Annotated in this window: 51 protein-coding genes, 2 tRNA genes and 3 pseudogenes (1 of these 56 cut by a window edge); 15 read left to right on the forward strand and 41 right to left on the reverse strand. The window is 58.7% G+C overall.

The genetic code is table 11. The annotated features are described in order from the left end of the window. The 15 genes from rpsQ to rpsL all read right to left on the reverse strand — a co-directional run. A protein-coding gene (gene rpsQ / locus LQ220_RS15540) for a 30S ribosomal protein S17 (protein ID WP_230189092.1) crosses the window boundary here: on the reverse strand, positions 1–101 show its start. It extends 163 nt beyond the left edge of the window; the window shows 101 of its 264 coding nt (coding positions 1–101); its start codon is at positions 99–101; its stop codon lies beyond the left edge, outside the window. Between the two features lie 14 nt (positions 102–115). Next, complete coding sequence (gene rpmC / locus LQ220_RS15545) at positions 116–322, reverse strand: 50S ribosomal protein L29 (RefSeq protein WP_230189093.1); 207 nt, start codon at positions 320–322, stop codon at positions 116–118. 4 nt (positions 323–326) lie between these two features. Beyond that, a complete protein-coding gene (gene rplP / locus LQ220_RS15550; protein WP_230189094.1) occupies positions 327–758 on the reverse strand; it encodes a 50S ribosomal protein L16 in 432 nt (143 codons plus the stop codon). A 17-nt stretch (positions 759–775) separates the two neighbouring features. Next, positions 776–1,471: a 30S ribosomal protein S3 gene (gene rpsC, locus LQ220_RS15555; RefSeq protein WP_230189095.1), complete on the reverse strand. Its 696-nt coding sequence runs from the start codon at positions 1,469–1,471 to the stop codon at positions 776–778. 3 nt (positions 1,472–1,474) lie between these two features. Next, the gene (gene rplV / locus LQ220_RS15560; RefSeq protein ID WP_230189096.1) at positions 1,475–1,861 is read right to left on the reverse strand and encodes a 50S ribosomal protein L22; all 387 of its coding nucleotides are present in this window, start codon (positions 1,859–1,861) and stop codon (positions 1,475–1,477) included. Continuing rightward, positions 1,861–2,136 (reverse strand): 30S ribosomal protein S19, encoded by a 276-nt coding sequence (rpsS, locus tag LQ220_RS15565; RefSeq protein WP_230189097.1) that lies wholly within the window; start codon positions 2,134–2,136, stop codon positions 1,861–1,863. Before rpsS ends, rplV begins: the two co-directional genes overlap by 1 nt. Before the next feature lie 3 nt (positions 2,137–2,139). Continuing rightward, the gene (gene rplB / locus LQ220_RS15570) at positions 2,140–2,976 is read right to left on the reverse strand and encodes a 50S ribosomal protein L2 (protein WP_230189098.1); all 837 of its coding nucleotides are present in this window, start codon (positions 2,974–2,976) and stop codon (positions 2,140–2,142) included. Between the two features lie 10 nt (positions 2,977–2,986). Beyond that, complete coding sequence (locus LQ220_RS15575; protein WP_230189099.1) at positions 2,987–3,301, reverse strand: 50S ribosomal protein L23; 315 nt, start codon at positions 3,299–3,301, stop codon at positions 2,987–2,989. Further along, a complete protein-coding gene (gene rplD, locus LQ220_RS15580; protein WP_230189100.1) occupies positions 3,294–3,917 on the reverse strand; it encodes a 50S ribosomal protein L4 in 624 nt (207 codons plus the stop codon). Before rplD ends, LQ220_RS15575 begins: the two co-directional genes overlap by 8 nt. A gap of 3 nt (positions 3,918–3,920) precedes the next feature. Continuing rightward, positions 3,921–4,805, reverse strand: a complete 885-nt coding sequence (rplC, locus tag LQ220_RS15585) for a 50S ribosomal protein L3 (RefSeq protein WP_230189101.1) — start codon at positions 4,803–4,805, stop codon at positions 3,921–3,923. Between the two features lie 189 nt (positions 4,806–4,994). Continuing rightward, complete coding sequence (rpsJ, locus tag LQ220_RS15590) at positions 4,995–5,306, reverse strand: 30S ribosomal protein S10 (protein ID WP_104953163.1); 312 nt, start codon at positions 5,304–5,306, stop codon at positions 4,995–4,997. Positions 5,307–5,447: 141 nt separating this feature from the next. Next, positions 5,448–6,638 (reverse strand): elongation factor Tu, encoded by a 1,191-nt coding sequence (gene tuf, locus LQ220_RS15595; RefSeq protein WP_230189102.1) that lies wholly within the window; start codon positions 6,636–6,638, stop codon positions 5,448–5,450. A 145-nt stretch (positions 6,639–6,783) separates the two neighbouring features. Next, positions 6,784–8,859: an elongation factor G gene (gene fusA / locus LQ220_RS15600; RefSeq protein ID WP_230189103.1), complete on the reverse strand. Its 2,076-nt coding sequence runs from the start codon at positions 8,857–8,859 to the stop codon at positions 6,784–6,786. A 96-nt stretch (positions 8,860–8,955) separates the two neighbouring features. Further along, positions 8,956–9,426, reverse strand: a complete 471-nt coding sequence (gene rpsG, locus LQ220_RS15605; RefSeq protein WP_127691108.1) for a 30S ribosomal protein S7 — start codon at positions 9,424–9,426, stop codon at positions 8,956–8,958. A 14-nt stretch (positions 9,427–9,440) separates the two neighbouring features. Continuing rightward, positions 9,441–9,812, reverse strand: a complete 372-nt coding sequence (gene rpsL, locus LQ220_RS15610) for a 30S ribosomal protein S12 (protein ID WP_007707915.1) — start codon at positions 9,810–9,812, stop codon at positions 9,441–9,443. Positions 9,813–10,177: 365 nt separating this feature from the next. On the opposite strand from rpsL, the gene LQ220_RS15615 reads away from it, so the two are divergent. The 5 genes and pseudogenes from LQ220_RS15615 to LQ220_RS25050 form a co-directional block, all read left to right on the forward strand. Continuing rightward, positions 10,178–10,744, forward strand: coding sequence for a carboxymuconolactone decarboxylase family protein (locus tag LQ220_RS15615; RefSeq protein ID WP_230189104.1), 567 nt, complete (start codon positions 10,178–10,180; stop codon positions 10,742–10,744). Positions 10,745–10,789: 45 nt separating this feature from the next. Next, positions 10,790–12,559, forward strand: a complete 1,770-nt coding sequence (recJ, locus tag LQ220_RS15620; protein ID WP_230189105.1) for a single-stranded-DNA-specific exonuclease RecJ — start codon at positions 10,790–10,792, stop codon at positions 12,557–12,559. Between the two features lie 123 nt (positions 12,560–12,682). Continuing rightward, positions 12,683–12,757: transfer RNA gene (locus LQ220_RS15625), tRNA-Glu, on the forward strand. Positions 12,758–12,790: 33 nt separating this feature from the next. Next, positions 12,791–12,865: transfer RNA gene (locus LQ220_RS15630), tRNA-Glu, on the forward strand. An 86-nt stretch (positions 12,866–12,951) separates the two neighbouring features. After that, positions 12,952–13,092: pseudogene (locus tag LQ220_RS25050) on the forward strand (DUF6538 domain-containing protein); the annotation flags it as partial. Positions 13,093–13,101: 9 nt separating this feature from the next. Here the strand turns inward: LQ220_RS25050 and LQ220_RS15635 are convergent. Both LQ220_RS15635 and LQ220_RS15640 read right to left on the reverse strand, forming a co-directional pair. After that, positions 13,102–13,251, reverse strand: coding sequence for a hypothetical protein (locus tag LQ220_RS15635; protein WP_230189106.1), 150 nt, complete (start codon positions 13,249–13,251; stop codon positions 13,102–13,104). A gap of 95 nt (positions 13,252–13,346) precedes the next feature. Beyond that, positions 13,347–13,535, reverse strand: a complete 189-nt coding sequence (locus tag LQ220_RS15640) for a hypothetical protein (RefSeq protein ID WP_230189107.1) — start codon at positions 13,533–13,535, stop codon at positions 13,347–13,349. Between LQ220_RS15640 and LQ220_RS15645 the strand changes: the two genes are divergently transcribed. Next, positions 13,529–13,696, forward strand: a complete 168-nt coding sequence (locus tag LQ220_RS15645) for a hypothetical protein (protein WP_230189108.1) — start codon at positions 13,529–13,531, stop codon at positions 13,694–13,696. The genes LQ220_RS15640 and LQ220_RS15645 overlap by 7 nt on opposite strands. A gap of 44 nt (positions 13,697–13,740) precedes the next feature. On the opposite strand, the gene LQ220_RS15650 is transcribed toward LQ220_RS15645, so the two are convergent. The 4 genes from LQ220_RS15650 to LQ220_RS15665 all read right to left on the reverse strand — a co-directional run bounded on the left by LQ220_RS15650 (position 13,741) and on the right by LQ220_RS15665 (position 18,515). Next, complete coding sequence (locus LQ220_RS15650; protein ID WP_230189109.1) at positions 13,741–14,121, reverse strand: nuclear transport factor 2 family protein; 381 nt, start codon at positions 14,119–14,121, stop codon at positions 13,741–13,743. A gap of 25 nt (positions 14,122–14,146) precedes the next feature. Beyond that, positions 14,147–15,241 carry a c-type cytochrome gene (locus LQ220_RS15655; RefSeq protein WP_230189110.1) on the reverse strand — a complete coding sequence of 365 codons (1,095 nt, stop codon included), beginning with the start codon at positions 15,239–15,241 and terminating at the stop codon, positions 14,147–14,149. A gap of 2 nt (positions 15,242–15,243) precedes the next feature. Continuing rightward, positions 15,244–16,740 carry an FAD-binding oxidoreductase gene (locus LQ220_RS15660; protein WP_230189111.1) on the reverse strand — a complete coding sequence of 499 codons (1,497 nt, stop codon included), beginning with the start codon at positions 16,738–16,740 and terminating at the stop codon, positions 15,244–15,246. Positions 16,741–17,201: 461 nt separating this feature from the next. Beyond that, complete coding sequence (locus tag LQ220_RS15665) at positions 17,202–18,515, reverse strand: NAD(P)/FAD-dependent oxidoreductase (RefSeq protein WP_230189112.1); 1,314 nt, start codon at positions 18,513–18,515, stop codon at positions 17,202–17,204. 264 nt (positions 18,516–18,779) lie between these two features. Here LQ220_RS15665 and LQ220_RS15670 point away from each other — a divergent pair, with 264 nt between their 5' ends. After that, a complete protein-coding gene (locus tag LQ220_RS15670; RefSeq protein WP_230189113.1) occupies positions 18,780–20,213 on the forward strand; it encodes an APC family permease in 1,434 nt (477 codons plus the stop codon). A 230-nt stretch (positions 20,214–20,443) separates the two neighbouring features. On the opposite strand, the pseudogene LQ220_RS15675 reads toward LQ220_RS15670, so the two are convergent. The 4 genes and pseudogenes from LQ220_RS15675 to LQ220_RS15690 all read right to left on the reverse strand — a co-directional run. Next, positions 20,444–21,430 (reverse strand): annotated as a pseudogene (locus LQ220_RS15675) (glycoside hydrolase family 43 protein); the annotation flags it as partial. Positions 21,431–21,493: 63 nt separating this feature from the next. Next, complete coding sequence (locus LQ220_RS15680) at positions 21,494–22,510, reverse strand: arabinan endo-1,5-alpha-L-arabinosidase (protein WP_230189114.1); 1,017 nt, start codon at positions 22,508–22,510, stop codon at positions 21,494–21,496. Between the two features lie 2 nt (positions 22,511–22,512). Then, on the reverse strand, positions 22,513–25,155 hold the full coding sequence (locus LQ220_RS15685; protein WP_230189115.1) for a TonB-dependent receptor: 2,643 nt from the start codon (positions 25,153–25,155) through the stop codon (positions 22,513–22,515). Positions 25,156–25,308: 153 nt separating this feature from the next. Beyond that, positions 25,309–26,475, reverse strand: coding sequence for an arabinan endo-1,5-alpha-L-arabinosidase (locus LQ220_RS15690; protein ID WP_230189116.1), 1,167 nt, complete (start codon positions 26,473–26,475; stop codon positions 25,309–25,311). Between the two features lie 126 nt (positions 26,476–26,601). Between LQ220_RS15690 and LQ220_RS15695 the strand changes: the two genes are divergently transcribed. Next, the gene (locus LQ220_RS15695; protein ID WP_230189117.1) at positions 26,602–27,336 is read left to right on the forward strand and encodes a FadR/GntR family transcriptional regulator; all 735 of its coding nucleotides are present in this window, start codon (positions 26,602–26,604) and stop codon (positions 27,334–27,336) included. A gap of 138 nt (positions 27,337–27,474) precedes the next feature. Here LQ220_RS15695 and LQ220_RS15700 read toward each other — a convergent pair. Further along, positions 27,475–28,015, reverse strand: a pseudogene (locus LQ220_RS15700) (IS5 family transposase); the annotation flags it as partial. A gap of 204 nt (positions 28,016–28,219) precedes the next feature. On the opposite strand from LQ220_RS15700, the gene LQ220_RS15705 reads away from it, so the two are divergent. Beyond that, positions 28,220–28,711 (forward strand): MarR family winged helix-turn-helix transcriptional regulator, encoded by a 492-nt coding sequence (locus LQ220_RS15705; protein ID WP_230189118.1) that lies wholly within the window; start codon positions 28,220–28,222, stop codon positions 28,709–28,711. Position 28,712: 1 nt separating this feature from the next. Further along, positions 28,713–29,081, forward strand: a complete 369-nt coding sequence (locus LQ220_RS15710) for an antibiotic biosynthesis monooxygenase family protein (protein WP_230189119.1) — start codon at positions 28,713–28,715, stop codon at positions 29,079–29,081. Between the two features lie 849 nt (positions 29,082–29,930). Here the strand turns inward: LQ220_RS15710 and LQ220_RS15715 are convergent. The 4 genes from LQ220_RS15715 to LQ220_RS15730 form a co-directional block, all read right to left on the reverse strand. Further along, positions 29,931–32,966, reverse strand: a complete 3,036-nt coding sequence (locus LQ220_RS15715; RefSeq protein ID WP_230189120.1) for an autotransporter outer membrane beta-barrel domain-containing protein — start codon at positions 32,964–32,966, stop codon at positions 29,931–29,933. Positions 32,967–33,086: 120 nt separating this feature from the next. Beyond that, entirely contained in the window at positions 33,087–35,453 is a 2,367-nt protein-coding gene (locus tag LQ220_RS15720; RefSeq protein WP_230189121.1) for a TonB-dependent receptor, read from the reverse strand. After that, positions 35,450–36,379 carry a FecR domain-containing protein gene (locus LQ220_RS15725; protein ID WP_230189122.1) on the reverse strand — a complete coding sequence of 310 codons (930 nt, stop codon included), beginning with the start codon at positions 36,377–36,379 and terminating at the stop codon, positions 35,450–35,452. The genes LQ220_RS15720 and LQ220_RS15725 overlap by 4 nt, the downstream gene beginning before the upstream one ends. A gap of 36 nt (positions 36,380–36,415) precedes the next feature. Further along, the gene (locus tag LQ220_RS15730) at positions 36,416–36,928 is read right to left on the reverse strand and encodes an RNA polymerase sigma factor (RefSeq protein ID WP_230189123.1); all 513 of its coding nucleotides are present in this window, start codon (positions 36,926–36,928) and stop codon (positions 36,416–36,418) included. A gap of 217 nt (positions 36,929–37,145) precedes the next feature. Between LQ220_RS15730 and LQ220_RS15735 the strand changes: the two genes are divergently transcribed. Genes LQ220_RS15735 through LQ220_RS15750 form a run of 4 tightly spaced genes read left to right on the forward strand, consistent with a single transcriptional unit; the run spans position 37,146 to position 41,496 of the window. Further along, positions 37,146–39,314, forward strand: coding sequence for a TonB-dependent siderophore receptor (locus LQ220_RS15735; RefSeq protein WP_230189124.1), 2,169 nt, complete (start codon positions 37,146–37,148; stop codon positions 39,312–39,314). 14 nt (positions 39,315–39,328) lie between these two features. Next, a complete protein-coding gene (locus LQ220_RS15740; RefSeq protein ID WP_230189125.1) occupies positions 39,329–39,634 on the forward strand; it encodes a hypothetical protein in 306 nt (101 codons plus the stop codon). Beyond that, positions 39,631–41,208, forward strand: a complete 1,578-nt coding sequence (locus tag LQ220_RS15745) for a PepSY-associated TM helix domain-containing protein (protein ID WP_230189126.1) — start codon at positions 39,631–39,633, stop codon at positions 41,206–41,208. The genes LQ220_RS15740 and LQ220_RS15745 overlap by 4 nt, the downstream gene beginning before the upstream one ends. Then, entirely contained in the window at positions 41,209–41,496 is a 288-nt protein-coding gene (locus tag LQ220_RS15750; RefSeq protein ID WP_230189127.1) for a hypothetical protein, read from the forward strand. A gap of 65 nt (positions 41,497–41,561) precedes the next feature. Here the strand turns inward: LQ220_RS15750 and LQ220_RS15755 are convergent, their stop codons facing one another. The 3 genes from LQ220_RS15755 to LQ220_RS15765 are packed head-to-tail and all read right to left on the reverse strand — an operon-like array spanning position 41,562 to position 47,444. Beyond that, positions 41,562–45,140 carry an error-prone DNA polymerase gene (locus tag LQ220_RS15755; protein ID WP_230189128.1) on the reverse strand — a complete coding sequence of 1,193 codons (3,579 nt, stop codon included), beginning with the start codon at positions 45,138–45,140 and terminating at the stop codon, positions 41,562–41,564. Next, a complete protein-coding gene (locus LQ220_RS15760; RefSeq protein ID WP_230189163.1) occupies positions 45,137–46,645 on the reverse strand; it encodes a DNA polymerase Y family protein in 1,509 nt (502 codons plus the stop codon). The genes LQ220_RS15755 and LQ220_RS15760 overlap by 4 nt, the downstream gene beginning before the upstream one ends. Continuing rightward, positions 46,626–47,444, reverse strand: a complete 819-nt coding sequence (locus tag LQ220_RS15765) for a hypothetical protein (protein WP_230189129.1) — start codon at positions 47,442–47,444, stop codon at positions 46,626–46,628. The genes LQ220_RS15760 and LQ220_RS15765 overlap by 20 nt, the downstream gene beginning before the upstream one ends. Positions 47,445–47,693: 249 nt before the next feature. Between LQ220_RS15765 and LQ220_RS15770 the strand changes: the two genes are divergently transcribed. After that, positions 47,694–48,152, forward strand: coding sequence for a nuclear transport factor 2 family protein (locus LQ220_RS15770; protein ID WP_230189130.1), 459 nt, complete (start codon positions 47,694–47,696; stop codon positions 48,150–48,152). A 67-nt stretch (positions 48,153–48,219) separates the two neighbouring features. Here the strand turns inward: LQ220_RS15770 and LQ220_RS15775 are convergent, their stop codons facing one another. The 8 genes from LQ220_RS15775 to LQ220_RS15810 form a co-directional block, all read right to left on the reverse strand. Then, positions 48,220–48,957 carry a protein phosphatase 2C domain-containing protein gene (locus LQ220_RS15775; RefSeq protein ID WP_230189131.1) on the reverse strand — a complete coding sequence of 246 codons (738 nt, stop codon included), beginning with the start codon at positions 48,955–48,957 and terminating at the stop codon, positions 48,220–48,222. A 2-nt stretch (positions 48,958–48,959) separates the two neighbouring features. Next, positions 48,960–49,973: a type VI secretion system-associated FHA domain protein gene (locus tag LQ220_RS15780; RefSeq protein WP_230189132.1), complete on the reverse strand. Its 1,014-nt coding sequence runs from the start codon at positions 49,971–49,973 to the stop codon at positions 48,960–48,962. Positions 49,974–49,982: 9 nt separating this feature from the next. Continuing rightward, entirely contained in the window at positions 49,983–51,662 is a 1,680-nt protein-coding gene (locus tag LQ220_RS15785; protein WP_230189133.1) for a protein kinase, read from the reverse strand. Next, positions 51,659–52,255 (reverse strand): LysM domain-containing protein, encoded by a 597-nt coding sequence (locus LQ220_RS15790; RefSeq protein WP_230189134.1) that lies wholly within the window; start codon positions 52,253–52,255, stop codon positions 51,659–51,661. The genes LQ220_RS15785 and LQ220_RS15790 overlap by 4 nt, the downstream gene beginning before the upstream one ends. 125 nt (positions 52,256–52,380) lie before the next feature. Next, positions 52,381–53,832, reverse strand: a complete 1,452-nt coding sequence (locus LQ220_RS15795) for an EAL domain-containing protein (protein ID WP_230189135.1) — start codon at positions 53,830–53,832, stop codon at positions 52,381–52,383. A gap of 342 nt (positions 53,833–54,174) precedes the next feature. Continuing rightward, positions 54,175–55,629, reverse strand: a complete 1,455-nt coding sequence (locus tag LQ220_RS15800; RefSeq protein ID WP_230189136.1) for a dihydrolipoamide acetyltransferase family protein — start codon at positions 55,627–55,629, stop codon at positions 54,175–54,177. Between the two features lie 5 nt (positions 55,630–55,634). Continuing rightward, the gene (locus tag LQ220_RS15805) at positions 55,635–56,651 is read right to left on the reverse strand and encodes an alpha-ketoacid dehydrogenase subunit beta (RefSeq protein ID WP_230189137.1); all 1,017 of its coding nucleotides are present in this window, start codon (positions 56,649–56,651) and stop codon (positions 55,635–55,637) included. A gap of 19 nt (positions 56,652–56,670) precedes the next feature. After that, entirely contained in the window at positions 56,671–57,633 is a 963-nt protein-coding gene (locus tag LQ220_RS15810; RefSeq protein ID WP_230189138.1) for a thiamine pyrophosphate-dependent dehydrogenase E1 component subunit alpha, read from the reverse strand. Positions 57,634–57,671: the final 38 nt, after the last annotated feature.

Below are 57,671 nucleotides of genomic sequence, written 5' to 3' on the forward strand. Positions count from 1 at the left end.
TTGCCATAGAGCGGGTGCTTAACCTTGCGCTCCACGAGGACCACTACCGTCTTGTCGGTCTTGTCGGAAACGATCGTTCCCGTGAGCACGCGCTTGGGCATGATGCGTTCCTTCCTTACTTGGCAGGAGCGGCGCGGGTGCGCTCGCCCTGCAACGTCTTGATCTGTGCGATCGACCGACGGACTTCCTTTACCCGGCTCGGCTTTTCGAGCTGGTTCGTTGCGGCCTGAAAGCGCAGGTTGAACTGCTCACGCTTCAGGTTGCCAAGCTCGGTCGAAAGCTCATCGTCGGACTTGGTCTTGAGGTCAGCTACGTTTGCCATGTCCTCAGGCTCCCAGATGCGAGGTGTCACCCAGACGGGCAACGACCTTGGTCTTGATCGGCAGCTTCATCGCAGCGCGCGAGAAAGCTTCGGCGGCCAGCGGGCCGGGTACACCGTCCAGCTCGAACAGGATGCGGCCCGGCTTAACCCGTGCTGCCCAATATTCGATCGAACCCTTGCCCTTGCCCTGACGGACTTCAGCGGGCTTCTTCGACACGGGAACGTCCGGGAAGATGCGGATCCACAAACGGCCCTGACGGCGAATGTGACGTGTGATCGCACGACGGGCCGCTTCGATCTGACGCGCGGTCAGACGATCGGGTTCCATCGCTTTGAGGCCATAGGAGCCAAAGTTCAAGTCGGTGCCACCCTTGGCCTCGCCCTTGATCCGGCCCTTGAAAGCCTTGCGAAACTTGGTTTTCTTCGGTTGCAGCATGATGCTCTACCTTGTCCTTATCGGGCCGGGCGCACGCCGGAGGTCTGAGCCTCCAGCATGAGCCGGTCCGTTGCCATCGGGTCGTGGCCCAGGATTTCGCCCTTGAAGATCCATACCTTCACGCCGCACACGCCATAAGCGGTGTGTGCCGTCGCTTCGGCATAGCCCACGTTACCGCGCAGCGTGTGCAAGGGAACGCGACCTTCACGATACCATTCGACGCGCGCGATTTCCGCGCCGCCAAGACGACCGCCGCAGGTGATCTTGATGCCTTCGGCACCCAGACGCAGCGCCGACTGAACCGCGCGCTTCATGGCACGACGGAATGCGATACGACGCTCAAGCTGATCGGCAACGCCCTGTGCGACCAAACGGCTGTCGACTTCCGGCTTGCGGATCTCGACGATGTTCAGGCTGACGTCGGAAGTGGTGAACTCGCCCAGCTTCTTGCGAAGCTTCTCGATGTCGGCACCCTTCTTACCGATGATGACACCGGGACGCGCAGCGTAGATCGAAACGCGGCACAGCTTGGCCGGACGCTCGATAACCACCTTCGAGATCGCAGCCTGTGGCAGCGTCTTGAAGATGAACGTGCGGATCTTGATGTCTTCCATCAGGAGACGGCCATAGTCCGCGCCTTCGGCGTACCAGCGGCTGTCCCAGGTGCGGTTGATCTGAAGACGCAGACCGATCGGATTGCTCTTATGACCCATGACTTACGCCTCTGCCTCTTCTGCCTGTTCGCGGACGACGATGCGTACCCGGCTGAACGGCTTCAGGATGCGGGTGGACTTGCCACGACCGCGGGTGTGGAACCGCTTCATCGTCAGCGCCTTGCCGACCGATGCTTCGGTGACGACCAGTGCATCGACGTCGAGGTTATGGTTGTTTTCCGCATTGGCGATGGCCGAAGCCAGAACCTTGCGAACATCAACAGCCATTGCCTTCTTCGAGAAAGCCAGGACGTTCATCGCGTCCTCGACCTTGCGACCGCGGATGAGAGCGGCAACGAGGTTCAGCTTCTGCGCCGAACCACGAATGGTCGTGCCGACTGCCAGAGCCTCATTGTCGGCAACCCGACGGGGGGACTTTTCCTTGCCCATTAGCGCTTGCCCTTCTTGTCGGCAGCATGACCGGGGAAGTAGCGCGTCGGCGCGAATTCACCCAGCTTGTGACCAACCATTTCCTCGTTCACCGAAACGGGAACGTGCTTGCGGCCATTGTAGACGTTGAACGTCAGGCCAACGAACTGCGGCAGGATCGTGGAGCGGCGCGACCAGGTCTTGATCGGTGTGCGCGCATTCGTTTCCTGTGCGGTTTCTGCCTTCTTCAGAAGGCTGAGGTCCACGAACGGACCTTTCCAGACGGAACGAGCCATCGCTTACCTCTTCTTCTTGGCGTGACGTGACCGGATAATCATATTATCGGTCGACTTGTTGTTGCGGGTGCGTGCACCCTTGGTCGGCTTGCCCCACGGCGTGACCGGATGACGGCCACCAGAGGTCCGGCCTTCACCACCACCATGCGGATGGTCGACCGGGTTCTTTGCAACGCCGCGTGTCAGCGGACGCTTGCCGAGCCAGCGGTTACGACCGGCCTTGGCAAGATTGGTGTTGCCGTTGTCGGGGTTCGAAACGGCGCCAACGGTGCCCATGCATTCCGCACGGATGTAGCGCTGTTCACCCGAGTTCAGGCGGACCATGACCATGCCGCGGTCACGACCAACGAGCTGAGCATAAGTGCCAGCGGAACGTGCGAGCTGACCGCCCTTGCCCGGCTTCATTTCCACATTGTGGAAAATCGTGCCGACCGGCATCTGGCCCAGTTCCATCGCATTGCCCGGCTTAACGTCGGTCTTCTTCGCGGCGATCACCTTGTCACCCGGCGCAAGACGCTGGGGAGCCAGGATATAGGCCTGCTCACCATCGGGATAGTTGACCAGCGCGATGAACGCGGTGCGGTTGGGGTCATATTCCAGACGCTCTACCGTGCCTTCGACGTCCCACTTGCGACGCTTGAAGTCGATGATGCGATAGCGCTGCTTGTGACCGCCGGCGATACCGCGCGAGGTCACATGGCCCTTGTTATTGCGGCCGCCGGTCTTGTTCTTACCTTCGGTAAGCGCCTTGACGGGCTTGCCCTTGTGCAGTGCAGACCGATCGACAAGGATCAGGCCGCGGCGTGCGGGGCTGGTCGGATTATAATGCTTGAGTGCCATCTATCCCGCCTCAAATACCGGTGGTGACGTCAATGGACTGGCCTTCGGCCAGCGTGACGATCGCCTTCTTGAAATCGGAACGCTTGTAGGGCTTGCCCTTCCAGCGCTTCACCTTGCCCTTTTGGACAATGGTGTTCACGGCCTTAACCGTCACGCCGAACAGCGCTTCGATGGCAGCCTTGATCTCCGGCTTGGATGCGTCGTTGGCGACCTTGAAAACAACAGCGTTGTTTTCGGACAGCAACGTCGCCTTTTCGGTGATGTGCGGCGCGACGACGACGTCATAGTGACGGTTGTCGACGGTCTTTTCGGGCTTTTTAGCCATTGAAACGGGCCTCCAGCTTTTCGACTGCAGCGCGCGTCAGCACGAGCGAGTCGGCACGAAGAATGTCGTAGACATTGGCACCCACGGCGGGGAGCACATTGACGCCGACCAGATTGGACGAAGCGCGGGCGAAGCTGATGTTGATCGCGTCACCGTCGATGAACAGTGCCTTGCCGAGGCCGAGACCAGCAAGCTTGCCTGCCAGTTCCTGCGTCTTGCCGTCCTTGACGTCGAGATTGTCGATGACGGTCAGCGTTCCGGCTTTCGCCTTCGACGACAGCGCCATCTTCAGGCCGAGCGCGCGGACCTTCTTGTTCAGCGAAGGATTGAAGTCACGGACGCGGGGACCATGAGCCTTACCACCGCCGATGAAGATCGGTGCTGCGCGATCGCCGTGGCGAGCCGTACCGCCGCCCTTCTGGCGACCGAACTTCTTGCCGGTGCGCGACACGTCCGAACGCTCACGCGCTCCACGAGCCGTACCGCGGCGCTTTTCAAGCTGCCAGGTGACAACGCGATGCAGAATGTCGGCGCGCGGCTCAAGGCCGAATACGTCGTCGTTCAGTTCGATATCGCCAGCGGCTGTCGCTTCGAGGGTCTGTACCTTGATCTTCATGGTTTAGCCCTCCTTGTCTTGCGAGCCGGTGGCGTCATCGCCTTCAGCCGGGGTTGCGTTGATGGGCTCGTTGACACCCTCTTCGTTCACCTGTGCGTCCGAAGCGGCGACACCGGCAGCCACTTCGTCGTCACCGGGAAGCGGTGCGATTTCATGGGTTGCGGCGGCCGGAACCATGCCGGGCAAAGTATCGTCCTCTTCGTGGACAACACCCTTTTCCTTCAGGCTGGCAGGATAAGGCACGTCAGCGTGACGGGGAACCTTGACGGCATCCTTGACGGTGAGCCAGGTGCCCTTGGCGCCCGGAACGCTGCCCTTGACGAACAAAAGGCCGCGCTCAACGTCCGTACGCACGATTTCCAGATTCTGCTGGGTGCGTTCACGGTCGCCCATGTGGCCAGCCATCTTCTTGTTCTTGAACACGCGGCCTGGATCCTGACGGTTACCCGTCGAACCATGGGCACGATGCGAGATCGAAACACCGTGGGTTGCGCGCATACCGCCGAAACCCCAACGCTTCATCGCGCCGGCAAAGCCCTTGCCCTGCGTGTGACCGCTGACATCAACGAGCTGACCCGCGATGAAATGGTCTGCGGCGATTTCCGAACCGACGTCGAGGAGTGCATCCTCGGCGACCCGGAATTCGTAAACCTTTGCCTTGGGCTCAACTTCCGCCTTGGCGAAGTGGCCGCGCTGCGGCTTGGCAACATTCTTAGCCTTGGCGACGCCAGCGCCAAGCTGAACAGCGATGTAGCCGTCACGATCTGTTTCGCGGCGAGCGATAACCTGATTGCCTTCAAGCGCCAGAACGGTGACGGGCACATGGCGGCCATCATCCTGGAACAGGCGGGTCATCCCCACTTTTTTCGCGATCACGCCAGTGCGCATGATCCATACTCCCAATAGAGGCCCGCCGAAATTGACGGGCGTATCCAACGAAAAGACCCCGCAGGAACCATCCTGTGGGGCCAACCCAAAATGTATCGATCACCCCGTCCGGGTTGGATGCTTCCACCAAAGCGGAAGCGACGGGGGACCAGGACCGCAGCAAAAGCTGCGCGGTATCCCTAACCGCTATTAAGCGAGCTTAATCTCGACGTTCACGCCGGCAGCCAAATCGAGCTTCATCAGCGCGTCGACCGTTTGCGGCGTCGGCTGCACAATGTCAAGCATACGCTTGTAAGTGCGAACCTCGAACTGTTCACGCGACTTCTTGTCGACGTGCGGACCACGGTTCACCGTGAACTTCTCGATGCGCGTCGGCAACGGAATGGGACCGCGGATCAACGCACCCGTACGGCGCGCGGTATCGGCAATGTCACCAGTGGCCTGATCCAAAACACGATGGTCAAATGCCTTCAGGCGAATGCGAATATTCTGCGTATCCATGTCCGTTGTACCGATGCGAAAGAGCCAAAAACAAAATCGCCCCAGTTGATCCTCTAGCTAAATTAGCCGGCGAGGACCGGTCCGAGGCGATGAAATCAGGAGCCGCACGAATCACCAGGACCGTGCGGCTCGCTGCCTATATTACTTCGTAATCGTTCCGACAACCCCTGCGCCGACGGTACGACCGCCTTCACGGATTGCGAAGCGCAGACCAGCGTCCATCGCGATCGGCGCGATGAGCTTTACGCCCAGCTTCACGTTGTCGCCCGGCATCACCATTTCGGTGCCTTCGGGGAGAACAACTTCGCCGGTGACGTCGGTCGTGCGGAAGTAGAACTGCGGACGATAGTTCGCAAAGAACGGGGTGTGACGACCGCCTTCTTCCTTCGACAGAACGTAGATTTCCGCGTCGAAGTCAGTGTGCGGCTTGATCGTGCCGGGCTTGCAGAGAACCTGACCACGCTCAACGTCTTCACGGCCAACGCCGCGAACCAGTGCACCGATGTTGTCGCCTGCACGACCTTCGTCGAGCAGCTTGCGGAACATTTCGACGCCGGTGACGACGGTCTTGCGGGTGTCCTTGATGCCGACGATTTCGACTTCTTCGCCAACCTTGACGATGCCGGTTTCAACGCGGCCGGTAACAACCGTACCACGACCCGAGATCGAGAACACGTCTTCGATCGGCATCAGGAAGGGCTTGTCAACCGGACGTTCCGGCTGCGGGATCCAGCTATCGACAGCAGCCATCAGCTTGAGAACGGCGTCATGGCCGATTTCAGGCGTCTTGTCCTGCAGAGCGGCAACAGCCGAACCGGGGATGATGGGGATGTTGTCGCCATCGAAATCGTAGCTGCTGAGCAGTTCGCGGATTTCGAGTTCAACCAGTTCCAGAATTTCTGCGTCGTCAACAAGGTCAACCTTGTTCATGAACACGACGAGCTGAGGAACGCCAACCTGCCGAGCGAGCAGGATGTGCTCACGAGTCTGGGGCATCGGGCCGTCGGTAGCCGAAACGACGAGGATCGCGCCGTCCATCTGTGCCGCACCGGTGATCATGTTCTTCACATAGTCAGCGTGGCCCGGGCAATCGACGTGTGCGTAGTGGCGTGCTTCCGTTTCATATTCGACGTGTGCGGTCGAAATGGTGATGCCGCGCTCGCGCTCTTCAGGCGCCTTGTCGATGTTGTCGTAGCTGGTGAACGTAGCGCCGCCGGTTTCGGCCAGCACCTTCGTGATCGCTGCGGTCAGCGAGGTCTTGCCATGGTCAACGTGACCGATGGTGCCGATGTTGCAGTGCGGCTTCGTCCGCTCAAACTTAGCTTTCGCCATTTCTCTCTACCTTCTTGTCCAAATAGCTTGGTCTGACCGCTTGGGTGCGCGCCCGCCCCCTTAGTGCGAAGGCGCGTCCATAGCAGCATATTTACATATTGCCAGCCCCGACGACCCCGTTTTTGGGATCGAAGGGGCAATTTTATCAGGCGAGCTTCGCCTTGACTTCGTCTGCGACGTTCTGCGGCACTTCTTCATAATGCGAGAACTGCATGCTGTACTGTGCACGGCCCTGCGTGAACGAGCGGAGCTGGTTCACATAACCGAACATGTTAGCCAGCGGCACCATGGCTTCGACGACCTGTGCATTGCCCCGGCTGTCGGTGCCCTGGATCTGACCGCGACGGCTGTTCATGTCACCGATGACGTCACCCAGATAATCTTCCGGGGTAACGACTTCGACCTTCATGATCGGTTCGAGCAGCTTGATGCCCGACTTCTGTGCCGCTTCGCGCATTGCGCCGCGTGCGCAGATTTCAAACGCCAGTGCCGACGAGTCGACGTCATGGTAGGCGCCGTCATACAGAACCGCGGTGAAATCGATGATCGGGAAGCCGATGAGCGAACCGGTCGCCGCGATTTCGCGAATACCCTTTTCGACCGACGGGATATATTCCTTGGGAATATTACCGCCCTTGATTTCATCCTTGAAGATGACGCCCTGACCGCGTTCGCCCGGCTCGACCGTGAACTTGATACGACCGAACTGACCCGAACCGCCCGACTGCTTCTTATGCGTGTAGTCGATGTCGACCTTCTTCGCGAGATATTCGCGATAGGCCACCTGCGGCGCGCCGACGTTGGCTTCGACCTTGAATTCGCGCTTCATACGATCGACGAGAATTTCGAGGTGAAGCTCACCCATGCCCTTGATGATCGTCTGGCCGCTTTCGTTGTCCGAAGACACGCGGAACGACGGATCTTCGCGCGCAAGACGATTGAGCGCGACGCCCATCTTTTCCTGGTCGGCCTTGGTCTTGGGTTCCACCGACAGTTCGATAACCGGCTCAGGGAATTCCATGCGTTCCAGAATGATCGGCGCGTTGGATGCGCAGAGCGTGTCACCCGTCGTGGTTTCCTTCAGGCCCGCGAGAGCGACGATGTCGCCAGCGAATGCTTCCTGAATGTCTTCACGGCTGTTGGCATGCATCAGAAGCATACGGCCAACCTTTTCCTTCTTGTCCTTCACCGAGTTGGTGACGGAGGAAGCGGTTTCCAGCTTGCCCGAATAGATGCGGGCGAAGGTCAGCGTGCCGACGAAAGGATCGTTCATGATCTTGAACGCAAGTGCCGAGAACGGCGCTTCATCCGAAGGCGGACGCGTGTCCGGCGTAACGCCGTCCAGCTTGAGGCCTTCGACGTCCTTGATGTCCAGCGGGCTGGGCAGATAGTCGACCACGGCGTCGAGCAAAGGCTGAACGCCCTTGTTCTTGAACGCCGAACCGCAGAGCACAGGCACGAACGAGAAGTTCAGCGTACCCTTACGGATGAGGCGCGTCAGGGTTGCCGCGTCAGGCTCATTGCCTTCCAGATACGCTTCCATGACGTCGTCGTCCTGCTCGACGGCCATTTCGATCAGCTCGGAGCGGGCAGTCGCCGCGGCATCCTTCAGATCGTCGGGGATTTCGGCGTAGTCGAACTTCGCGCCGAGGCTTTCGTCCTGCCAGATGATCGCACGATTGCGCACGAGATCGACGAGGCCCTTAAAGCCACCTTCGATACCGATCGGCAGATAGAGAACCATCGGGCGGGCGCCCAGACGATCCTTGATCATTTCAACGCAGCGTTCGAAGTTCGCGCCGGTACGGTCAAGCTTGTTGACGAAGCACATGCGAGGCACGTGATACTTCTCAGCCTGACGCCACACGGTTTCGGACTGCGGCTCAACGCCGGCAACGCCATCGAAGCAGGCTACTGCACCATCGAGCACGCGGAGCGAACGCTCGACTTCAATCGTGAAGTCGACGTGGCCGGGGGTGTCGATGATGTTGATGCGGTGATCGTCCCAGAAGCATGTCGTTGCAGCGGACGTGATCGTGATCCCGCGCTCCTGCTCCTGCTCCATCCAGTCCATCGTCGCGGCGCCGTCATGGACTTCGCCGATCTTGTAGGACTTGCCGGTGTAATACAGGATACGCTCGGTCGTCGTCGTTTTACCGGCGTCGATGTGCGCCATGATGCCGATGTTGCGATACTTGTCGAGCGGATGGCTGCGGGCCATGATGGTTCACTCCGTTGCCGATGAGCGGCGGTTGGAAATTAAGAATAGGGAAAGCCGGGCGTCGCGCATGGCTACGCCCGGCTTTCTATATAGGTATTACCAGCGGTAATGCGAGAAGGCGCGGTTGGCTTCGGCCATCCGGTGCGTGTCTTCACGCTTCTTCACGGCATTGCCACGGTTGTTCGCGGCATCCAGCAGCTCACCCGAAAGGCGCGCGGCCATCGTGGTTTCGCTGCGGTTGCGCGCGGCCGTGATGAGCCAGCGGATCGCAAGTGCCTGAGCACGCTCGGGGCGGACTTCGACAGGAACCTGATAGGTCGCACCACCGACGCGGCGGCTGCGAACTTCGATACCGGGCTTCACATTGTTCAATGCGTCATGGAACATTGCGATGGGATCCTTCTTGGCTTTCGCCTCGACGGTTTCCAGCGCGCCATAGACGATGCCTTCGGCGACGGCTTTCTTGCCGTCTTCCATGACACTGTTCATGAACTTGGAAAGGATCTGATCTCCGTACTTGGGATCAGGAAGGATGATGCGCTTTTCTGGGCGACGACGACGTGACATGTTTTCAGTCTCCCTTACTTAGGACGCTTCGCGCCGTACTTCGAACGGCTCTGCTTACGATCCTTGACACCCTGTGTATCGAGGACGCCGCGCAGTACGTGGTAACGCACACCGGGAAGATCTCGCACACGGCCACCGCGGATCAGAACAACGCTGTGCTCCTGAAGGTTATGGCCTTCACCGGGGATGTACGTGATGACTTCGCGCTGGTTGACCAGGCGAACCTTGGCCACCTTACGAAGCGCCGAGTTCGGCTTCTTCGGGGTCGTTGTGTAAACGCGGGTGCAAACGCCGCGCTTTTGCGGGTTCGCATCCATTGCAGGGACCTTTGACTTGGCCTTCTGCGGATCGCGGCCCTTGCGGACCAATTGGTTAATCGTTGGCATGAAGCCCTTCACCTTTTCAAAGTTACTCTGCCGACCTGCCTCATGCGTATCGTTCCGGAAAATCTGAAAGACTATCCAACAACAATGGCCCCGGCGGTCACAAGACCCCTGGAGCCGCAAGAGCATCCGGCAATGTTCAGCTCTGTATTTTCAGCCCACGAATAACGAGCGAAGAATCGAATCTTCCCCCGAAAGGCCGTCGGACAGGCGCGCCCTATACGCGGGCGCACTCAAAGGGTCAACAGCGCCATTATGTGAGAGCGTCGCGCCGCCCTCAGGTTAAATTTCCGTCATGTTGTAGCGTGGCGCAACATCGGAAGCCGACGATTGTTAGGTCGATCATATTCACCACAAGGAGCGGCCCCATGCGCCTTCCCCTCATTCCCCCGGCTGATCTTACCCCCGATCAGGCCCCGCTTTATGAAGATATGAAGAAGGGTATCGCGTCCAATTTCAACGCATTCAAAACCATTACCGACGACGGCGCGCTGATCGGCCCCTGGAACGCATGGTTGCACGAACCGCAAATCGGCGCGGCAGTATGGAACCTAACGAAGGTGATGACGGCGCAGGCCACCCTGCCCGATGCAGAGCGACAAATCGCCATTCTGGTGGTCGGTGCGCATTTCGATGCCGCGTATGAAGTCTACGCCCATATCGCCGTTGCCGAAAAAAATGGGATGACCGACGCCCGCCTCTCAACACTGGTGGCCGGATGTCGCCCGACCGATCTCTCCGAAAGCGAAGGCTGCGCCTATGATGTGGCCTATGCACTGGTGAATGGCGGCATTTTGCCGGAGCCTTGCTATTGCCGTGCCGTCGAATTTTTCGGGCAACATGGCGCCAATGAACTCATCTATCTGGTGGGGCTCTATTGCATGGTGTCGATGACGCTGAACGGTTTCAATGTGCCGGTGCCTGAGCGGCAGTAGCGCCCTCCCCTTCCGCTCGACTCCGCCAGGCGCTAAGGCGGGTCGATGAAGACCAACGCCCTGAATATCACTCGCTCCATTCTCGGCCAGCCCTGGCACTGGCGAGGCAATGGCACGGACGGGCGGGACGCGGGGTTCATGCCCGACGATCTTGTCACGCAATTGCTGCTGGCGCGCGGTTGCGACCGGGACGATGTGGAGATGCACCGCATACCCACCATCCGCGCTTTCATGCCCGATCCCAGCCTGTTTCAGGATATGGATAGGGCGGCGGAGCGCATTGCCGATGCGGTACAGTCGGGCGAGCAGGTTACTATCTTTGGCGATTACGATGTCGATGGCGCGACCAGCGCGGCATTGCTGATACGCCTGCTGCGCGATCTTGGTTTGACAGCGCGGGCCTATATTCCCGACCGGCTGATGGAAGGCTATGGCCCATCGGGTGAAGCGCTCGTGCGGCTGGGCGCAGAAGGCTCTTCGCTGATCGTGACCGTTGATTGCGGCGCGCAGGCTTTCGAAGCGCTGGCTATGGCGCGCGAGGCTGGCGTGGACGTGATCGTCGTCGATCATCACCAGTGCGCCAGCGCCCTCCCCCTCGCCCATGCGCTGGTCAACCCCAACCGGCTGGATGAAAGCGTGGAAGGTGCAGCGTTCGGTCATCTGGCTGCCGTTGGAGTCGCGTTCCTGCTGGGTGCGGCGCTGATCCGCGCCTTGCGGGCACGGAACTGGTTTGCCGCGCGGCCTGAGCCTCGTCTGATCGACCTGCTCGATATCGTAGCGTTGGGCACGGTGGCGGATGTGGCGCAACTGCGTGGCCTGAACCGCGCCTTCGTGTCGCAAGGCCTCAAGGTCATGGCGCAGGGGCGCAACATCGGCCTCGTCGCACTCATGGAAGCCAGCCGCCTGAAGCGTGCGCCTTTGTGCCACGATCTCGGCTTCGCACTAGGGCCGCGCATCAACGCTGGCGGGCGTGTCGGTAAGTCCGACCTTGGCGTTCGTTTGCTGACGACGCAGGATCCCGATGAAGCGCGGGAGATCGCAATCGAACTCGACCGGCTGAACGAGGAACGCCGCGCCATCGAAGGCGACGTGCAGGCGCAGGCCGAAGCATTGAGCGCCACGCAGCACAACCGCGCAGTCGCCGTGATCGCAGGAGACGGCTGGCATCCCGGCGTTATCGGCATTGTCGCGGGACGGCTTAAGGAAAAGCTTGGCCGCCCGGCGATCGTCATCGCGGTTGACGAGCATGGTGTGGGCAAAGGGTCGGGCCGATCGATCAGCGGTGTCGATCTGGGCGCGGCGGTGCTGGCGGCCAAGGACAGCGGCTTGCTGGTCGCGGGAGGCGGACATGCCATGGCCGCGGGCTTGACGGTCGCCAAAGGCGGTGTCGAAGCGCTGGCGGAGTTTCTGGACGCGCGCCTGTCCGCAGATGTGACTCGGGCAATGGGATCCAAGTCGCTGCTGATCGATGCGGTGCTTAGCCCCGGCGGCGTCAATCCCGATTTCGTGGCGGCCATCGAACAGGGCGGCCCCTATGGCACTGGATGGCCCGCACCGCGAATAGCCACCGGGCCGGTGCGCGTTATCAAGGCCGATATCGTCGGTACGGGCCATGTTCGTGCGATCGTGGCCGGGGACGATGGCAAATCAATCAAGACCGTTGCTTTCCGGCAGGCGGAAACTGACCTTGGCCGCGCGATTCTCGGCGCGCCGCGCGATCGCCGCTTATGGATTGCCGGTCGCGCCAAGATCGACGATTGGGGCACCCGCCCCGCCGCCGAACTCCATCTGGAGGATGCCGCCTGGGCCGATTAGGGACCGATTACCGCACCATTGGGCATGATCGCAGATTCCCGCCGCTTTGGGGTTGACCGCGGAAAATGAAAACCCTAATGCGGCCTCCGCTTCTGGCGCTGCCTTTCGATAGGCCCGTCCATTGGCCCCATCGTCTAGCGGTTAGGACGCGGCCCTTTCACGGCTGAAACACGGGTTCGATTCCCGTTGGGGTCACCATTGCTAGCCGCTTTGTCCGCGGCCATTGCACAAGGCCCCTTCGTCTAGCGGTTAGGACGCGGCCCTCTCACGGCTGAAACACGGGTTCGATTCCCGTAGGGGTCACCAACAAGCTGCAAAACTATTTGCGGTCCCGGTAACTCCGGAGGGTGCCCCCATTTCCAGAGGTCAGGTGGTCCATTTAGGTGGTCCATATGAGCACGAAACTGATTACCCCTTGGAAAAGATCAAACTCCGCCTTTTACTGGTTCCGGATAGTCGTACCCCTGCGCTACAGAACCGCGGTCGGCAAAAGCGAAATCAGGCAATCGCTCGGAACCAGCGATCTGGGGGATGCCAGACGATTATGCGCGCGGGCTCAAGCGCAGTGGCTCGATCAATTCCGAGAAATTGAAACTCGGCAACAACAACCCGCCGCCATTGAGGGTGTCGAGATCGTAGATCGCTATCTTGACGATCAGGCGGATCTGCGCGGGGGGGTTGAGCGCGGTCATGAGCTACGAACTGCAAGACTTTGCACTGTCCAGAGCGGCGATGCTCATTCTTAACGACGAGCGCGAAAATGAACTTGGCCACGACCCGAGCTTAGCTAGACGCTCCGACCGAGCAATATCGTGCCAGCGCAGCAGGGGTGCGCGAAGCGACCGAGCTTCGCCGCAACGCTTTGCTGCACCACCGCCAGACCAGATTGCTGCCAGGTCGTGAGGCCGCCCTTCAAGCGCGCACGGACATCCTTAAGCAAATGGCGGCTGGATTTCTCGAGGAGGCGTTTTGTCACGCAGCGATAGACCTGGACACCAATTGCCCCCGGTTTGCTGTGGCCAGCTCAAGATCAACCGCGCCATCGCTACCCGCTATGACCAGCTTGCCAACAGCTTCCTCGGCATGGCCCATATCGCCACCGCCAGATACTGGCTCCAATTTGTCCACGCCGCCTAGGCATTGCTTTCCGCTGGATGTTCTGAAGCAAAATCGGAGCCAAATCAGGGAATGTAGAAGAAATCAGTCTGACAGAGCCACTTGTCATTAACTTTGCGCCACACAATTGATGCACGGTGAATTTCTACAACATCATCGTTCCGGATGTTCCGATTGGTAATAAAGGCATAGGCTAGGTTCACATCTGGATGAACCAGACGATCCATTGAAATTTCAATCGCCTTGTAGGATTTGGCAGCCTCGCTAAATATTGCCTTAAGCGCTTCATGCCCCGTCTGTTGAGGCAAGCCAGGGCCTTCAATAACGGCATCTTCCGTGTAAAAATCATCGACCAACTCGTTTATGCGACCTTCGCCGAACATTTGCATAAAGTACTGAAGCCTCGCGATGAAATGGGCTTCCAGTGTATTCGGGTCGAGGCTCATGGTGCTACTCCGATTGAATCATTGGTCATTTGCCACTTAGTGTAGCGACATAGGCGGAAATAGCTGCGTCATGATCCTCTGGAACCTGCCCCAACGCAGCGCGCATTTGTGCGCCAAATGCGTCTTTCGGATCACTGCCTCTTAATCCATTTCGAAAATTGGCAAGCTGAGTGCGCACATACCAAGCTCCAAGGCGCCGTAGCGGTGGAGCGCCAATATCGCCATTTCCTTCACCCTCAGCGCCGTGGCAAACGGCGCAAGTCTCATATGCTGTTTTGCCTTTTGCGATGGTCGCATCGTGGGTGCGTGTAGTGTTATCGGCGGGCCCCGAAAGTGTAGCAATAAAACTTACGAGGTCTCGGGTCGCCAGATCACCAGGGAGCGCGTTGGCGCGACCGACCATTTGATAACCGTAAAAGTCGTCAGGTTTTCCACGCACACCTGCGCGAAAATTCCGAAGCTGGCGTAAAATATAGTCACTCGGCACGCCTGAGATCGGAGGAGCGTGCATGTCAGCATTTCCCTCGCCGTTCGGCCCATGGCAGCCACTACAAGTTGTGAAATAGGCCTTCCCCCGGGCAGGGTCGGCCACCGCGAAGCTTTCGGCAACAGTTCCGCTGTCGATATACTCTTCAAAACGCACGATCTTATTGTCACGAATTTTGAAGATATGGACGTTCGCCACTTTATAGTGCCCGCTTGTGGTTTTGACCGTGCTTTCTTCCCACCCAGGCACCGTTACGGTATCACCGCTAACCAACATTTCGCGCTGGCTGGCGGTTGCATCGGTCAATGTGGCGCTGACTTTAGCGAAGAAATCCATCACTCCGGCAGGACCTTTGCGAGTGCCCGCAAATGGCAAGACGGCTTCAGGGCCATAATATGTCCAGGTCGCGTCCGGGGCTATAAGGGATCTGACAGCTTCCATGTTCCCCGTTTCGAAAGCCGCGTAGAGGGCCTGGACGGTCCCCAGCGGATCATTGGCTTTTTGAGCGGGGGATGCCGAGGCAACATTATTGCCGTTGGCCCTGACGACACCGGTCGTCACGGCGATCGAAGCCGCAATGATCAACAGCGCTATTGATCGCTGCTGGCGACCTTTTTTCGATTGATGTGCCATAACTATTGTTGCCCATAGAAATTGTGGAAAACTGAATTGGGATCCCACTTTCGTCTCAGGCCCTTCAATTTATCCCAAGCGTCAGATGTGAAGCATAATGGAAGATCCTCTGGTCTACCTTCTTGATTGAATTCGTTTAAATAACTTCCGTTCGAATATTTCTTTGCTTTTTTGAAATAATCGACATGATATTTAGCCACTGCCAAATCGTCTGCAGCGTCGTCCCAAACCATATAATAGGCCAGGTAGAACTTACCGATGATGCCATAAGCAGCGTCAGGAAATCTCGGATTTCCCTTGTAGACCAGTACTGCCGCATTGTTGTCCGTGGGGCAGTTTGGCACAGATTCAAGAAGCAGTTCGGCAATTTTATCTGCTCTGTCTGTCATCACATTATCAGCTTGCCACCGCTTCTGCGCAAAGGACCGCTCGTTGGCAGTATACAGGCTTTCGAAGGTTTCCTGTTTCATCGGATGCGATCCGATGGCTTTTTGGACAATCGGGTGGTTGTGAAGCGGTGCGAGCTTCTCTTGAGCTTCGCCCACGGAGTCACCAAACACGATTGCGTTGACATAAACGGCTTGATTGCAACCGACACCGTGACATTTTTCAGCATGTTCTGGGGATGCTTGTGCGACGATCGTCAACAGCTCGACATTATCAGCGACTTGGCTGCCGATCTCTTCGACAGCTTTTGCAACTTCGACAATATCGGACAGATGATAAATATACTCGGTTGACTGAATGGATTTTGGTAAAGGATAACATTTGACATAAAATCGCACGACAACACCGAAAAGGCCCGGGCCAGCACCCCTTACTGCCCAGAATAGATCGGCATTTTCGGTCGAGCTCGCATGTCGCAACTCACCGTCGGCAGTAACGATATCTACGCCGTTGATATTGAAAACAGCCATGCCTCCCCAGGCATTCCCATTCCAAGCAACGCCTCCACCCAACCAAAAACCGCTGACCGGCACCATTCCGCAATGCGCTGTGGCGACAGCGAGATTGTGAGGGCGCAGATATTCGTTGAGCGCTCGGCCAATCACGCCAGGGCCGACAATGACTTCCTGTCCATTCGGGGCCAACCGCACTTCCTGGAGCCGACTGACGTCCAACAATATGCCATCGTCGCGCAGGAAGCAGGCGCTCATGCTGTGCCCGCCCGCTCGCGTGGTAATTTTCTTCCGTAAATCCGCCGCTAGTTTTACAGCAGCGCACACGTCGTCTATGCTGTTGGCTTGAATTATGATTTCTGGATGACGATCAGACTTGCGATACTGCCAGATCATGCTCTGCCGCCAAGGCTCGTAATCCTTGCCATTCCGCGTCGCAGAACGACCGGCAAATTGTTCCAGTCCTCCGCCATTATTCTGTGCCCAGAGGGCGGATGGCGAAAAAAATGCGAGTATTGAGGCAACACCGACGCCCGCAAGAAGGTCTCGGCGATTGCACCCTCTGCTGACCGGAAGAACCGTCTCATCCGCTTTCATCATCGCACCTCCAGTTCATGCCGAATGGTGTGCAATAATCACCCTATGCCTAGCCAAAACAATCCAGAATATCGGTCGACATGTTGTTCAGGATGCAACAGTTGACCCGCCGTGTCGCAGTCCCTGAGCGTCAAACGCTACGCTAATTTCCCTCCAATGCGGGCCAAGACCGCAGCCATGCTGGACAGCAAGCACATGCCTGCATCTGAAAGGCGTAGTCCTGTACGAGTTACGAGAAACACTTTGGTCTCTTCAAAATAGGGGCATGCAATTGGGCGAGCAATCAAGCTGCCAGCTTGCAACTCGTCGAGCACTAGCATCTCAGGCAACCAGTTCCTTTATCGCCGCGGCTTCGAACAATTGGGTAAACCGCCTGCATTTGGCTTCGAAGGTCGCCTGAACTCCTTTGGGAAGTAACATTCCCGGCAACTCCAAATCAGTCGACCCCGACGATTCTCCAGACATCATAATGACTGCTCCCGCCTACAGAAATCATCGGCCTGCTCGGCTGCAACACGGCCCGTTTCCACGGCGCCGTCAATCCAACCGATCCAGCGCGTTGCAATATCGGTTCCTGCAAAAAATACACGGCCCTCGGATTTCTGGAGTTTGGATGCATAGGCCGACAATTGTCCGACCGGGTTTACCATCCATGACCCCTGGGCGAAGGTATCGGTGCTCCAGTCGTGCCCGAATATTGAAATGACCTTCGCCTCGGGAGCATGATGCCGGACTGCTTGGGTAACGGCGTCAATATCATTTATATCTAGCGTACTAGGCGGTGAAACAAAGCCCACCAAAAGGCTTTTGTCACCCAGACGATACTCCGTTTGGAGCAGCAGCAGATCGGTATGGGCGCCAAAAGAGGAAAAACCTTCTTGCAGACCCTCGGCCAAAACCCACAGTTTACCCATGCGCCCCGCATGCCCTCGAACTGCGGCGTCCCTTTTCTCAGCCATGAGCGGCGGGCTGAAGTCGATGCTTTTCCAAAGCGGGACCGGCACAGCCAAGATAGCCGATGTAGCGCAAAAGCTATCTCCGCCCTCAATCGTTATGGTGACGTTTTCTGCCGTCTGCACGATAGATTTTACGACCGCGTTTAATCGGATTTCGCCAGCGTGAGATGATAGGGCTTTTATCGCTGCTCCGGTGCCGTCGCGGAAGCGCGTGGTTACCGATGCAAACCATGCGTAAGGACTATTATCGTAGGCGGCCACGAGCGATAGCGCCATCAGCGCTGACCAATCACCTACAGCCGCACCCGCACCGATCCTGGCGAAAGCGGCGAGAAGATCATAAACTGATCCAGGTAAATCCATGCGATCTAAATAGTCGGCCACGGAAATGTCGAGATCCGCTAGATCCTGCTGGTCACGTGGCCGCGTTGTATCGATCCGGCGCGCGTCGCAGCCGATTTGAAAGAGGGCCCTTTCCAACGCATAACGATCATCCGGAGCAATCGGGAAGCTGGCTTTGTCAGCATTGCCAAATTGCCATCGGAACTCCAGCGCCCCCGCTTCGCTACCTGTCAGTTCCCAGCCGTATCGCTTCAACTCTCGGCCAATTTCGGGCATATAGTGAGGCATGACCCAAGTGCCGCCGAGCTCGACGACCTTATCAGTGCCCGGAAAGACCTGAGAATGTGCCCGACCGCCCAACCGGTCTCGCGCTTCAAGGAGCAGAACGTTGCGGCCCATCTCGCCTAAATCTCGTGCTGCTATCAAGCCAGCGAAGCCACCGCCGATTATGATAACATCATAGCGCTTCTGGTCGTTCATGCTTTGCCTCGGTTACACAATCTTTGCCGCCAAATGCAGGCGACTCGGGCGGCGAATATTCTGGAGAACTGTGTGTCAGGCAGGGCAGCGTCTCAACCGCCACGATCAGGTTTACTGTTGCTGTTGCTGCAACAATGCAAAGCGGCCGCGGCGTTGCGCGTTGCGCAACGCCTGCAACCTGAAAGGCGGTTGAACAGTGACAACTTTGTGTCACCTTCAATGCTGAACGCACCAATCGGTCGCACAGAGGATAGCTAAATCGAGATGGGTTTGAACAAAGAAGATCGCGCAGACAGGCATCTGTCGCGTGGTACGTTGGGAGCGGCGGACATTACATTCATGGTGGTGGCTGTTGCAGCGCCCGTCGCGGTGGTTGTCGCAACAATGCCTCTTGCTTTTGCCTTAGGCAACGGCCCCGGCGTGGCAGGCACTTACGTGCTTGTGGCTGTCGCAATGACGCTGCTTGCGCTCGGCTACGTAAAACTGGTTCCACGGATTCCGAATGCCGGTGCGTTCTATGCGATCATCGCAGCGTCTTTTGGACGAGTGTGGGGGCTTGCTGCCGCTTATGTCGCCCTGCTCTCTTATATGTGCCTTTGTGCTGCTACACTTGGCGCGCTCGCTTTCTTCACGTCGGATCTTTTAGCAAGGAGCGCTGGCATTACGGTGTCTTGGGCAGTTTGCGCAATGCTGGCACTCGTCGTGCTTACAGCTTTGTCATTCTACCGTCTAACTTTGACCGCTTCAATTCTAGGGGTAGCCCTCGCTGCGGAGGTGCTGCTGATCCTCGTGCTGGATATCTCGATCCTTGTGCAAAATGGCGGATCGTTGCCTATCGTCGCAGTTTCGCCTGGTGCCGTCTTCGCACCGGGGTTTGGCATCGCAACAATTTATGCGTTTAACAGCTGTATTGGGTTTGAAGGCACAGCGATATATCAAGAGGAAGCGCGCGACCGGGAGCGAACTATTCCACGAGCGACCTACGCATTTATCGTGGTTGTCGCGGTATTTTATGTATTCACCGCGTGGTGCCTGACTGCCGCAGCCGGCGCCGCCTCGGTTAAAGAAGTCGCAGGTCGCGACCCTGGTCATTTCGTGTTCTCAGTTGCGCGAGATCATTTAGGCCAAACCGCCGAAACGATTCTCGCTTGCCTGGTGATCACCAGCGCATTTGCGGCCGTTCTTGGGATTTTCAATAATTCTGCGAGATATTTATTCGCGCTCTCGCGCGATAGGGTGTTGCCTCAGCGATTTGCACAAGTGCACCCTAAATATGGCTCACCATTTGCGGCCGGCTTGCCGATCGTCATCGTTATGGTGATTGTCGTATTGGGCTTTTGGTTAGCAGGCCTCGATCCTTTGCTGTCTTTGGCGACAGCGCTCACCGGCATCGGTTCGGTCGGGCTCATGGCGCTGCTGGCATTAACGGGTTTTGCGATCCCAGTTTTTTTTAGAAACCAAAAAAGCCAGAAATTGAGCACGACATTCTTGCCTGCGATCGGCGGTATCATGATCACTTTTGCTACGGTATTTTCGGTATTGAACTATTCAGCGCTTACCGGCTCAACCTCCCCCCTCATCAACTCTCTTCCGCTTCTATTGGTTGTTGCAGGACTGGTGGGCGCGGGACAAGCGCTCTGGCTCAAAGCGAAGCGCCCAAATGATTATGATCGCATTGGGAACACGGTTATGGTCTGATCTACCGTTTGAAGCTCGGCTTTGTAGACTACACATCGTCGGCGCAAGAAAGCGAGCCCGCCGTCGCCAACCGCTCAATAGGATCGTTGAAACCAGTCGTTCATTTATAGCGAAAGGCGCGGCGCGCAAGACCAAGTCTGGGACACAGCGTAATTGGTTTAGCCACCCTCCCATATTTCGAAAGTCTCGAAACTAAGACGTAGCGGTCGCGCCTCAGGCGGTTTTCAGGAGATCGGACCGTTGGCGTTAGGTACCCCGAAATCGGGGGTGCCGTCAGCGCGATAGCGGATCGATTGGATACGGGTATGGCGGTTGGGATCGAACAGTGGATCGCCGGTGATCTTATCGTAGTCACGGGCATGATAGACCAACATGTCGCGGCCGCGCTCATCCACGGTAAAGCTGTTGTGGCCGGGGCCGTAGATATGATGCTCTGTCGAGGTGGCAAACACCGGGACCGGTGACTTGTCCCAGCTTTCCGCGTTCATCAGATCAGCTTTCGCATCAGCGGTTAGCATACCCAGACAATAGCGCGAGTCCGTGGCGCTCGCCGAATAGGTCAGGAACACGCGGCCGTTGCGTATCAGGATCGCAGGCGCCTCGTTCACCTTGTAGCCCTGAATTTCCCAGTCGAGGGTGGGCACGGACAGCCGCACGGGTTTTGCCGCCAGCGTAAGTGGTGTTGCCAGCGGAGCGAGATAGAGATTGGAGTTTGAGTCGATCCCCGGTTCGCGTTGCGCCCAGCACAAATAGCGTATGCCCCGGTGAACGAAACTGGTCGAATCCAGATTAAAGCTATCCCAGGGCGTTTCTAACTGGCCGAGCACTGACCATTTGCCGGTCATTGGATCCTTGCCATCGCACACTACCGCATAGGTTCGGATGCGAAACACGTCCTCGCCACCACCGCTTGGCCCGGCGGCAAAGTACATGATCCAGCGCCCGTCGATCCAATGCAGTTCGGGTGCCCAAAGGAAGCCTGACATCGGTCCACTCGCAAGATGACGCCATAGCACCCGCTCCTCAGCGGTCGCCAATCCAGCGAGCGTTTTTGCGCGGCGCAGTACCAGCCGGTCAAATTCCGGCACCGATCCCGTCATATAGTACCAGCCATCGGTATGACGGAACACCTGCGCATCGGCGCGGTTGCGGATAAGCGGGTTGACGATCCCCCCCGATTTGGGAGACCGCGCAAATAGCGGGCTTGCGACAGGCATGGCGATGACAGCGGCCAGAAGGGTGCGGCGGGTAAGCGTCATTGGTCAAATGTCCTTATCGGTTTACTGGCGAACCACGGGCCAGCCGTCGGAGGTCCAGGCGATGGGTGCAATGCGCAGCGTAGGCGCGCCTTTTTTCGTTGCATCGTAGGCGTGCCAGGCGATTAGTTCACGTCCGCCTTCACGCATGATTGATATGCCACCCGGCCCGCGCCAGCGTTTGCTCGCATCGAGCTTCGCATGCAGGACGATTTGCCCAAAGCCTTTGCTCATTGGCTTGCCATCTGCATCCAGATACGGCCCGGTGACATCCTTCGAACGACCGACGACAGTATAGTAACTGCTGTCAGCGCCGCGACAGCAGAAATCGTAGCTGGCAAAGAGGTAATAATAGCCGTTGCGCTCGATCAGAAACGGCGCTTCGATCGCGTCGGGCGTAGGACGACGCGCAAGAGTATAGACGTTCTTGTCCTCCGCGGCAGGCTTGCCGGTGGCTGCATCGAGACGGATCATTTTCAGCCCGCTCCAGAAGCTACCGAACGCCATCCATGCCTTGCCGTCGCGATCGACGAACACAGCCGGATCGATCGCGTTAAAATCGTCCTTCCGTGTAGAAACGAAAACCGCTCCCTGATCCTTCCATCCATATCCGGCCTTACCGGGATCGAGTACCTTGGTGGTCGCCAGACCTATGGCCGAGTGGTTCTCGCCGAACGCCGATATGGTGTAATAGAGCCGATACTCGCCGCTCGCGAAAACGATATCGGGGGCCCACACGCCCTTGGTTTTGGGGACTTCGCGCTTCGCCCATTCTGGAATGGCGGGAAACACCGCATCGGCACGTGTCCAGGTGACAAGATCCTTCGAGGTGCGAATGTGAATGAGGCCCGGTGCCTCGCCTTCCTGACTCGTGGAGAAAAGATAGAAAGTGTCGCCGTCGCTGATGATAGCGGGGTCGTGGACCGGACTGAGGTCGCCCTGCATCCGGTCCGCGAACAAGGGTGCCGGCTGCGCGTTCGCAACAGCACTGGCGGCGAGCATGAGGCCCGCCGCCAGAAAGGATGAAAGCACGCTGCGCACGATCAGAACCGGAAGCGTACGCCGCCGCCAAAGGTGCGGTCATACTGACGTGTGTCGCGCGGCAAATAAGATGTGCGCCCGAAGTTGTCGCGATAGGTGCTGTTCGTAAGGTTCGTCGCGTCAAAGGTAAGCGTGATCGCACTATTCAGCGCATAACTGATCGACAGGTCTAGGAAGCCAATCGCCTTGGCCCTGACCAAGCCGCCCGCGAATGCAGCCGAATAGGCGTCAGTGTAGCTACTACGCCAGTTGTAGGCCAGACGTGCCGAAAGGCCATATTTCTCGTAAATGCCGATCAGATTATACGAATAGCGAGACACCGGCAGGATATCCTGACGCTGGCCGATGTTGATCGGATCATCGACCCGGCCCTTTGATACCGTGCCGCTGATTTGCGCGCCGAAGCCGGACAGGGCGCCAGGCAAAAAGTCGGCGAATGCCGTTGCCGCGACTTCGACGCCCTTCAGTGTGCCGTTGTCGGTGTTGCGCGGACGGGTGACTAGGAAATTCTGCAGGCTGCCGTCCGATGCGGTGAGTTGTTCGACTTCGCCGTAGCTCTGGATATAGCCGTCGAGTTTCTTATAGAAACCCGATACCGTAATTGACCCTGTGGTCGAGAAATACCATTCGGCCGTCGCGTCGAAATTCCATGCCCGGACGTTATTGAGGTCAGGGTTGCCGCCGCTGCCCGTACCGAAGGTTCCCGAACCGCCCGTCTGTCCGCTCTGCGTCAGGCTGATCGCAGGGTTGAGCGAAGCGAATTGTGGGCGAAGGATCGCCCGACCGGCCACGAAACGCAGCACGATATCGTCTGCTGGGCGCACCTTGAGCGACAGGCTGGGCAACCAGTCTAGCGTGTTGCGTTTGCCAACGATCGGTGAAAGCACTGGACCGCCAGCTGTGTTGGTCACGCGCACTGCGTCCAGATCGGTCACGGTGTTGACAACCCGCATGCCGATCAGGCCGTCGAACGGCAAGGCACCGTCAGATCCGAACGCGATCTGGCCATAGGCCGCGTACACATTTTCCTTAAGACGAAAGACTTGCGCCGGGTCGAAGGCAGGCGTGCCTGCCGGGCGACCGGCGAGACCGCGCAGCACGTCAATGTTCTCTCGTATCCAGCCGCTGTCGGCCAGCGCGAAGCCATCTACGCCCAATGCCCCGTCGATGATCCCATCAGGCGCATTGGTGCCCGCGCCGGGATAGCCGTTGATCGAGACGAAGGGGATGCCGTAGCCTTGCGGGTTAGTCGCTGCAGAAGAACCGGATCGACGGGCATAGCGCGCGCCGAACTTGAAATTCTTCAGAAAGCCATCGTCGAAAGTGTAGAGCACGTCGGCGTGTCCGGCGTATTGGTTACTCTTCTGTACGCTGTAATTGTCAAACAACGTCTGGAAATTAAGATTGGCCTGATTTGTGAAATCATAGCCGTTGAAGTTGACGCTGGGCGTACCGTTGTTGTCGAAATTATAGTCGATCTGCGGCACGACGAACGCCGTATCTACGACATACTGGCGGCTGGTGACGGTGCTTTTGTTATAGGTGAATTCGGCCGAAAGTACGGCGCGACCCGCATTGTATCGCGTGCCGAAATTCGCTTGGTAGCCGTCAGTCTTTTGGTGGAAGGTCTGCTTGCTGGTAATGGTGAAGTTGTCGCGCGTAGTGATCGTGCGGGCGACGGGCGGGTTGAGTGCGGATACCGTTCCGGTCGGCTGCACACTGTTTACCGTCACAGCACCTGCCTTCGGCAAGCCGACGAAGAAGTCGACGTCATAATCCTGACGATATCCGGTGTAGATGCCATCAGCGTAGAATTCCAGATCCGGGGTCGGCTTCCACTGCAAGGAGACGTTCCCCGACGGACGGGTGCGATCGCCGTTCGTGACCAGACCGCCGACGGTGTCGGGGATGAGCGTCGGATCGGTAGCCGACAGTGGATTGAAGCCGAAGTTGAAACCGGTTTGATCCTGATATTTGCGCTTATTGTAAGACACGCCGACCAAAAGGCCGATTTCACCGATGCCGGTGTTCCAGCGATCGCTCACCACTCCGCTGGCGATGTAGCTACCCTTGTCCCGCTGTTCGGAGTAGATTCCGCGCGCGCCGCCCGCGATCGTCAAGCCATCGAAATCGAAAGGACGACGCAGGCGGATGTCGATGGTGCCCGACACGCTGCCTTCGATCTGTTCAGGCAAGTTTGTCTTGTAGACGTCCACGCCCGCGACTAGCTCGGCCGGGATATCCTGCAGTGCCACGCCGCGACTGGTGCCTGTGAACGTCTCGCGCCCGTTGATGAGCGTCTCGATATCGGGAAGGCCGCGGACAAGCACCTGACCGACTTCGCCTGCCGAACGCGACACCTGGATGCCGGTAACGCGCTGGAGCGCGTCGGAGACGGTATTGTCAGGCAGCTTGCCGATATCTTCAGCCACAATCGAATCGACGACGGCGGTTGCATTGCGTTTGATGGACTGAGCACCCTGGATACTGGCGCGAACGCCGGTGACGATGATGTCGGTTTCCTGTGACGCGGCCTGTTCCCCGGTAGCATCAGAAGTCGCTTGCGGCGCTTGCGGATTTGCCTGGCCAAATGCAGGAGTGGCAAGCGCGCTGGCCAGCACGCCAATTGAAATCGTCCAAGACATGTGTATCGCGCGGTGACGCATAACCCTCTCCCTGTTAGAACTGCACGGCATAAAGGCCGCCCTTTTGTCGGACTAATTATAGTCTGAGTTATTCCGGTGAAAAGCGGAATCTTTTTTGGCTATGATGAATTTCGCAATTGTGACTTTCGTGCCTCAGTAGTCCGCCACCGGCCAACCATCCGAGCCCCATATTACCGGCGCGATGCGAAGCGTCGGAGTCCCGCCAGCGTCCTTGTCATAGGCGTGATAGACGACGTAATCCTTGCCACTGCGGTCGTGCAGGAACCCCGGGTGCCCGGGTCCACGAAAGCGTTGCTGTTCCTCCAGATCGGCGCGCAGGAAAATCGTCCCCTCGCCCTGCATCAGACGACTGCCGTCCTTGCCGAGATAGGGTCCGGTGATCGCCTTCGACCGGCCGACCACGGTATAGTAGGTGCTTTGTGTTCCTTTGCAGCAGTAGTCATAGCTTGCGAAAAGCCAGTAATATCCGCCGTGCGAGACAATGAAAGGCGCCTCAACGGGTGCCGGACCACCGGCAGGAGCCAAGCGCCGTGCAAGCGCATAAGGTTTCTGCCCCGGCGTCCGCACCTTGCCAGTGGCGGAGTCGAGCGCAAACAGCTTTATGCCGGTCCAGAAGCTGCCGAGAGCGAGCCAGTGGCGTCCTTGCATATCGACGATATGATTCGGATCGATTGCATTGAAATCGTCCGCTTCAGTCGACTGGACGACCAACCCTTCGTCACGCCAGCCATAGCCCGGCGCTGTCGGATCTAATGTCGGACTGGTGAACAGACCAATGGCCGAACGGTTGGAGCCGAAAGTCGATACCGAATAATAGAGCCGATACCGCCCATCCGGTCCGAGCGATATGTCCGGCGCCCATATGTCCTTCGCCCCGGGCACGGCCTGCATTGCCCATTCGGGAAGCGCGGCTATCAGCGGCTTCTGTTCCTTCCAGTGGATCATGTCAGTTGAAGTCCGCGACAGGATGAAGCCCCCGCCCTCCTTTGGGCTGCCCGTGCTGAACACATAATATGTGTCGCTTTCGCGGATCATTACGGGATCGTGCGTCGGGGCCAGGTCGCCCGACAGTGCGACATTGAGCGCCCCTCGCGGCGCAACCGGCTGCGCACCAGCAAAAGACGGCGCAAAGGCGAGCCCCAGTGTAATCGCCAGGCGTAGCAACGCCGTGATGCGATCAACTATCGAAATCCTCCACAAAGATGCGCGTACCGCGTGGGAAAGCATCGGCGACCGGCCGGAGAGCGCCAAATTTAGAGAAAGACACGCCGCACGGTCCGTTACATTCTGATCGCCCATATCAACACCCCCTTTTATTACTCCGACATATTATTTTGACAGCGGCATTGCAATCGTTCGTATTGCCCATGTCGCGTTTGAGATTGCGCGGGCCGGGTGATAGGCAGGGACGCGGAGGCATATCGGTTGAGTAACGCGGACGAAGCGACCAAGAGAAAGCCCCGCGGTACGGGGCGTCGCCTGCACGGCGCAATCGCGCACAAGTTGGGGATCGCAATTCTGTCCGGCGAATTCGCTCCCGGCGACACGTTATCGGGCGAAGTCGCTTTTTCTGAAGCACTGGACGTATCGCGCAGCGCTTATCGCGAAGCAGTACGGGTTCTGGCTGCGAAAGGGTTGGTGGAAAGTCGGCCGAAGGCCGGTACGCGCGTGCTGCCACGCAGCCGCTGGAACCTCCTGGATCCCGAAGTGCTTGCCTGGGCCTTTGCTGGCGAGCCGGATATGGCCTTCATCCGGTCGCTTTTCGAGCTTCGCGGAATCATTGAACCCGCCGCTGCCGCCCTAGCTGCCGAACGCCGCACGCGTGACGATCTGAAAGCCATAAAGGACGCCCTTGCAGGGATGAGCCGCCACACCTTGGCGACCGACGCCGGACGAGCAGCCGATCGCGACTTCCACGATGCGATATTGCGCGCGACACGCAACGCTCCACTGATGGTGTTGAGTGCCAGCATAGGTTCGGCCGTCACCTGGACGACACAATTCAAGCAGCGCGCTCGCGACCTGCCGCGTAATCCGATACCCGATCACCGCCGCGTCCTTGACGCTATCGCCGCCAGCGATCCTGCCGCCGCGGCGGATGCGATGCGGTTGCTCGTGGACCAGGCGCTGGACGACACCCAGACATCGATGATGAAATAGAGCTCGGCGCCTTGTCACAACCGCTGCTCGACAGGACATCGGCCGATCGAGTGGTTCAGCAGGCTGAGGAGATATTCGCAGCGGTTGCCGATGCCCAAGCGCCCTCGCCATCGCATGCGGCAATATTCACTAGCAATGCTAGGGCGTAGACTCATAATTGCGCAGCCACAGGCGTATTGATGCAAGTTGGACCATGGCAAGAAAGTTTTCGGCGAGTTTGTCGTAACGGGTTGCGATCCTGCCGAAGTGCTTCGGCTTGGAGAAGAACCGCTCGATTAGGCTGCGCTCGCGATACAGGCTCTTGCTGAAGCACGACTTGCAGCGCTGATTGCTCTTTTGCGGGATGTTTGGCGTTGCGCCCTGATCCTCGATCGAGGCGCGGGTGCAGTCAGCGTCATAGGCTTTGTCTGCCAGCACTATGGTGCAGGGGCCAAGATGATCGAGCAGTGTCTCGGCAACCTGCCCGTCATGCGCCTGTCCTGCCGTCAGGCCGAGCCGTTTCGAATGCCCTTGCGCATCTACGACGGCTTGGATTTTGGTTGCAAGCCCGCCTCTAAGCGACCGAGACAATGATCTTGATCCCGCTTTTTGCTGTCGCTGCGTGGTGATGCGCGCGAACGGAGATGCTGTCGATCATCTCAATATTGCCATCGTGTGCGGCGGTGACCATCAAATCTACGCCAGTTATCGGCATGGGTTCACCATCGCCAGAACCCCACGCTCAGCAAATCCGTTTAGCCCAGACACATTCCAGATTTATGATTCACGACCTAGGACTGTCCTATGCCGACCATTTTTGGTCGATGCCCAAGGCTAAGGCAAACGGTAAAAGCTGACACTGCACATTGACAGGATATACCCCTGATGACAGTATGCTGTCATAATGGCAGATGTTCCAATTTTCGCTGATCCGCTCTCCAAGCTCGCCTTGGAAGTGTTCCGCAGCAACGGCGCTTTGATCGCTTCCGGCGATTCACTCGTTGCTCCACTCGGCCTCACCTCGGCGCGATGGCAGGTGTTAGGAGCGGTCATCGAGGCACGCGGCCAGCTAAACGTTGCCAGCATTGCTCGGAACATGGGCTTGGTGCGCCAATCAGTGCAACGCGTGGTCAAAGATCTCGCCTCACTTGGCCTCGTAAGGATCGAGCCCAACCCGCATCATCGACGAGCCCATCTTGTTCAGGTTACCCATGAAGGCGAGCGTCGTTTCGAATGCGCGTCGGCTGCTTGGCTCGCGCATACCGCTACTCTTTCCGCCAACTTGCCGCTCGATCAGCTTGAGGAACTTGTTTCCGTGCTCGGCAAAGTCCGTGCAGGCCTCGGCGAATTGGCCGTACCCGATGCCGTCTCATCATTGGCCACCGATGGAGGGTGATATGATCCAGTTACAGCCGCTTGATAGTGCAGTTCCCATTCAGGACCAGTTCGCGGCAGAAGCGTCGCCCGTCGTGCTTGTCAACGTCTTCCGTTTCGACCCCGAAGACGAGGCGGCGGTCGTCAAAGCTTGGGAACATGACGCCAATTGGATGAAGCAGCAGCCGGGATACATATCGACGCAGTTGCACCGGGCCATTGGAGAGAGCGCAATGTTCCTAAACTATGCCATCTGGGAATCGGTCGGTCATTTTCGGGCCGCGTTCTCCAGCCCGGATTTTCATGCGGCCTTGGGATCATACCCCGACAGCACCGTTGCCAGCCCCCACCTCTTCGAGCGCATCGCCGTGCCAAACCTCTGTGTCGCGTAGAGGCCAAGTGACGCGGACGGCAGTTTTTGCTTAGATTCAGCAGAAAGCTACCCATCCGCTCACCACCCATGTGCGCCGTTCCGGCGACCGATCTCGTGTGAGCGGAAACCGGACAGGCAGCATTCGGGCGATCAACTATCCCCGTCATCACCCCAGATGGCGATGACGGTGGATAGCTGACGTTACCCGCTAATTCGGAAGGGATGCTCTGGATTACGCCGGATGAAATCCTCAACGTCGCGTAATCGTTCTGGCATAGCCTCGACATCTCGCCATCGCGTAGGATTAATGAAGCGAAATCCTGCATTCCAGACCGCTCGAACTTTGGACCATTGCTCCACGTCTGATTTTCGAGGCGCCTTAAATGCACGTCCCATCCAATGCAGATTAGCCTTGCATTCAGGACATATAGCGCTCGCTTCCTCAGCCAGCTTCCAAGACTTCCGGCAATCGCGGATGAACTATCGCTACTTGGGCAAGTAGAAGACGGCCGCATTTGGCGTTTGGCCCGACACTCGCCTGCAGCCGCCCGCGAGCAGCGGAACGCTGCCCAGCTGCGTATATGTGTTTGCGCGCGCGACGCAGTGTCTATGCTCGTACATCTTTTTAAAGATCAGGGTTTTCCCGTCACTAATTCCACGTGCCTTTGTTTTCTGTTGCGATCAATCCAGCACCAGAGCGAGTGCGGCAGAATTCCGGTCAGCGTTTATTCACGGCAATGGGAACCTCCTGCGTACACCCTTCCTGTTGAGTCTGTTCACATTATTCCAGCCTGGGGCACGCACCCATGTGGTAAAACCCCACCCCCCAAGTCTGGGAGGCGGGGTTCCCGATGATTGGCAGGGGGGACTAAAAGCCAATCATCAAGCTGGCACGGAGCGCGATCGCAGCGCGGCCCTGTTGTTCTTCGGCGCTGGCCTCGCCACCGATGCGGAGACCTTGGCGGCCGCCTACGGCGCGCAATTTCCCTATCCAACCGCTGGTCCGGCTTTCAGGTGTCAGAGTGAATTTCTGTCCGCCGGTGAAATGTGCGGTGGTGCTGCCGAGCGAGCCAGCGACGATCTGCCGCCTTCCGCCTTCCGCTTCGATCCTCAGCCAACCGTTGTCAGGGTCGCGGCTCCCGAAATCAAATCCGGCCGCCAGGGTGCCCGACACTGCGAGCTCGTCGCTGGTGCGTGATCCGACGACCAGATTGAACGCGTCGCCACCGCCGCTTTCGCTATAGCCGCTTTCCCGCAGGCGAACGTAGTCGACCGCGACGATGGGGCGCAGCCGCAACATGCCCATACTCGCTTCATAGCCGATCCCGGCGGCGCCCGTCACCAGCCGCCCGTTCCAGTCACCTTTCGCGCTCCGCGCAACCGCCTCCGTTCCGATGCTCCCCGCAAAGCGTCGATGACTGTCATAGCCAATATGACCGACCGTTCCGCGGGCATAGCCGTTGAACCGTCCCCAATTAGCGCGCCAATAGGCCCCTGCCTCGACATGATCGGCATCTACTTGATTATCGGTGCCGCCGTCGGAATTACTGCCGTGCAGATAGCTGATCGATACGCCGAACTTGCCGATCTTCGAGGATAATTCGACGCCCGATGCCGCACCCCAGCCATCGATATCGTAGGACGCGCTATCACCCGTGTTCTTGGATGTACTGATGCCAAGTTGCTGGACCCAGAAGCCCCAGTTGCCCTTGTCCACATAGGGTGCGGAAGGATCGAAAAGCACGCCCAGCGTCGCGCGTGAGGTAAGGCTGGCCATCTCGAATGTCCCGCCTGCATGATCGGGCAGCATCTGTCGCACCTGTTTGCGGAAGGTGTCGCCATCCAGCGTGCTCAGAAATACACCAGCGACCTTGGCATCCTTGCCCAACGCCTGATAGATCGCATCATAAGCGGATGCCTGCGAGCGATTGAGCAGCATTTCGGCGGTCGTCTTGCGTGCAATGTCGATGGCAAGCTGAGTGGGGGTAGCGGCCACCAGTGTACTCTTGAACATATAGGGAAGGATCGTGTCGGTCGTCTTGAGATCCGCTGCGCCGGTCACCGAACCTGCCTGCAGGAAGGTATAGCGGCCTTCGGCATTGGCAACGCCGCTAACAATTACCGCAATGGTCGCGCCCTTTACAAAGCTGGCCTCGCCCCCAACCTGCACAAGGGTTCCAGCCTTGTTTGTGGGATCGAGCGTGATACCCAGCACGCCCTTCTCGCCGAGTGACAGCGACCGCAGCGATACCGTTCCCTTGTCGAGCAGAACCGTGCCATTCCCCGCAGCGAGCGCGACATTTGCGCTGTTGACCAGCGTGCCGGAAAACTTGGCTGTGCCGGTCAACGTCAGGCTGTCCGTGCCTCCGCCGAAATCCATGCTGCCGGAAAAGGCGCTGGTATCGCCCAGCACAACGGTATCGTTACCCGCACCAAAGATTGCCGCGCCTGTGTAAATGGCATCCCCCGACAAGCCGAGGCGGTTGTTGCCCGCGCCAAAACGGCTGGTGGCCTTAACCGTGCCGTCGGCAATGTCGAAGGTGTCATTGCCGCTGCCCAAGCGGACTTCGCCGGTAATCGTGGGCTCGGCAACGGTGCTGGTGACGGCGGTCTGGCGGATCGTCGCGCCGGTGGCGTTCGCTGACAGGTCTATCGCCACCGTACCGCTGATAGTACCGCTGGTGTCGATTGCAGTCACACTGCCGGACCGGTCGATGATCGCAACCGCAGTCGCGCCAGTGCCGGATCCCGTCGCCTTTATCGCGCCGCTGTTGCGTATCGCGCCTACGGTGCTGCCCGCATCGATAGCGATGGCAGTGGCATTCTTGCCCGATGCCTCCACAGTTCCGGCCACGCGGACTTCCGGGACAGTCGCACTGCTGCCGATCAGGATACCCGTCGCGTCGGCACCGTTCGACGTGGCTACGACTTTCCCGTTGACGGTCATTCCACCCTGAATCGCAACAGCTCCACCCAGGCCTCCGATCTGCACACCCGTGCCGTTCACACCGGCATAGGTGCCGGCACCCAGTACGTTGCCGTCGATGATGAGGCCGTGGCCGGGGGCCGTTCCTGCAACGGGACCAAGGGTAACTGAGCGGTCTGCGGCACCGATCCGCATGGCAGGCGCCGCGCCATAGGCAGTCACGGACGCGTTGCCTTCCTTGGCATCCTCAATCCCGTCCTTGTCCTCGTCATTGTCAGTCGGACTGCTGTCCTTTGGCGCAACCGCCAGAATGACGCCGCCCGAAACACTGCCGCCAATGCTGAGCGCGGGCCCGCCCCGCAGAAGGTCGTCGGCGTCGAGTTTCGCAGGGTCGGTCGGGGGCGTATCAGTCCGATACCCTGATGCGGTAATTGCGCCCTGTACGACCAGCGCGCCAGTGATGTTGCCCGAGGTTGAAACTCCGACGGCGTTCTCGCCGCGCGCCGTCACGACCCCGGCAATCCTGACGTTGCCAGTAACGTCGCTCGTCTTCACGCCGACCGATCCGTTACCGAGCACCGATATGGCGCCGTCAGTCCTGAGGTTGCCGCTGAGCGGACCTCCGAGCGAAATGCCGGCCGAGTTATTACCCTCGATCGTGATTTCACCGCTGTTCGTGATATTGCCCGTATAGGCACCCAGCGTGCGGATCCCGGCACGGTTGCTGCCTACGGCGAAAGGACCATCGACATCGCCGTCCTTGTCCGCGTCCGTAGGCGCATAGGTTTCATCGATGATGATCTTTGCGTTCGCGCTGTTGACGATGGTTCCGCTCGCCCCTGCACTCGCGGTCATACCCGCTGCGCCATCCACGTTGGTGGTCTGGATCGTACCGCTGTTGGTCTGTGCCAGTCCGGGGGCGGATACCGCCGCAACCGCCAAAGCCGCAACGCACGAGGAGTTTAAGAGAGAATGCATGATGGTCCTTCCTGTGGGAGGACGGAGCCGCATTGCGCAACGCATGCCCCGCCCTTTCCCATCAGGACGAGGCCGGAGGCGTCCAGCCTTGAAGGAATGTCAAAAAAAATCCGTGCGGGTTCAGAATGTCGCGTCGAGGCCCAGGCGGATCGTGCGGGGGCGCATCGGCGTGATGTAATTCCCCTGTCCGGCGGCAAAAGGCGTCCCCAGCGCAAAACGGTTGCCAATGCTGTCGGCCAGATTTGTGATACCGATCGTCACGCCAATGGTGGGTCGACCGATCCTGACGTTTGCCGCGGTATCGAGATAATCGCCCTGCACTTCCCCAAGCACCGGGCCGATGCCAACCCGCGACTTACCGACATAGCGCGCCCAGGCATTGACGCGCAGATCGAGGTCGTCGCCGACCTTCGCCTGATAATCGACACCCGCGCGCGCGGTCATACGCGCCACATTGGGAATGCGCTCCACCCGATCGATCGCGCTCGTATAGGCCGCCGCCGCACGAACCAGCGCCGCGGACGGATCGACGATCCTGCCGTCGTTAAAAGCGAAGGACATGTCGAGCGTCAGGCCAGGCTTGGGGCGCCATTCCATTGCCCCGCTGGCCGACCAGATACGGCCGTCACCAATATTCTCGGTGCTTGGCAGCCCTGCATCATCGATGAAATCCGCCTGGATGTTGGTCCACCGGCTATGGGCTATGCTCGCCGTCAGGCTGATGCCGGTTGGACCCGAAGGCGTGTGGCGCAGGCCGGTTTCCAGCGTCGATACCCTGTCGTTTCGGAAACGCCGGACAAATGGCCCTTCGATCGCGAGGCCACCGGGCCGAAACCCCTGCTGGTATCGGACGAACAGCATCGTGCGCGGCAGGACCATCGCACTAAAAGAGGCAGACGGGAGAAATTCGCGTTCTTTGCGTTCCGCCGTGATCCCCCTATTTGCCGCTGCCAGTGCAAGCGGCACATCTTCCCCCTCGCCCGAAAGGGTCGCATGGGAGTAGCGTGCGCCTGCCGTGATTGTCAGCCCATCGAGCGGCGAGAAACTGGCCTCGCCGTAAAGCGTCGCTTCGCGAACCCGGTTGGTCACACCGGTCAATGGAACCAGCATGTCCGGCGCACCCAGCGACCGGCTCAGCATCGTGCGGTTGCGAACATAGCTTCCGCCCGCAACCCAGCCAAAGCCGTTACGTGTCGGTTGTGCGACCCGAACTTCGCCGACGAACAGGCCAGTATCATTCTCCTGACGGAACAGGCGCTCTGTCCCTTCTGCGGGACTGGCGTCATAGCGTTCCTCAATCTGCTGGCGAACGACCGCTGCCGACGCCTGAAAATGCAGATCGTTGCCCAGTTTCTGGACGGTCAGGCTGCCCTGTCGATAGTCCGCGTCGAAACCGCCGTCGGCGCGGCTGGCGCGGGTGAGCGGCGGTAATGTCCGGTCGGCATATTGATTGTCGCGCCCGTCATTGTTCTGCGCAACGCCGCCAATGTCGACGTTCCAGTCATCGCCCAGATCGACACGCAGCGTGGCGCGACCACCCACGATGCGATTGCGGTTTATATCGCGCCGATTGCGCAGGATGTCGTCGATATAGCCGCCTTCGCTGATACCATAACCGACGACGCGAATCGCCATTCGCCCATCAACCAGCGGCATGTTGACCATGGCGCCCATGTCCCCGCCGGGATCGCCATGTGCCGTGGCCGATACACCACCAGCCATGGCGCCCTTCAGCCTGTCGAGATCGGGGACATTGGGCATGATCCGCACGATGCCACCCAGCGAGCCTGCCCCATAGAGCGTCCCTTGGGGCCCTTCCAGAACCTCGACCGAAGCAATATCATAGAGCCGCAGATCGGGATCGGGCGCATTGTAGGTAAGGCGTAAATCGTCCAGATACTGCCCGACTGTGGCCTGGGTCGGGCCGGTAAAGCTGGAATCGGCGATGCCCCGGATGAACAGCTTGTTACGGCCCGATCCAAGATGGGTGGACGACAGGGTTGCAAGACGCGCGAGCAAGGCGTCCATGCCCTGCAAGCCTCCGAATGCCATGTCCGGGCCGCCGATGATCGTCGCGATGCCACCATAATTGGCAAGAGGGGTATCGCGCTTGCTCGCCGTTACGATGATCGGGGCAGTAGCACTCTTGGGCAAGGATGGCGCATCGGCCAAGTTTGAGCGTTGTTTAGCCGGAGTCGCCAGCGCGATCCGCCAGCTTCGGGCGTCAACCTGCGTTGCTGCTGCGCCGGTTCCGCGGATCAACCTTGCGAGCGCGCGATCGATAGCCATCCTACCACGTAAAGCGTGCACCCGACGGTTCCAGAGCGGCGCATGGGCTACGGCGATGCTGACATTGGCCTGCCGCGCGAGCGTGGCCACGGACTGGGCCATAGTGCCGGCCGGCACATCGATCGCCACGATTTCGCGCGCCTGTACTGCCTGCGCCGACGCCAGTGCGGTTGCTACCAGTACCCAGCGCGCGTTCATCGTTTGGGCAGCATCATCCAGCCGCTCGATTGCCTCTCGGCGCGCACATCGAGCAAGCGCGCGATCGCCTCGATATCGACATGCTTGGGCAGCACTATCACGCCGTGAAACGGGCGGTTGGCGATGGCGGGTGCCACCGAAACCGGCTGTCCATAATAGCGGGCAAGGTCCGCCACAACGGCGCTCAAGGGCTGTCCCCCATAAATCAGTCGGCCCGATTGCCAGCTTGCCACCGTTTCCGGTGCTACCGCCCCGGTTTCGACCTGCATTGCCCCGTCGACCGCGCGCAGTCGACGCCCTGCGTCGAGCCGGATCGCTTCCGTCTGCGGATTGTAGACCACCGCGCCTTCGCTTACCGCAACCTGAGTCACGCCCGCTTCGCGGACGACGGCAAAGGCGGTGCCAACATCGATGAGTTTCGCGTCACCGACATGCACGGCAAAAGGATGCTCTGTGTCATGGCGCACCACGAACATAGCTTCGCCCCGGTCAAGCATTGCGAAACGGCTGTCCTTGCGATCCAGCGTCAACCGTGTGCCGCCGTTCATCACGATGGCGCTCCCATCGGCCAGCGTGATCGTCCGCCGAACGCCGGGTTGCGTCTCAACACTATACGGCGCCGGGCGGTTGGCCACAAAGCCTATGCCCAGTACCGCTACCAGAGATGCTGCAACTGCGCCGCCAAGCCAATACCGTCGAGCACGACGCGCAGTGGCAGGTGCGGGCGATGCCAAGGGCGCGGGGGCGCTGGCCAGCAGCGCCGCGACATCCGCCTCTGCTGTGGCCATGGCATGATATGTTCCGGCATGAAGGGGGCTTGCCGACAGCCACGCCTCGAAACCGTCCCAATCGTCAAAGTCGGGATCCTGCAGGCGCACGATCCAGCCCAATGCTGCCTCTTCGATCATTGCGTCATCCTGCTGCATGTACGCCTCCCCGATCCTTTGACGGAGCCGTCGCGGTCAAACCTCATCGAAACGTCTCCGCAAGTCTATCATCGCGCGATAGGCCAGCCGAAGGTCGCTTTCCACGGTACTCAAGCTAATCCCCATTTCTTGGGCGATATCGCGTTGGGCAACACCGTCGATCCGGTAGCGTCGGAATACCCTCGCCGCTCTTGGGCCCAGCCCGTCGAGCGCCTTCAGTGCCTGCGCGAGCTGCTCGCGCGCGATCAGCACGCGCTCACCCGACGGAGCATCAGATTCGCCGGGGAGGGTCGTTATGGTTTCCGTCCATGCCGTATCGCGTTTCGCCGCTTGCTGTCGCGACCTATGGCGATCAAGCATCAAATTATTGGCTGCGCGATACAGATAGGACAAAGGCTGGCCGATCGGTCCATCCGGTGCGGCTTCGATCTTGAGCCACAGTTCCTGCAGAAGATCCTCCGCAGCATCGCCAGCGCCATGTGCGGTCAGAAACCGCAGCAACTGCGCCCGATGGGCCAGGAAGATAGCTTTCAATCCGGATTCTGTCATGACGCTTGGTGATCTGCCGAAAGCAGCGAATCTGGTTGCCCCTCTAAAGGGTTCTATCGGACAGCGCTATGGTGCGACCTGCGATAAAAATCCTGTATGACGTCGCAGGGCGCCCCCAAACCCGGAGCGAACGCATAGATCATGCCTGCTAATGATAATGACTTGCATTCTTTGGCCAGATTATTATGGGCTTTTGAAACGTCAGGGAACTTTTCATATGCCTGCCTTGCTTTCGCTTCTTGCCGCCGCCGCTGTATCCACCCAGCCTGCTGCCGCGCCAATCGCAGAGACTGCTGAAGACCAGATCATCGTGACCGGGCAACGCACCGAGGGACAGGATGACTATGCTGTCAAGAAGCAGACCACCACGATGCGCTTTCCTCTGTCGCAACGGGAAACGCCGCAATCGGTCAGCGTGGTTACGCGCGCTCAGATCGAAGATTTCAAACTCAACGACATTAACGACCTGCTGAAAACAGTGCCCGGCGTGCAGGTTCAGGCGCAGGAGACCGATCGCATATATTATTCGGCGCGCGGCTTCGACATCCAGACGTTTCAGGTGGACGGGATAGGCCTGCCCTTTGCCTTCGAGGTACAGACAGGATCGATCGACACCGCCATTTACGACCATATCGACGTTGTGCGTGGCGCACCGGGATTATTGTCCTCAACCGGCAACCCCTCTGCAGTCGTCAATTTCATCCGCAAGCGGCCCACCAAAACAATGCAGGCGAGCGGCAGTGTCCAATATGGGTCGTTCGATCATCTTCGGCTGGACGGCGACGTCAGCGTACCGCTAACCAGCGACGGCAGCATCCGCGCCCGCGCAGTAGGCGCCTATCTCGATGAGGACAGCTATCTCGACCGCTATACGCTGCGTCGGTGGACGGGCTATGGCATTGTCGAGGCCGACCTGGGTCCACAGACCACCTTGACGGTTGGCTACGGTCATCAGGATCACCGGAGCCGGGGTGCCATGTGGGGCGCACTGCCGATCTATTACACGGATGGCACGCGCATCGATCTGCCTCGCTCCGCCAATACCGGTCCTGACTGGGCGGGTTGGCACGTAACGGACAGGCAGATCTTCGGAGACATCGTCCACCATTTCAACGACGACTGGCATGCCAAACTGACCGTGATCCGACGGGCCATCAGCGAAGACGACAAGCTGTTCTACGTTTACAACAATCCAAGTGCAGCCTTCCCGGACGGTATCGACCCAGCTCTCAACGATCCTACAATCGGCGGGAACGTGCGCAGCTATCCGGGCGCATTCCGAGCACAGACACGCAACCTTGCGATCGATGCGTATGTTGCGGGCAAAGTCTCGGCGTTCGGCCGCGAGCATGACGTGATGTTCGGCGTCAACCGCAGTGCGCAGCGCTATGTCCAGACATCCAGTTACGACTTCAGCACAGTCGGTGTCGTCCTACCCCTTAAAGACATCTTCAATGGCAGCTTCCCCGAACCCAATTTTCCTACGACCTACAATACCAATTTCGCCCTCAGCGGTGACCGCACGACCAAGCGCGAAACGGCCTATGGCCTGGTCCGTTTCAACCTGACCGAGCCGTTGAAGGTCATGGTCGGCGGCAACGTGACCCATGCGACAAGCGATGGCTTCTCTTACGGCACGAACCTGCGATATGATCTGACGCGCTTCCTGCCGTTCGTCGGTGCGACGCTGGATCTGAACGATAACATTAGCGCCTATGCAAGCTTCGCAACGATCTTTAACCCGCAGACGCAAACCACCGTTACACGAAAGTTGATCGACCCGATCAAGGGCGACAATATCGAAGGCGGCTTCAAGGCCGAATGGCTCGGCGGTCGCCTCAACGCAAGCCTGGCGATCTTCCAGGCACGTCAGAAGAATACGGCGGAATCGGCCGGGTTTGACGCGACCATCGGTCAGACGGTCTATCGCGGAGTGGATGCCACATCGCAGGGGATCGAGTTCGAATTTGCAGGACAAGTCCTGCCGGGGTTGCAAGCAACCGGCGGCTACACGCTGATGCGCGTGCGGGGCGAAAATGACGAACCCGTTCGTACTTTCGTTCCCCGCAATCTGGGCCGCCTGAACGTCACTTACTCGCCGCCCGCCCTTTCTGCGCTGAAGGTCGGCGCGTCACTACAATATCAGAGCAAGATCTATCTGGAGCCAGGCACCGTATCGGTGACGACAGGCGCCCCGATCAGGATCACCCAGCCCAAATATGCGCTGCTGGATCTGCTCGCCAGCTATCGCATCACCGATAATCTGTCGATCAGCGCAAATCTGAAAAATGTGACCAACACCAAGTATCTCACTGCGCTCAATTTCGATCAGGGCTATTATGGTGCGCCACGTACGGTGCTCGGCACCATCAGCCTGAAATACTAAGGGGGAAGGAGAGGATGTCGCCACGGTCGCGTCGATGGATCCGTATAGCGCTGGCCGGACCGGGCGCAGTCCTCGTTGCGCTCGTCGTGATGGCTGGCATGGCGCTGTGGTTGCCGGGCGGCGCTGCTGGCATCGATAACATCGTACTGCCGCTGATCCTTGTTCCGTTGATATGGACGGCGCTTTTCTTCCACGCATGCCTTGATAGACGGCTGGGGCGCGTTGCACTCATTTCCCTTGGCCTGTTTCTTGTCCATGCCGGATTGATCGCGCATAAATTCTTCGACACACAGCTACCGTCTGCGGAGGTCCATTCATGATCCGTCTGCCCAAGGATGAAACCAAGACGATGGTCGCCGTGCATGGCTGGTCGGGTATCCTGCTGGGCCTGCTCCTCTATGCGGTCGTCCTGACCGGCACGGCGGCGGTCTTTGCCGATGAAATCGGTATCTGGTCCGCGGGCCATGTGTCGACCCAATCCTCTTTCGAACGCCCGCTGGGCGATACCTTGCGAAAACTGGGTGCCGAAACTCCCGCAAAATATCATGAAGGCGTCGACCTTTATGAAATCGGCGATCATGATCTGGGCATTTTCTTCCATCGGCATGAGATGGATAAGGGCGAAATTATAGCCCGGGGTATATATTATACGCTGGGCAAGGATGGCCGCGTGACGGATCGCCGTCCTGCAACCGATGAGGAAGTCTATGGCACGCGCAACGACAATGCGCTTAGTGCGTTCCTTGTCGAGACGCATGTCCGCTTGCACCTTCCCAATCCCTGGGGGCTGCTGTTGACGGGCATTGTCGGCCTGTCGATGCTGATCGCGGCAGTCTCCGGCCTTCTCATCCATCGCCATTTGTTCAAGGATATTTTCACGCTTCGGCGCAATGCCAATCCGGTGCTCGTCAATCGCGACAAGCACAGCGTGGCCGGTACATGGAGCTTGCCCTTCGCGTTCATCCTCGCCTTTACGGGCAGCTTCTTCTCCTTCTTTGGAACGGTCGGTGTTCCCATCGTCGCCATGGCTGCGTTTGGAGGCAACCAGCAAGTGCTTCAGGAAACCGTATTCGGCAACCCTGGAAAGCCAGACCCCCGCCCTACTGGGATCGGCAATTTCGATCGCATCAGCAGCGATGCCATCGCACGCGCAGGGACGGTCCCGACCTTCGTCGCGATCGAGAATTTCGGCCGAGCGGACTCGAAGGTGACGACGTACCATTCACCCAAGAGCGGCGCCATTGCGCCGATGACGTTGCTCTACAACGGCGCCACCGCTCGCTTTGAGCAAGTGAAGCCCCTGATCGGCCCCAAGCCATCCACTGGCGGTACGCTGGCCGCAATCATGTACCCTCTGCATTTCGGTAATTTTGCGGGCATGGTGTCGAAGGCGATCTGGTTCGGGCTGGGTTTTGCGATGTGCTACGTCACCTATACCGGCCTGTGCCTATGGCTGTCTCGACGGGAAAGTGCTTCGCGTTCGCTTGCATGGCTGGAGCGGACGAATATGATCGTCGGACTGGGCCTTCCTTTTGCGCTTGCCTCGTCCGCTGCCGCCTTCCTTGTCGCCATGCCTTTGGGAACTGCGATCTGGTGGACGCCGGCAGGATTTCTGATCGGGACGGCCACGACCATCCTTGCAGGATGCCTGGCTCCCAATACAGCATGGCTCAGCCGCGCGTTGCGGATCGGCACGGGTGTTATGATGCTCCTTCTCCCGCTGCTCAGGCTGCTAAGCGGCGGTCCCGGCTGGTCCACCGCCATTGCCGCGCATCAGCCTATTATCGTTACCCTCGACATCGCCTTTATCGTGGCAGGCGCATGGACATTGGCGGAACTGTGGAAACCGCGCCCTGTGGTTCACCGCCCCATGACGTTGCAGGCGGCCGAATAAATGAGCACGCTCGCCGTCATAGCATTGGCGCTTTCTGCTGCGTTCATTCTGGCCATCGCGCTGGGCGACCCCAAAAGGCGTCGGGCTGCGCACCAGTCCGGTGAGGGGCATAGCCCCGCCCAGCGCCGCCTGCTGACCTTTTGCGTACTATTGCCAGGGTTCATCTGCATCGTGCGCGGCGACCCTTCTGCCTTTCTGATCTGGCTGGGCGGCTGCGCAGTGATGGGCTGGATTACCGCAGTCGCTTTCTCGCGCCCGGTTGCCGCTGACCGTGGCAGGAAGGGATAAGGGAGGCTTCCGCCCCCGGTTCAACCGTCGAAGAGGTACATTGCGTACGCATGACGAGACTTACGCTAGTGAAAGTCCCGCGATTTTGGCAGTATCCGCACATCCCGCGGATGCTTTTGAGGATTAAAGCCAGCGCCTGGGGAAGGAAGAGATTCGTCCGATGCGCCAATGTCGATGGGTGTCGGACCGGCATCTGACAAGCGGTCAAGCATCGCCGTCCGATCATGAATGCGTGTAGCCATCACATGCACCACGCCCTCCTTGCTGCGTTGAACCTCGCCCTCCACTATCATCAATCGGCTGGCCATCACCGGGCGGCGCTGCATTTCGAACAGGCGCGCCCATAGCAATATGTTGGTAACGCCAGTCTCGTCCTCCAGCGTAATGAAAATGGCGTTGCCCTTGCCAGGACGCTGGCGGACCAGCACGATCCCGGCGGCGCGAACGGACGTGCCGCTTTTGGCGGCGCTGATCTGCGCGCAACTCAAGACGCCTTCCGCTGCGAAATCGTTGCGGAGAAACTGCATCGGATGGCCTTTAAGGCTCAGCCGCGCTGTTTGATAGTCAATGGCGACTTGCTCACTTAGCGGCATCGCAGGCAGAAATGCGTCCGGCTCTTCCCCCAACTCTCGCGCGGACAGATCGCGAGTGCGGGCTGCCGCAAAAAGCGGAAGCTCATCGGACGGAGTGCGGCGCACTTCCCATAGCGCTTCGCGCCGGTCCTGCCCCAGCGAACGACATGCATCGCCATCGGCCAGCAGGCGCAATGCACGGTCCGGAAGATGCGCGCGGCGCGCCATGTCTTCGATGCTGGTGAAGGGATTTGTGCGGCGCGCTGCGACCAGTTGCTGCGCCCAATCCTTGCGGAAACTGTCGATCTGCCGAAAACCCAGCCGGAGAGCGTGGGTCAGTCTCTGTACCGTGCGCCAGTCCTGAGTGTCGCGCCGAGCGATAGGCGCGCGCTCAACGGCGTTGTCCCAGCAACTGAAATTTACGTCCACAGGATGCACCGGCACACCATGCTCATGCGCATCACGGACGATCTGCGCCGGAGCGTAAAAGCCCATCGGCTGCGAATTGAGCAATGCACAGGCGAAGATGGCCGGATGATGGCATTTTATCCAGGCGGAAACATACACAAGTCGGGCAAAGGAAAGTGCGTGGCTTTCCGGGAAACCATAGCTGCCGAACCCTTCGATCTGTTTGAAGCAGCGTTCGGCAAAATCCGCTTCATAGCCGCGCCCTACCATGCCTCCGACAAGCTTCTCCTTGAATTTATCCATGCCCCCGACATTCCGGAATGTCGCCATCGCACGGCGCAATTGATTGGCTTCGCCCGCTGTGAAGCCCCCTGCTGTGATGGCGAGTTTCATTGCCTGTTCCTGAAACAGCGGCACACCGAAAGTCTTGCCCAGCAAATGTACCAATTCATCCCTGGGATGCGGCGATGCCGGAGAGGGAAATGTTACTTTCTCCGCTCCTTCCCTGCGTCGCAGATAAGGATGCACCATGTCGCCTTCGATCGGCCCTGGCCGAACGATCGCCACCTGAACCGTCAGATCGTAGAGACATTTCGGCTTCAGGCGCGGCAGCATATTGATCTGCGCCCGGCTTTCGACCTGAAACACGCCGATGCTATCGCCTTCCTCCAGCATCGCATAAACATCTTTGTCTTCGGAGGCGAGATCGACCGTCAAGTGCATCCTGCCGAAGCCATTCTGTTCCATCAGGTCGAACGCCTTGCGGATGCAGGTAAGCATCCCCAGCGCCAACACATCGACTTTCATTAAGCCGAGGGCATCGATGTCGTCCTTGTCCCACTCGATGAAACTGCGGTTGGCCATTGCGCCGTTCAGGATCGGCACGGTCTCATCCAGCCGATCCTGCGTCAGCACAAAGCCCCCGACATGCTGAGACAGGTGACGCGGAAAAGGCGCTTCGATCAACTGATCGACCAACGCGCGCAAGCGCACGATCTGAGGATTGTCGAGCGCGAACCCAGCGTCCACTATGCGCGCGTCACCCATATCGCCAGACCAACTGCCCCAGATGGTGCTGGCGAGGCGCGCTGAAACATCTTCGCTGAGACCAAGCACCTTGGCCATCTCCCGCACGGCGCTGCGGGAGCGATAATGGATGACGGTGGACACAATGCCTGCCCGTTCGCGCCCGTAGCGTTCATAGACATATTGCATGACCTCTTCCCGACGCTCGTGCTCGAAGTCGACGTCGATGTCTGGCGGTTCATCGCGATCGTCGGATACGAAGCGCGAAAAGAGCAGATCGTGCTGCATGGGATCGACAGAGGTAATGCCCAGCAAGAAGCACACCATGCTGTTGGCAGCCGATCCCCGGCCCTGACATAATATCGGCGGTTCCTGACTGCGCGCAAACGCGACGATGTCGTATACGGTCAGGAAGTAATAGGCATATTGGCGGGAACGGATGAGATCGAATTCCTCCTTTAATAATGTCCTCAACTTGTACGGTAGCTTGTACCCGTAACGCGCATAGGCAGCGGTGAAGGTAATTTCCTCCAACCAATCGACCGGATCTCTTCCTTCCGGTACTGGCTCGCGTGGATATTGGTAGCGAAGGTGATCCAGTGTAAAATGGATGCGCGACAGAAATTCGATCGTTTGGGCAACCGCTTCCGGGCAGCGGCGGAACAGGCGTGCCATTTCGGTAGCGGGTTTCAGATGACGCTCTGCATTCGCTTCCAGCCTGCGTCCCGCGTCAGCCAGAGTCACGCCATGACGAATGCATGTCAGCGCGTCGTGCAGCGGTCGGTGGTCCGGTTCGGCATAGAGCGCATCATTGGTTGCCAGCAGAGGCACGCCCGTTGCCTTCGATACGGCTATAAGCTCGGCAAGTCTTCGTTCGTCCGACCCGTTTCGCAGCAATGTAGCGGCAAGCCATACGCGTTTTGGCGCGTGACGGGATAAGCGGCGCAGAGTGGCTTCAAGCCCGCTGGGTGGGAGCAGGCGGAGATGCGACACCGGCATGGGCTGCTGTGCAGGCTCGAAGGGCACTGGCTTTCTGTGCGCTTCCTGCACCTCGGCGGTATCGCCCGGCATCACGATCAGCAACAGGTCGCGCGCATAAAGGAGCAAGTCGTCGAAGGTCAGGATGCAGTCGCCTTTGACTGCCTTCATGTTGCCGACTGTCAGCAACTTGGTCAGATTACCCCAGCCATCGCGATTGACCGGATAGGCCACGATGTCCGGCGTACCGTCAACGAAAACCAACCGTGCGCCCGTTACCAGCCGCAGATCGCTTTCACATGCGGCACTTTCTTCTGGAGTGAGTTCTGGCTTCTCTCCGCGTTTCTTCTTTTCTTCGATCCACTCATTACGGGCTCTGTTCGGCGCATCCTTTAGTGCTTTCCACGCACGGACCACGCCTGCCACACTGTTGCGGTCGGCAATGCCGATGGCTTTCAGACCAAGCTCATTTGCCCGCCCCACCATGTCCGAGGGGTGGCTGGCGCCGCGCAGGAAGGAAAAGTTTGTGGCGGCGACAAGTTCAGCACAGTCAGGGCCTTCGGTCTGTTTCTGACGCAGATACAGACGGGTAGACTTACTTGCCTGCTGCCCCCGCGGGTCGGCGGCCTTTACATGCGCCGGATCGCGGCCGCGCTTCATGCGAATAGCCCATGCACGTACCATGCGGGATTGGACCGTTCAGTGCCGTACAGGCCGTGGCGAAATATCCATAAGCGCCGGCCCCGCGCATCCTCCACGCGATAATAGTCGCGGGTAAGAAAGCGGTCCTGTTCGGGCTTTTCAAGCTGACCGTCCGCAATCTTCCACCATTGCGGAGCGATCCGTTCCGGCCCTTCGAAGCGCGTGACCTCGTGAAGCGCGCGCCGCCAGCGGAAACGGTGCGGCGGGCCGTCCGGCACCTGCGCCATGACATCGATACGCTGGGGCGGATCGAACAGATGGATCGGACGGGTCGGCGGGGCGTGCGGATATTCGGAGGGGGGCGCTTGCCACTGGGCAGGGCCGCGGCTTTCGATTGCGGGAAGAGCAAGCTGCCCTTGCTCGGGAATGTGGGTATCGACAGGGGCAAGGCGCAAGACGCGATTGCGCCCGGCACGAGTGGCAAGAGCATCGAGCAGCGCGGCGACATCTGCACCTTCCTTCGCTGCGCCGCCTTCCAGCGCCAACTGACTGGCCGCAAGTGGCTCAGCCCGCGGCACTGCCAGACGCACCATATCGAAACCGAAACCAGGATCGAGCGGATCCGACACACTCTCCATCCGCTCGGCAAAGAGGCGCATTATTGCGGGCGGATCGCGCACTGGCAGGCTGGTTTCGACGCGTAGCGGAAAGGCCAGGCCGTCACTGCGAAAGAAGGTGGCGTGGAAACGACGCCCCCCTTGCGCCCGCTCGCCCAACTGCACGCAGGCCTGGGCCACCAACTGCTCCAGCGCAGCCACTGCATATTCGGTGCGCGCGACGGGTTCCGCAAAGGGATGATCGATCTGAATAGCGGGTGCTACGCGGCGCGGATTGAGAGGATGCGCGGCCTGACCTAGCAGCAGGTGTAGCGCATCGACCGCCTCAGCGCCAAAGCGTGCGGCAAGGGTAGAGAGAGGACGTGCGGCTACCTCGCCTACGGTTTTCAGGCCCGCACGCCGTAATGAAGCTTCGCTGTCAGGGGGAAGGCGAAGCGCCGCTACGGGCAAGCGGCGAATCGCAGCGTCTTCGTCAGGCGCGGGGCGCCCGGGGAAACGCGCGAGCGCATGGGCGGCCTCGGCCGTATTCCCCAGTGCAGCGCGGACGCGAATATCTCGGCGTAGCAACCGGGCAACAGCATCCTCCATCAGCGCGATTTCACCTCCGAAAAGATGCGCGCAACCGCTGATGTCGAGCATCAATCCATCCGGTGGGTCGACTGCCGCCATAGGTGTGTAGCGCGCGGCGCCATCGCACAGTCGTTCCAGCCAATCCTGATCGGCATGCGCATCGACATCGAATACTCGCAGTTCGGGGACTTGCGCGCGCGCATCGGCCAGCGCCATCCCGGGAGCAAGACCCAATGCCATCGCATCGCTATCCAGCGTGCATAGTCGCATGGCGCCACGTACCTTCTCGACAAAGGCAGTGGGGGGCACTTGCTGGTCAGGCAGCGGCCTCCACATATCCGGTCGCGCGATCCGTAGCCGGTCCAGCGACAGGAAGGGAAGCCAAAGCGCCAGAAAGCGCCGCCTGTCCGGGGTCTTCAAAACATCTTCGATCACGGTTCCACTCCAGCCGCCACCGCAATCCATCGGGACCAGCTCGGCGGCGCAGCAATTCAAGGTCGAAGGCGCTTGGTCCCATCAATCTTTCCCCTAAGGGATCGATCGAAGGCGCGGAGGCGATCCGCCAACGCGTTTCTGCAGCACTGGGGGCAGGTTGCGCATCCAGTCTCAGAAGCAGCGCAATGACTCCCGATCCTTCAGCCGCGAGGGCCAGTCGACGACTCGCAGTGAGATCGAGGACGGAGGGATTGCCCCAACATTCGATCACCACCGCAGCAAGCCCCGCACAGCGCAACGCATCCGACGCGGCACGCAAGAGCATTGTTTCATCCTGCATTACGCCCAGCAACAGCATTGCAGGATCAAAACCCAGCGCCGCCAAACCCGGACCATATAGATGCCCACCAATTTTCTCTGCCTTGTTCGTGCGTAGCCAGAGCATAGGCAGCCCCCCTTGTCCTGCCAGCAAACCGAGCAACAAAGCGAAACCTGCGGAGCTGCCTGAGTCTTCGACATTTGCGCCGAACAGTTCGTGCAGCCGACCTTTCAGAAGCCCTCCACCAAGCGCCGCATCCAGCGCGGCATGGCCACTGGCAAGCATAGCGGGCATGTCCGCCGTACGCCCTCGTTCCAACGTCGCAATGTGGCCACGCAGGAATGCAAGAGTTGAAGACGAATCGGCGGCAAGAATGTTCATGATTTGTTCTAGTGTGGTTTTATTGCTGAATTTGTCAAGGCGAGCCTGTGAGGACTGTATACTAAAGGGGTTGCTGCACCTCGGTGATGCCGGAGGCCAATGGGCTGCTACGGTGCCCCACTGGTCAACCTTTCATTCAAACGGCTTATTCAGGATTAAACACTTGCCGGAATGCCCACTGATATGACAATCTAGGACGTCTAGAGGCTTAGCAAGCGAAATAGCATCTTCACAAAGGAGCTCCAGTCGTTGAGCGCTTTCTCTGCAATCGATCTTCAAACCCGGCTTGAGGTGCAAGATCTGCTAAGCCGATTCTGCCACGCTCTCGACCATAATGCGGTGGACCGCTGGGCCAAGCTCTTCACCACGGACGGCTACATCGACGCACCCAGATTAGGATGCTTTAAGGGTCGCGAGGAAATTATCAAAATTCCCGAGATGGTCCACGAGTTGGGAGGGGGCGCATGGCGCCACTATCTAAACAACGTGTACATCGAGCGAGCGGAGGACAATCGCGATTTGAAGGTCGAAGCCTATTGCATGGTCAGCGACTGGCGGAAAGCCGGCCATGTGGTTCGTTGTTGGGATTTCAGTGCTGTCGTTGGGAAGCGCAACGGCCTTAAATTTGTCAGCCTCCTTCTGAAACCGGTGCTGGATTGCAACGAGGCCATAGCGATTAAAGAGCCGGAGCCGTCAATCGTCGGATAGTTTCACAATAGGCGAACCTTGATTATCATGTGCTGACCTGCGTTACTCGCCTGAATGGCGGCGGGTGTCACGTAACCTGCAGCAATATAAACGATATATTATCGTGCCCTCCTGCCTCAAGAGCGGCATTGAGCAATTGGTTGGCGCAATTATCTATACTGGTCGTAAGTAGACCCATCAACCATGCGTCATCGATCGCCCCTGACAGCCCATCGGAACATAATACAAATACATCGCCTGCCATTACGCTGCACACAGCATGTTCAAGATCGGAGCGATCTTCGATACCGATAGCCCGGGTGATCACATTGGACTGCGGATGCCTGCGACCCTGCGCTTCCGTTATTATACCCCTGTCCGCCATGTCCTGCACGACGCTATGATCGCGTGTCAGTCTTTCCAGCTTTCCACTACGAAGCCGATATATCCGGCTGTCCCCTGCCCAGAAGATGGTGCCTTCCCGTCCTTGAACATGAAGCGCAGCAACCGTGGATCCGCAAATATGACCAGCCGCTTTTGCCATTGCCAGAATGTCGGCATTGGCGCTTTCAAGCGCTTTTATGATTGATTGCGAACGTGTGACTTCAGGTGTTTCAGTAAGCTGTGCGAGCGCACGCACCACCATAGTAGCGGCTTTATCACCAAGATGATGGCCCCCCATGCCATCGGCAATCGCCCATAGCCTGTGATCCGAGCAATCGAGCAGTCGATCCTCGTTCACGCTACGCACTTTGCCGATGTGGCTACGCGCGACGGAGCGGATCGTAAGCGCCCCGGCTTGCGCCGTTTTGCGCAAAGCGAACATTTTCACTTCTCGTCCTCTTCAAGCGCGGATGCTGCGGCATCATAGGCTTGAACGAAAGCACGGTTCAGTCGGCCATCTTGGCCATCCGCAATTTGCGCCATCAATTCCGCCTGCCGTTCGCAAGCGATTTCCCAGCTTGCCGCCGCTTTGCCCTTCATCAGCGTCTGGCGCTGCGCTGCGGCTTCCTCGACATTGGCGGGTTCGAATGTTTCGACGGATAATCGCAAGGCAGCGCGCAACCCTTCGAAGGTGGCAATCAAATGCTTCTTGATATCGCGAAAAGAGGCTTTCAGCGCGGAAGGGCCGCTCAGGAAGCCTCGGTCTCCCATAAGCAGCAGATCGATGGCCAATCTTTGCGTAGGGGCCCATTTGAAGGGATTATTGTCCGCTCCGCCAATCGTCGTTCGAGCCAGTTGGTATCGCCCGCGCACACGCTCTCGCTCGGCCATCAGATCGCCAATGCCAAGCACCATCTGGCGATATACGGCACCCGCCCGCGCCATGATTTCTTCTGGATCTTCTCCTGAAAACGCGGAAGAGTGTATTCCTGCCCCTTCGCAAAACGCTTCGAGCAGAGACCCCTGACCGCCCGCATAATGCTCCCCCGCATCGTCTACCCAGTCGGTCGGTACGGCAATGGATGTCCCCAGCGGCGGCGACAGGATAAGCGTCTTGCCATCCTCGATAGTCGAACGCGCCTGAACGGCATAATCCGCCACCAACGTATAAGGACCAAATCCAATGGTTTTAGGCAGCGCCATCTTGATATCGCTATTGTCGGGCAAACGTTGATCGGACACTCCGTCAAAAACGCCATTCGCACCGAAACAGCGCAGAATGAGAGCATCTGCCTCCACCGAAAACGCGCAATGGGCGCGCGAAATCTCGCAGATCGGATCGTTCATGACCCAGTCTGCCTGAGGATCGCGACCGATCGTCATCGTTCCTTCCTGAAGGAAACGTGCATCGACCGGTTGATGCATCTGGTCCTTCTCGAACAGCTTGAAGATGTACATTGCGGTTTCCTACGCTGCCTTCTGGCCTGTCTTGTCGTTGTGTTGCGATCCACCCAGGCGGGTACGCAACATCGCCTGCGCATCGGCAACCGGATTACCTTCGGGCATATGATCGGCCAGCGTGCCGACAAGAATATTAAACGAATCAAATAGCTTGCCCACTTCATCGCTGCGGCGGTGAGACAAGCGGAAGGCAGTGTTCCCTGCGGCCGCGTCGTCCATCGCCTCACGCAATCGGCGCAGCGGTTTCGACAGATGGCGAGCACTGAAATAGCCAATCCCGCCAATCACCCCAACGACGAACAGCGACAACGCGACCAGCAAGAAACGCGCGCGCGCCATGGCAGCATCGAGCGCCGACCGGTCGATCAGCACATCGACCTTGCCGAAATCCACGCCTGCGTAACGGACGTTGCGGACAAAGCGAATGCCATCGCTGCCAACGGCCCCATCTGCAGACTGTCTGCTGAGCGATGCGCGATATCGGGTGCCCACCTGAGCCCGTTGCCCGGCTGCACGAACGATTCCCCGGTCGTCGACGACAATCATGTTCTTGACGTTACGATCCTTCACCGCACCCTCTACAAAGGTCTGAAGCGGTAGCCAGTCCTGCTCCGCTGGCGCCAAGCCGGCATTGTCTGCCATGCTGACCGCGACGTTGCGCACAACGAAATCGGTCATAGACGCACCGGAGGCCAGCACGACATCGGTCATCGTTTCTCTCTGACGGTCCAGCACAAGACTTACACTCAGCGCGAGAGCGATTGCCGAGGTGCAGGCCAGGATCAACGGCAGCTTGAAACGCAATGCCAAACCGCGTCGCGATACATCGGCCTCCTGAGCCATTGCAGCCTGCTCCCGTTCCAGCGCCTGACGCAGTATGGCAGCCGTAGCAAATCGGTCGGCAGGCTTTTTTGCCAGCAACTTACCGATGATATAGCGGAGCCCGCGCGGGCAATCCCGCACCAGCTTATCGATAGGCAAGGGATCCGACTGAGCGATCTGAATGGCCAGCGTAGCGAGGCCGGTGCCAGGAAAAGCCGGCTTCCCGACCACCATTTCATAAAGAAGCGCACCCAAGGAAAACAGATCGCTACGTGCATCGACAGGGATGCCCATCGCCTGTTCCGGACTCATATAGCGGGGAGTGCCCATCACCTGTCCGGCCATCGTACGCTGGGCGTCGCGGGTATTGCGCGCGTCATCCCGCGCATCGACCCGCGCTATGCCAAAATCGAGCAACTTGGCCGTCTGACCGTTATTACAGATCATGATATTCGACGGCTTTATGTCGCGATGCACGACCCCGCGACTATGCGCATAATCCAGCGCATCCGCTATCTGTATCGCAAGCCCCAGCGTCCGCTCGACACCGATCCGCCCCGCCTCCTCAATGATAACATCCAGAGGGCGACCGGAAAGATGCTCCATCGCGATATAGGGGACACCGCCCGCCTCGCCGACGTCGTAGATCGTGACAATATGGCTATGCGATAACATTCCGGCGGCGTTGGATTCCGCCAGAAAGCGATTCACGACTTCGGGGTCTTCGCGATACCCGGCTTTCAGAACCTTGATGGCGACGGGGCGGTCTATGCTTGGATCGTGCCCAAGATAGACATGCGCCATCGCGCCTTCGCCGATCGCTCCTTCAAGACGATACCGGCCGATCCAGTTTGGCTCGGTCATTTCTTGCCCTTGACCGTCTTGCGGATTCGTTGCGCACGGGCAAGATCGCGTTTGATTAGCATGTTCCCAGGATCGAGCACCGTGGCCTGATGGAGAATGACGACGGCGCGCGATACCTGCCCCTGATTGAGCAGCATCAACCCCTGCCCGCGAAGCTTGGCGGCACGCGCAGGATCGGCAACGGGTGCCTTTGGCGCAACTTTGGGCACAGCGCGCACCGGCGCAGGCTTGTTCATTACGGGAGGTACGGCTGCGGGACGCGGCGCTTCACCCGGAATCCGGATGGTCGTCCCGCTCTTGAGAGATGCCGGGACCGTGACGCCATTATAGCGGGCGAGCGTATAAAATTTGAGGCGATTGCCAAGGAAGCGCTTGGCGAGATCGAGGAACGTGTCGCCCGGCTGAACCCTATACTCAAAACTCCGCGTACCCAGTGCCTCAGCGGGATCGACCGCGATGCTTTCAAGCAGAACCGCTGCTTCTATGTCGCCGGGTTCGCGTTTGAGCATCGATTTCAGCGCCTTTTCCGCCGCTGTCCGATCACCGCTATCCAGTAGCGCAATGACATCGCCAATCTGTTGGGAATTGGACACGGGCTGGATCATGACCGGAGCCGATGACGTTTTACCCGGCTTTTGAGAACAGGCTGACAAGGCGGCAGCGATCAGCACGCAAGCTGCCAGGTTCTTTGAGCGCGCGCGCATTGGGAATGGATGATTCATAGGACACTCGTAGTCAGACGCTTTTGCAAAGCGGCGGGGGAAAGATCGGTGAGGGAAACGATATGGTCGCGGTTTCGTGCGAAATCGGAAAATTGCGGCGCTTGAATAGGATGCGAGAAGTAATAGCCTTGAAACAGTTCGCAGCCATGTCGCCGGAGCCAGCTATATTCCTCCGGTCGCTCTATGCCTTCCGCCAGGACAGCGATGCCCAGACCTCGGCCAAGCGCTATGATGCTCTGGCAAATTGCCTGACTGTCGCGCTGGAGATCGACGTTGGTTACGAATTCACGGTCGATCTTCAGCTTATCGAACTCAAGCTTTTTCAGATAAGACAGGCTGGAATAGCCGGCGCCAAAATCGTCGATTGAAATAGAAACCCCAAGAGCACGCAATTTCTTGAACAGTTGCTTGGCATCATCGGAATCGACCGCGGCAACGGTTTCGGTAAGTTCCAGTTCGAGCAGCCCCGCTGGCAGATCGTGCCGCTGCAACGTCCGCTCAACCGCACGATCGAGCGTATTGTCGGCAAGCTGATGAGCGGAAAGATTGATAGCAATTTTTACAACACCCAATCCTTGTCGAGACCATTCTCGCGCTTCCTTGCATCCGGCGTTGAGTGTCCACAGGCCAACTTCATCGGCAAGACCGGTTAGCTCCATCATCGGGATGAAAGCGTTTGGCGCAATCAGGCCATGCTTGGGATGACGCCAGCGCAGCAATGCCTCCGCCCCGCACACCCGGCGTGCCGCTGCATCGATGAAGGGCTGAAACCATAATTCGAGTTCATTTCGCGCGACCGCCTGTCGCAAATCCTGCTCCAGCAAAAATGAACTACGTGCTTTTTCTACGGCATAGGTCTCAGTCACATGCGTGTCAGCCGACTGGGTGTCCGACAATGCCGCAATCGTGCGGGCCAACAGCGCGGCGGGGACAAAAGGCTGGCCGCCCTGAAAGGCACATGCAGACTTGATCTGCGGCAGCATGTCGATGTCGTCGAATTTGATCCGGTCGCGTAGCGCGTAACAGACAGCATCAAACTCATTGCGCGCTATTTCGGATGCCGGACCGCCATACCAGATTGCAAAGCGCGCGCGGTCGACATGCGCCAGAAAGCGGTTGTCGCCCACCATCCGGCGCAATCGACCTGCAACGTCGTTCAGAACCTGATCGGCCAAGGCAATATCGAAGGCGCTGAGCCGATCGAAATCGCACAATTCCACGATCCCCAGGGTGCCCCCTTCCGTTTGTTCGCCAATAACTTCTATCAAAGGTTCGCGCGTGGGCAGGCCGGTAACGCCGTGACGCTGGGCATTGCGGTGATCTAATTCGGCAGTGCGAACGATGTTGGCTTCGATATAGGCGCCGAGACAATTAAGGAGAGTGTCGACGCTCGAAGATGCTCTTTGATTGAAGGAGGCTAATTGCGCGCGATCGGATAATGTCGCCAAGGCCACTTTTATCCGCATCAGGCGGACACTCGCCCATAGAAATCCTATAATAGAAATTCCGCTAAGTCCCCATGCATAAAGCAGTGGGACGTTTACGAGCAGATCCAAATAGGCGGCGGCGGTCGCGAAAGCAGCCACCGCCGCGATCGCGGCCAGCGCGTAAATGCGCAGATGCCAGGGCTGCCTTACCCCTGTTGTCGTCAAGACCCGATCTAACGCCTGCACCATCGGCACAGGCATAGGATCAAGACAAAAAAAATATCTTAATGCGTCTGATCAAGTGTATGAATAATCACCGTATTTATCTTAATCTAGATCAATAACTCTGTCTTATGTCCAGCGTTATGAACCTGACACCACTGTCGGTTCTTCAATCAATCCCTTTAGCGTTCGCATAAAATCGGCGCCGACAGCCCCATCGATGGCGCGGTGATCGCAAGACAAAGAGAGCTTTACGACCGTTGCAAAAGCCAGCGCATGTCCCACTTCAATCGGTTGGCGCTTGCCCGCACCGATGGCGAGAATGGCACCCTGTGGCGGATTGATGATCGCGTCGAACTGATCGATACCAAACATGCCCAGGTTGCTGATTGAGAAGCTGCCCCCCTGAAACTCTTCCGCTGAAAGTTTTCCGGTCCGCGCCTTCTCTGCCAGCGCCTTCACCTCACGCGATATGGCAGCGACAGATAGGCGATCCGCACCACGAACGATGGGCGTGATCAATCCCTTATCCGTCGCCACAGCCACAGAAATATCGGCGCTCCCGAAGCGATGGATTTCGTCGCCATGCACTTGCACATTCACGTCAGGATGTCGCGTGAGGGCAACTGCGACCGCCCGAATGATGTAGTCGTTGATGCTGGGCGCTTCACCGGTTGCGGCCTTCGCTTGTGCACGCAGACCAAGGATAGCATCGATCCGCACTTCTGAACGCAGATAGAAATGTGGGATCGTGGATTTGCTGTGACTGAGCGCCTTGGCGATGGCCTTGCGCATCGGCGACATCTTGACGATTTCGGCTGTTCCCGCCGCAGGCCGCGCAAAGGTAGGTACGGGAGCCGCTTCTGCCGGGGCTTCAATCTTTACCCGCGCCAGTACATCCGCCTTGCAAATACGACCGCGTGGGCCTGTGCCGCTGATGCCCGATAGATCGATATTGTGCTGCACCGCCAGTCGCTTTGCGAGCGGGCTGGCGAACATGTCGTCCAGTGCATTGCCGATAGGCGTCAGGTCTACCGGACTACCCCCGCTGACGGGCAAAGACGCAGGTGCGTCGGCCAGGCTGGCCTGCAACACGTCCTGCAGAGTAATGCGCCCCTTATCTCCCGACCCTTTGATGCCAGAGATATCGACACTCTTTTCCTCGGCGAGTGCCCGCGCGGCTGGCGATATATTGACGTCGGAACCGATGCTGGCCGCTTTCTTTGGCGGCGGAGGAGGCGCTGCGGCCGATGCCGTCTTAGCCGCTTCGCCTGCCTTGGACGCTACACGATTATCGGCCGGCTTGAAGCCTGATACAAATGCATCCACTTCTTCCGCAGCAGGCGTGTCACCGGCATCCGCCAGTACCGCGATAAGCTCGCCAACCTGCCATGTGCTACCCGGTTCTGCCAGCAGGCGCGGGAACATCCCATCCGCTTCTGCCTCGACTTCGTTGGTGATCTTGTCGGTCTCGATAAGCGCAAGGGTATCGCCTTTGGCAAAAGGCTGGCCTTCCTTGACCATCCATTCGGCAACGACGCCCTCCGTCATTTCTATGCCCCATTTGGGCATCGTGAATGCGCGTAGATTGGCCATGACTGTCATCCCCGCTTGTAGGACATGAGCTTGATGGCGGCGGCGGTGATCTTGTCCGGAGAAGGCAAATATGCCTGCTCCAGTTCGCGCGCGAACGGGATCGGCGTATGCGGCCCCGTCACCATCTCTATGGGTGCACGCAAAGAAGCGAACGCCTTGTTCGCAACCAACGCGGATAGATCGGTGGCAAGGCTGCACCGGGGCGGGCTTTCATCGACAATCAGCAGGCGACCAGTGCGCTCCACGCTGTCGAGGATCGCTTCCTCGTCCAGCGGACTGGTGGTCCGAAGATCGATAATGTCGCAGCCGATGCCGTCTTCGGCCAGTTGCCTCGCCGCCGCTTCCGCGAAGCCGACCATCATGCCCGTGGCAAGAATGGTGATGTCGTCGCCCTGCATCACGTGCCGCGCATGTCCGAACGGGATGAGATATTCGCCATCCGGCACCTCCCCTTTCACGGCATACAGCGCCTTATGTTCCAGGAAGATAACCGGGTCGTCGTCGCGGATTGCCTGTGTCAGCAAACCTTTGGCATCAGCAGCGGTGCTGGGCATCACGACCTTCAGGCCCGGCATCGCCGTTACCATCGCATGTATCGACTGGCTATGCTGGGCAGCGGCATTGAAGCCTGCGCCGTAAACCATCCGGATTACGATAGGACAAGTTGATTTCCCGCCGAACATATACCGGAACTTGGCGACTTGGTTCCAGATCTGATCCATGCACACGCCGATAAAGTCGGCAAACATGATCTCGGCAATTGCCCGCTTGCCGGTAAGCGAAGCGCCCGCTGCCGCACCAATGATGGCGCTTTCGGAAATCGGCGTGTCGATCACCCGGTCCGGACCATATTTCGCCCAAAGGCCAGTGGACGTGCTCCAGATACCGCCTATCGCTTCCGGGCCTCCGGGCGCGCCGTTGCCCCCGACGATATCTTCGCCCAGCATGATGACATTCTCATCGCGCGCCATTTCTGCGTCGATCGTTTCGAGGATCGCCTCGCGGATCATCTTGATAGCCATGTGTCGTGATCCCTATGCGTCAGTAGCTGATGTACACGTCTTCAAGGACATGCTCGGGCTGTGGTTTTTCGGCGAGCTTGGCTTCGGTAACGGCGCGCTCGATCAAGGCCATGACTTCGGCGTCAACAGCGTCGATGTCCGCGCCCTCCAACAGCTTGGCTTCGGTCACTTTCTGGCGGAATATCTTAAGGCAATCGCGCTCTTCGCGAATGCGATCCAGCTCGCCCGGACCGCGATAGCGCTGCGGATCGCCTTCGAAATGGCCGAAATAGCGTTCGGTATCCAGTTCAACGGCGGCAGGCAGATTGGTCGCTTTGCAATATTCGATGACTTCGCGCATCACGTCATAGACAGCGAAAAAGTCGATCCCATCCGCCTTGAACGTCTTCATGCCGAATGCGCCAGCGCGGTCGAGAATGCTATCCGCACCGACAGCATAAGCCACGCCGGTATGCTCGGAATAATGGTTGTTTTCGTAGATGAAGATCACCGGGACTTTGAGCACCACGGCCATGTTCATCGCTTCGAAGGTCGTGCCCTGATTGCAAGCGCCATCGCCGGAAAATGCAATGGAGACCGTGCCCTTCGCCTTGGCTGATATACCCGCACCCACGGCGATAGGGGCACCAGCACCCACGATGCCATTGGCCCCCAACATCCCGACATTCACATCGGCAATGTGCATGGAGCCGCCCCGACCTTTACAAAGGCCTTCGCGGCTGCCGTAGATTTCCTTCATCATGTCGAGGACATCGCAACCCTTGGCGATGCAATGCCCATGGCCGCGATGCGTTGAGATGATGTAGTCGGTCGGCCCCAGATGCTCGCACACCCCCACGGCGCAGGCTTCCTGTCCTGCATACAGATGGGTGAACCCAGCGATCTCGCCCAATGCAATTTCGTCATGCAAGCGATTTTCAAACGCCCGGATGGTCTTCATCTGGCGATAGGCTTGCAGCAGCGCTTCGCGGCTATGTTGCATGATGGTCCTCTTCCGTCCGATTATATGAGTTGGGCAAA

The organism is Sphingobium sp. CECT 9361, from assembly GCF_918741285.1.
Taxonomy (GTDB): Bacteria; Pseudomonadota; Alphaproteobacteria; order Sphingomonadales; family Sphingomonadaceae; genus Sphingobium.

Bases quoted from the DNA above. Each gene is read 5' to 3' on its own strand.
- LQ220_RS15690 (WP_230189116.1), bottom strand. From the start codon at position 26,475: ATGGGCGATCAGAATGTAACGGACCGTGCGGCGTGTCTTTCTCTAAAT.
- LQ220_RS15655 (WP_230189110.1), bottom strand. From the start codon at position 15,241: ATGGCACATCAATCGAAAAAAGGTCGCCAGCAGCGATCAATAGCGCTG.
- LQ220_RS15805 (WP_230189137.1), bottom strand. From the start codon at position 56,651: ATGGCTATCAAGATGATCCGCGAGGCGATCCTCGAAACGATCGACGCA.
- LQ220_RS15635 (WP_230189106.1), bottom strand. From the start codon at position 13,251: ATGACCGCGCTCAACCCCCCCGCGCAGATCCGCCTGATCGTCAAGATA.
- LQ220_RS15710 (WP_230189119.1), top strand. From the start codon at position 28,713: ATGATCCAGTTACAGCCGCTTGATAGTGCAGTTCCCATTCAGGACCAG.
- LQ220_RS15660 (WP_230189111.1), bottom strand. From the start codon at position 16,740: ATGATGAAAGCGGATGAGACGGTTCTTCCGGTCAGCAGAGGGTGCAAT.
- rpsS (WP_230189097.1), bottom strand. From the start codon at position 2,136: ATGGCTCGTTCCGTCTGGAAAGGTCCGTTCGTGGACCTCAGCCTTCTG.
- LQ220_RS15810 (WP_230189138.1), bottom strand. From the start codon at position 57,633: ATGCAACATAGCCGCGAAGCGCTGCTGCAAGCCTATCGCCAGATGAAG.
- fusA (WP_230189103.1), bottom strand. From the start codon at position 8,859: ATGGCCCGCAGCCATCCGCTCGACAAGTATCGCAACATCGGCATCATG.
- LQ220_RS15705 (WP_230189118.1), top strand. From the start codon at position 28,220: ATGGCAGATGTTCCAATTTTCGCTGATCCGCTCTCCAAGCTCGCCTTG.
- LQ220_RS15760 (WP_230189163.1), bottom strand. From the start codon at position 46,645: ATGTGGAGGCCGCTGCCTGACCAGCAAGTGCCCCCCACTGCCTTTGTC.
- rplV (WP_230189096.1), bottom strand. From the start codon at position 1,861: ATGGGCAAGGAAAAGTCCCCCCGTCGGGTTGCCGACAATGAGGCTCTG.
- rpsJ (WP_104953163.1), bottom strand. From the start codon at position 5,306: ATGGATACGCAGAATATTCGCATTCGCCTGAAGGCATTTGACCATCGT.
- LQ220_RS15755 (WP_230189128.1), bottom strand. From the start codon at position 45,140: ATGAAGCGCGGCCGCGATCCGGCGCATGTAAAGGCCGCCGACCCGCGG.
- LQ220_RS15775 (WP_230189131.1), bottom strand. From the start codon at position 48,957: ATGTTCGCTTTGCGCAAAACGGCGCAAGCCGGGGCGCTTACGATCCGC.
- LQ220_RS15715 (WP_230189120.1), bottom strand. From the start codon at position 32,966: ATGCATTCTCTCTTAAACTCCTCGTGCGTTGCGGCTTTGGCGGTTGCG.
- rplP (WP_230189094.1), bottom strand. From the start codon at position 758: ATGCTGCAACCGAAGAAAACCAAGTTTCGCAAGGCTTTCAAGGGCCGG.
- LQ220_RS15785 (WP_230189133.1), bottom strand. From the start codon at position 51,662: ATGACCGAGCCAAACTGGATCGGCCGGTATCGTCTTGAAGGAGCGATC.
- tuf (WP_230189102.1), bottom strand. From the start codon at position 6,638: ATGGCGAAAGCTAAGTTTGAGCGGACGAAGCCGCACTGCAACATCGGC.
- recJ (WP_230189105.1), top strand. From the start codon at position 10,790: ATGAAGACCAACGCCCTGAATATCACTCGCTCCATTCTCGGCCAGCCC.
- LQ220_RS15730 (WP_230189123.1), bottom strand. From the start codon at position 36,928: ATGACAGAATCCGGATTGAAAGCTATCTTCCTGGCCCATCGGGCGCAG.
- LQ220_RS15725 (WP_230189122.1), bottom strand. From the start codon at position 36,379: ATGCAGCAGGATGACGCAATGATCGAAGAGGCAGCATTGGGCTGGATC.
- LQ220_RS15575 (WP_230189099.1), bottom strand. From the start codon at position 3,301: ATGGCTAAAAAGCCCGAAAAGACCGTCGACAACCGTCACTATGACGTC.
- LQ220_RS15800 (WP_230189136.1), bottom strand. From the start codon at position 55,629: ATGGCCAATCTACGCGCATTCACGATGCCCAAATGGGGCATAGAAATG.
- LQ220_RS15780 (WP_230189132.1), bottom strand. From the start codon at position 49,973: ATGTACATCTTCAAGCTGTTCGAGAAGGACCAGATGCATCAACCGGTC.
- LQ220_RS15615 (WP_230189104.1), top strand. From the start codon at position 10,178: ATGCGCCTTCCCCTCATTCCCCCGGCTGATCTTACCCCCGATCAGGCC.
- LQ220_RS15750 (WP_230189127.1), top strand. From the start codon at position 41,209: ATGAGCACGCTCGCCGTCATAGCATTGGCGCTTTCTGCTGCGTTCATT.
- rpsG (WP_127691108.1), bottom strand. From the start codon at position 9,426: ATGTCACGTCGTCGTCGCCCAGAAAAGCGCATCATCCTTCCTGATCCC.
- LQ220_RS15735 (WP_230189124.1), top strand. From the start codon at position 37,146: ATGCCTGCCTTGCTTTCGCTTCTTGCCGCCGCCGCTGTATCCACCCAG.
- rpsL (WP_007707915.1), bottom strand. From the start codon at position 9,812: ATGCCAACGATTAACCAATTGGTCCGCAAGGGCCGCGATCCGCAGAAG.
- LQ220_RS15665 (WP_230189112.1), bottom strand. From the start codon at position 18,515: ATGAACGACCAGAAGCGCTATGATGTTATCATAATCGGCGGTGGCTTC.
- LQ220_RS15650 (WP_230189109.1), bottom strand. From the start codon at position 14,121: ATGAGCCTCGACCCGAATACACTGGAAGCCCATTTCATCGCGAGGCTT.
- rpmC (WP_230189093.1), bottom strand. From the start codon at position 322: ATGGCAAACGTAGCTGACCTCAAGACCAAGTCCGACGATGAGCTTTCG.
- LQ220_RS15765 (WP_230189129.1), bottom strand. From the start codon at position 47,444: ATGAACATTCTTGCCGCCGATTCGTCTTCAACTCTTGCATTCCTGCGT.
- LQ220_RS15670 (WP_230189113.1), top strand. From the start codon at position 18,780: ATGGGTTTGAACAAAGAAGATCGCGCAGACAGGCATCTGTCGCGTGGT.
- LQ220_RS15745 (WP_230189126.1), top strand. From the start codon at position 39,631: ATGATCCGTCTGCCCAAGGATGAAACCAAGACGATGGTCGCCGTGCAT.
- LQ220_RS15720 (WP_230189121.1), bottom strand. From the start codon at position 35,453: ATGAACGCGCGCTGGGTACTGGTAGCAACCGCACTGGCGTCGGCGCAG.
- rplD (WP_230189100.1), bottom strand. From the start codon at position 3,917: ATGAAGATCAAGGTACAGACCCTCGAAGCGACAGCCGCTGGCGATATC.
- rplC (WP_230189101.1), bottom strand. From the start codon at position 4,805: ATGCGCACTGGCGTGATCGCGAAAAAAGTGGGGATGACCCGCCTGTTC.
- LQ220_RS15685 (WP_230189115.1), bottom strand. From the start codon at position 25,155: ATGTCTTGGACGATTTCAATTGGCGTGCTGGCCAGCGCGCTTGCCACT.
- rplB (WP_230189098.1), bottom strand. From the start codon at position 2,976: ATGGCACTCAAGCATTATAATCCGACCAGCCCCGCACGCCGCGGCCTG.
- LQ220_RS15740 (WP_230189125.1), top strand. From the start codon at position 39,329: ATGTCGCCACGGTCGCGTCGATGGATCCGTATAGCGCTGGCCGGACCG.
- rpsC (WP_230189095.1), bottom strand. From the start codon at position 1,471: ATGGGTCATAAGAGCAATCCGATCGGTCTGCGTCTTCAGATCAACCGC.